At 72.0% G+C, this 56,623-nt stretch carries 57 protein-coding genes (1 of these 57 cut by a window edge); 28 read left to right on the top strand and 29 right to left on the bottom strand.

What is annotated here, in order from left to right; translation table 11 throughout:
- Positions 1-192 precede the first annotated feature (192 nt).
- From nusB to IEY17_RS18400, 3 genes are all read right to left on the bottom strand, one after another.
- The gene (nusB, locus tag IEY17_RS18390) at positions 193-633 is read right to left on the bottom strand and encodes a transcription antitermination factor NusB (RefSeq protein WP_188989423.1); all 441 of its coding nucleotides are present in this window, start codon (positions 631-633) and stop codon (positions 193-195) included.
- Positions 634-684: 51 nt separating this feature from the next.
- On the bottom strand, positions 685-1,251 hold the full coding sequence (efp, locus tag IEY17_RS18395; protein ID WP_188989425.1) for an elongation factor P: 567 nt from the start codon (positions 1,249-1,251) through the stop codon (positions 685-687).
- An 89-nt stretch (positions 1,252-1,340) separates the two neighbouring features.
- A complete protein-coding gene (locus IEY17_RS18400) occupies positions 1,341-2,444 on the bottom strand; it encodes a M24 family metallopeptidase (protein WP_188989428.1) in 1,104 nt (367 codons plus the stop codon).
- Positions 2,445-2,559: 115 nt separating this feature from the next.
- On the opposite strand from IEY17_RS18400, the gene IEY17_RS18405 reads away from it, so the two are divergent.
- A complete protein-coding gene (locus IEY17_RS18405; protein WP_188989430.1) occupies positions 2,560-3,081 on the top strand; it encodes a methylated-DNA--[protein]-cysteine S-methyltransferase in 522 nt (173 codons plus the stop codon).
- A 108-nt stretch (positions 3,082-3,189) separates the two neighbouring features.
- On the opposite strand, the gene IEY17_RS18410 is transcribed toward IEY17_RS18405, so the two are convergent.
- The gene (locus IEY17_RS18410; RefSeq protein WP_188989432.1) at positions 3,190-3,834 is read right to left on the bottom strand and encodes a spermidine synthase; all 645 of its coding nucleotides are present in this window, start codon (positions 3,832-3,834) and stop codon (positions 3,190-3,192) included.
- A 456-nt stretch (positions 3,835-4,290) separates the two neighbouring features.
- On the opposite strand from IEY17_RS18410, the gene IEY17_RS18415 reads away from it, so the two are divergent.
- Entirely contained in the window at positions 4,291-5,466 is a 1,176-nt protein-coding gene (locus IEY17_RS18415; protein WP_229680285.1) for a glycoside hydrolase family 64 protein, read from the top strand.
- A gap of 244 nt (positions 5,467-5,710) precedes the next feature.
- Here IEY17_RS18415 and IEY17_RS18420 read toward each other — a convergent pair whose 3' ends face one another.
- The 6 genes from IEY17_RS18420 to IEY17_RS18445 all read right to left on the bottom strand — a co-directional run bounded on the left by IEY17_RS18420 (position 5,711) and on the right by IEY17_RS18445 (position 11,854).
- Complete coding sequence (locus IEY17_RS18420; RefSeq protein WP_188989436.1) at positions 5,711-6,511, bottom strand: Fpg/Nei family DNA glycosylase; 801 nt, start codon at positions 6,509-6,511, stop codon at positions 5,711-5,713.
- 138 nt (positions 6,512-6,649) lie between these two features.
- Positions 6,650-7,495 (bottom strand): hypothetical protein, encoded by an 846-nt coding sequence (locus tag IEY17_RS18425; RefSeq protein ID WP_188989439.1) that lies wholly within the window; start codon positions 7,493-7,495, stop codon positions 6,650-6,652.
- A gap of 39 nt (positions 7,496-7,534) precedes the next feature.
- On the bottom strand, positions 7,535-8,176 hold the full coding sequence (locus IEY17_RS18430) for a trimeric intracellular cation channel family protein (RefSeq protein WP_229680286.1): 642 nt from the start codon (positions 8,174-8,176) through the stop codon (positions 7,535-7,537).
- 116 nt (positions 8,177-8,292) lie between these two features.
- Positions 8,293-9,297 (bottom strand): substrate-binding domain-containing protein, encoded by a 1,005-nt coding sequence (locus IEY17_RS18435; protein ID WP_188989443.1) that lies wholly within the window; start codon positions 9,295-9,297, stop codon positions 8,293-8,295.
- Positions 9,298-9,327: 30 nt separating this feature from the next.
- Entirely contained in the window at positions 9,328-10,338 is a 1,011-nt protein-coding gene (locus IEY17_RS18440) for an ABC transporter permease (RefSeq protein WP_188989445.1), read from the bottom strand.
- Complete coding sequence (locus tag IEY17_RS18445; protein WP_188989447.1) at positions 10,331-11,854, bottom strand: sugar ABC transporter ATP-binding protein; 1,524 nt, start codon at positions 11,852-11,854, stop codon at positions 10,331-10,333. The genes IEY17_RS18440 and IEY17_RS18445 overlap by 8 nt, the downstream gene beginning before the upstream one ends.
- A 228-nt stretch (positions 11,855-12,082) precedes the next feature.
- On the opposite strand from IEY17_RS18445, the gene IEY17_RS18450 reads away from it, so the two are divergent.
- A complete protein-coding gene (locus IEY17_RS18450) occupies positions 12,083-13,687 on the top strand; it encodes a serine/threonine-protein kinase (protein ID WP_188989449.1) in 1,605 nt (534 codons plus the stop codon).
- A 51-nt stretch (positions 13,688-13,738) separates the two neighbouring features.
- On the opposite strand, the gene IEY17_RS18455 is transcribed toward IEY17_RS18450, so the two are convergent.
- The gene (locus IEY17_RS18455) at positions 13,739-14,794 is read right to left on the bottom strand and encodes a lactonase family protein (RefSeq protein ID WP_188989451.1); all 1,056 of its coding nucleotides are present in this window, start codon (positions 14,792-14,794) and stop codon (positions 13,739-13,741) included.
- Between the two features lie 177 nt (positions 14,795-14,971).
- Here IEY17_RS18455 and rocD point away from each other — a divergent pair, with 177 nt between their 5' ends.
- A complete protein-coding gene (gene rocD / locus IEY17_RS18460; RefSeq protein WP_188989452.1) occupies positions 14,972-16,204 on the top strand; it encodes an ornithine--oxo-acid transaminase in 1,233 nt (410 codons plus the stop codon).
- A gap of 16 nt (positions 16,205-16,220) precedes the next feature.
- Here rocD and zapE read toward each other — a convergent pair whose 3' ends face one another.
- Positions 16,221-17,246 (bottom strand): cell division protein ZapE, encoded by a 1,026-nt coding sequence (zapE, locus tag IEY17_RS18465; RefSeq protein WP_188989454.1) that lies wholly within the window; start codon positions 17,244-17,246, stop codon positions 16,221-16,223.
- Positions 17,247-17,330: 84 nt separating this feature from the next.
- Here zapE and IEY17_RS18470 point away from each other — a divergent pair, with 84 nt between their 5' ends.
- The 9 genes from IEY17_RS18470 to IEY17_RS18510 all read left to right on the top strand — a co-directional run bounded on the left by IEY17_RS18470 (position 17,331) and on the right by IEY17_RS18510 (position 22,330).
- The gene (locus tag IEY17_RS18470) at positions 17,331-18,083 is read left to right on the top strand and encodes a pyrimidine reductase family protein (protein WP_229680287.1); all 753 of its coding nucleotides are present in this window, start codon (positions 17,331-17,333) and stop codon (positions 18,081-18,083) included.
- Between the two features lie 230 nt (positions 18,084-18,313).
- A complete protein-coding gene (locus IEY17_RS18475; RefSeq protein WP_188989457.1) occupies positions 18,314-18,817 on the top strand; it encodes an Asp23/Gls24 family envelope stress response protein in 504 nt (167 codons plus the stop codon).
- A 92-nt stretch (positions 18,818-18,909) separates the two neighbouring features.
- The gene (locus IEY17_RS18480; protein ID WP_188989459.1) at positions 18,910-19,215 is read left to right on the top strand and encodes a hypothetical protein; all 306 of its coding nucleotides are present in this window, start codon (positions 18,910-18,912) and stop codon (positions 19,213-19,215) included.
- Positions 19,212-19,478 carry a hypothetical protein gene (locus IEY17_RS18485; RefSeq protein WP_229680288.1) on the top strand — a complete coding sequence of 89 codons (267 nt, stop codon included), beginning with the start codon at positions 19,212-19,214 and terminating at the stop codon, positions 19,476-19,478. Before IEY17_RS18480 ends, IEY17_RS18485 begins: the two co-directional genes overlap by 4 nt.
- A 43-nt stretch (positions 19,479-19,521) precedes the next feature.
- Positions 19,522-19,701 (top strand): hypothetical protein, encoded by a 180-nt coding sequence (locus IEY17_RS18490; protein WP_188989461.1) that lies wholly within the window; start codon positions 19,522-19,524, stop codon positions 19,699-19,701.
- A complete protein-coding gene (locus IEY17_RS18495; RefSeq protein WP_188989463.1) occupies positions 19,698-20,075 on the top strand; it encodes an Asp23/Gls24 family envelope stress response protein in 378 nt (125 codons plus the stop codon). The genes IEY17_RS18490 and IEY17_RS18495 overlap by 4 nt, the downstream gene beginning before the upstream one ends.
- A 3-nt stretch (positions 20,076-20,078) precedes the next feature.
- Positions 20,079-20,615: a DUF6286 domain-containing protein gene (locus IEY17_RS18500; RefSeq protein ID WP_188989465.1), complete on the top strand. Its 537-nt coding sequence runs from the start codon at positions 20,079-20,081 to the stop codon at positions 20,613-20,615.
- Positions 20,612-21,214, top strand: coding sequence for an alkaline shock response membrane anchor protein AmaP (gene amaP / locus IEY17_RS18505; protein ID WP_188989467.1), 603 nt, complete (start codon positions 20,612-20,614; stop codon positions 21,212-21,214). The genes IEY17_RS18500 and amaP overlap by 4 nt, the downstream gene beginning before the upstream one ends.
- A 12-nt stretch (positions 21,215-21,226) precedes the next feature.
- Positions 21,227-22,330, top strand: coding sequence for an ATP-dependent DNA ligase (locus IEY17_RS18510; RefSeq protein ID WP_188989665.1), 1,104 nt, complete (start codon positions 21,227-21,229; stop codon positions 22,328-22,330).
- 75 nt (positions 22,331-22,405) lie between these two features.
- On the opposite strand, the gene IEY17_RS18515 is transcribed toward IEY17_RS18510, so the two are convergent.
- The gene (locus IEY17_RS18515; RefSeq protein ID WP_373289901.1) at positions 22,406-23,329 is read right to left on the bottom strand and encodes an EamA family transporter; all 924 of its coding nucleotides are present in this window, start codon (positions 23,327-23,329) and stop codon (positions 22,406-22,408) included.
- Positions 23,330-23,481: 152 nt separating this feature from the next.
- On the opposite strand from IEY17_RS18515, the gene IEY17_RS18520 reads away from it, so the two are divergent.
- From IEY17_RS18520 to msrB, 3 genes are all read left to right on the top strand, one after another.
- Positions 23,482-25,038, top strand: coding sequence for an alpha/beta hydrolase (locus IEY17_RS18520; RefSeq protein ID WP_188989469.1), 1,557 nt, complete (start codon positions 23,482-23,484; stop codon positions 25,036-25,038).
- A gap of 432 nt (positions 25,039-25,470) precedes the next feature.
- A complete protein-coding gene (locus IEY17_RS18525) occupies positions 25,471-25,770 on the top strand; it encodes a hypothetical protein (RefSeq protein WP_188989471.1) in 300 nt (99 codons plus the stop codon).
- Between the two features lie 81 nt (positions 25,771-25,851).
- On the top strand, positions 25,852-26,265 hold the full coding sequence (msrB, locus tag IEY17_RS18530) for a peptide-methionine (R)-S-oxide reductase MsrB (protein WP_188989473.1): 414 nt from the start codon (positions 25,852-25,854) through the stop codon (positions 26,263-26,265).
- Between the two features lie 61 nt (positions 26,266-26,326).
- On the opposite strand, the gene hemQ is transcribed toward msrB, so the two are convergent.
- Genes hemQ through hemE form a run of 3 tightly spaced genes read right to left on the bottom strand, consistent with a single transcriptional unit; the run spans position 26,327 to position 29,548 of the window.
- A complete protein-coding gene (hemQ, locus tag IEY17_RS18535; RefSeq protein ID WP_188989475.1) occupies positions 26,327-27,022 on the bottom strand; it encodes a hydrogen peroxide-dependent heme synthase in 696 nt (231 codons plus the stop codon).
- A 4-nt stretch (positions 27,023-27,026) separates the two neighbouring features.
- The gene (hemG, locus tag IEY17_RS18540) at positions 27,027-28,463 is read right to left on the bottom strand and encodes a protoporphyrinogen oxidase (RefSeq protein ID WP_188989477.1); all 1,437 of its coding nucleotides are present in this window, start codon (positions 28,461-28,463) and stop codon (positions 27,027-27,029) included.
- The gene (gene hemE / locus IEY17_RS18545; protein WP_188989479.1) at positions 28,463-29,548 is read right to left on the bottom strand and encodes a uroporphyrinogen decarboxylase; all 1,086 of its coding nucleotides are present in this window, start codon (positions 29,546-29,548) and stop codon (positions 28,463-28,465) included. Before hemE ends, hemG begins: the two co-directional genes overlap by 1 nt.
- A 177-nt stretch (positions 29,549-29,725) precedes the next feature.
- Here hemE and IEY17_RS18550 point away from each other — a divergent pair, with 177 nt between their 5' ends.
- The 5 genes from IEY17_RS18550 to IEY17_RS18570 all read left to right on the top strand — a co-directional run bounded on the left by IEY17_RS18550 (position 29,726) and on the right by IEY17_RS18570 (position 36,296).
- Positions 29,726-30,304, top strand: coding sequence for a DUF3000 domain-containing protein (locus IEY17_RS18550; RefSeq protein WP_188989481.1), 579 nt, complete (start codon positions 29,726-29,728; stop codon positions 30,302-30,304).
- Between the two features lie 381 nt (positions 30,305-30,685).
- Positions 30,686-31,402: a response regulator gene (locus tag IEY17_RS18555; protein WP_093264979.1), complete on the top strand. Its 717-nt coding sequence runs from the start codon at positions 30,686-30,688 to the stop codon at positions 31,400-31,402.
- A 96-nt stretch (positions 31,403-31,498) separates the two neighbouring features.
- Complete coding sequence (locus IEY17_RS18560; RefSeq protein WP_188989483.1) at positions 31,499-32,746, top strand: ribonuclease D; 1,248 nt, start codon at positions 31,499-31,501, stop codon at positions 32,744-32,746.
- 176 nt (positions 32,747-32,922) lie between these two features.
- On the top strand, positions 32,923-34,164 hold the full coding sequence (locus IEY17_RS18565; RefSeq protein WP_188989485.1) for a thiolase family protein: 1,242 nt from the start codon (positions 32,923-32,925) through the stop codon (positions 34,162-34,164).
- The gene (locus IEY17_RS18570) at positions 34,161-36,296 is read left to right on the top strand and encodes a 3-hydroxyacyl-CoA dehydrogenase NAD-binding domain-containing protein (RefSeq protein ID WP_188989487.1); all 2,136 of its coding nucleotides are present in this window, start codon (positions 34,161-34,163) and stop codon (positions 36,294-36,296) included. The genes IEY17_RS18565 and IEY17_RS18570 overlap by 4 nt, the downstream gene beginning before the upstream one ends.
- A 192-nt stretch (positions 36,297-36,488) precedes the next feature.
- Here IEY17_RS18570 and IEY17_RS18575 read toward each other — a convergent pair whose 3' ends face one another.
- The 6 genes from IEY17_RS18575 to IEY17_RS18600 form a co-directional block, all read right to left on the bottom strand.
- Positions 36,489-37,634, bottom strand: a complete 1,146-nt coding sequence (locus IEY17_RS18575) for a sensor histidine kinase (protein ID WP_229680289.1) — start codon at positions 37,632-37,634, stop codon at positions 36,489-36,491.
- Between the two features lie 3 nt (positions 37,635-37,637).
- Positions 37,638-38,324, bottom strand: coding sequence for a response regulator transcription factor (locus IEY17_RS18580; protein ID WP_188989489.1), 687 nt, complete (start codon positions 38,322-38,324; stop codon positions 37,638-37,640).
- 180 nt (positions 38,325-38,504) lie between these two features.
- On the bottom strand, positions 38,505-40,436 hold the full coding sequence (dxs, locus tag IEY17_RS18585; RefSeq protein WP_188989491.1) for a 1-deoxy-D-xylulose-5-phosphate synthase: 1,932 nt from the start codon (positions 40,434-40,436) through the stop codon (positions 38,505-38,507).
- Between the two features lie 373 nt (positions 40,437-40,809).
- Entirely contained in the window at positions 40,810-41,910 is a 1,101-nt protein-coding gene (locus IEY17_RS18590) for a hypothetical protein (protein WP_188989493.1), read from the bottom strand.
- 1 nt (position 41,911) lies between these two features.
- The gene (locus IEY17_RS18595; protein WP_188989495.1) at positions 41,912-43,186 is read right to left on the bottom strand and encodes a class I SAM-dependent RNA methyltransferase; all 1,275 of its coding nucleotides are present in this window, start codon (positions 43,184-43,186) and stop codon (positions 41,912-41,914) included.
- Positions 43,158-45,185 (bottom strand): APC family permease, encoded by a 2,028-nt coding sequence (locus tag IEY17_RS18600; protein WP_188989497.1) that lies wholly within the window; start codon positions 45,183-45,185, stop codon positions 43,158-43,160. The genes IEY17_RS18595 and IEY17_RS18600 overlap by 29 nt, the downstream gene beginning before the upstream one ends.
- Before the next feature lie 247 nt (positions 45,186-45,432).
- Here IEY17_RS18600 and IEY17_RS18605 point away from each other — a divergent pair, with 247 nt between their 5' ends.
- On the top strand, positions 45,433-46,098 hold the full coding sequence (locus tag IEY17_RS18605; RefSeq protein WP_188989499.1) for a potassium channel family protein: 666 nt from the start codon (positions 45,433-45,435) through the stop codon (positions 46,096-46,098).
- Positions 46,098-46,766, top strand: a complete 669-nt coding sequence (locus tag IEY17_RS18610) for a potassium channel family protein (RefSeq protein ID WP_188989501.1) — start codon at positions 46,098-46,100, stop codon at positions 46,764-46,766. The genes IEY17_RS18605 and IEY17_RS18610 overlap by 1 nt, the downstream gene beginning before the upstream one ends.
- A gap of 14 nt (positions 46,767-46,780) precedes the next feature.
- Here the strand turns inward: IEY17_RS18610 and IEY17_RS18615 are convergent, their stop codons facing one another.
- The 4 genes from IEY17_RS18615 to dut all read right to left on the bottom strand — a co-directional run bounded on the left by IEY17_RS18615 (position 46,781) and on the right by dut (position 49,284).
- Complete coding sequence (locus tag IEY17_RS18615) at positions 46,781-47,497, bottom strand: DUF3159 domain-containing protein (protein ID WP_188989503.1); 717 nt, start codon at positions 47,495-47,497, stop codon at positions 46,781-46,783.
- Complete coding sequence (locus tag IEY17_RS18620; protein WP_188989505.1) at positions 47,494-47,871, bottom strand: OB-fold nucleic acid binding domain-containing protein; 378 nt, start codon at positions 47,869-47,871, stop codon at positions 47,494-47,496. Before IEY17_RS18620 ends, IEY17_RS18615 begins: the two co-directional genes overlap by 4 nt.
- A 269-nt stretch (positions 47,872-48,140) precedes the next feature.
- On the bottom strand, positions 48,141-48,791 hold the full coding sequence (locus IEY17_RS18625) for a DUF3710 domain-containing protein (protein WP_188989507.1): 651 nt from the start codon (positions 48,789-48,791) through the stop codon (positions 48,141-48,143).
- A 4-nt stretch (positions 48,792-48,795) separates the two neighbouring features.
- A complete protein-coding gene (gene dut, locus IEY17_RS18630; RefSeq protein WP_188989509.1) occupies positions 48,796-49,284 on the bottom strand; it encodes a dUTP diphosphatase in 489 nt (162 codons plus the stop codon).
- 24 nt (positions 49,285-49,308) lie between these two features.
- Between dut and IEY17_RS18635 the strand changes: the two genes are divergently transcribed.
- On the top strand, positions 49,309-49,815 hold the full coding sequence (locus IEY17_RS18635) for a DUF3093 domain-containing protein (protein ID WP_188989511.1): 507 nt from the start codon (positions 49,309-49,311) through the stop codon (positions 49,813-49,815).
- 91 nt (positions 49,816-49,906) lie between these two features.
- Here the strand turns inward: IEY17_RS18635 and IEY17_RS18640 are convergent, their stop codons facing one another.
- Positions 49,907-50,206, bottom strand: coding sequence for a DUF4193 domain-containing protein (locus tag IEY17_RS18640; RefSeq protein WP_188989512.1), 300 nt, complete (start codon positions 50,204-50,206; stop codon positions 49,907-49,909).
- Between the two features lie 481 nt (positions 50,207-50,687).
- Between IEY17_RS18640 and cei the strand changes: the two genes are divergently transcribed.
- A complete protein-coding gene (gene cei, locus IEY17_RS18645) occupies positions 50,688-51,383 on the top strand; it encodes an envelope integrity protein Cei (protein WP_229680290.1) in 696 nt (231 codons plus the stop codon).
- 42 nt (positions 51,384-51,425) lie between these two features.
- On the opposite strand, the gene IEY17_RS18650 is transcribed toward cei, so the two are convergent.
- Positions 51,426-52,256, bottom strand: a complete 831-nt coding sequence (locus IEY17_RS18650; RefSeq protein ID WP_188989514.1) for an inositol monophosphatase family protein — start codon at positions 52,254-52,256, stop codon at positions 51,426-51,428.
- Between the two features lie 63 nt (positions 52,257-52,319).
- On the opposite strand from IEY17_RS18650, the gene ppgK reads away from it, so the two are divergent.
- From ppgK to IEY17_RS18665, 3 genes are all read left to right on the top strand, one after another.
- Positions 52,320-53,081, top strand: coding sequence for a polyphosphate--glucose phosphotransferase (gene ppgK, locus IEY17_RS18655; protein WP_188989516.1), 762 nt, complete (start codon positions 52,320-52,322; stop codon positions 53,079-53,081).
- Positions 53,082-53,312: 231 nt separating this feature from the next.
- On the top strand, positions 53,313-54,710 hold the full coding sequence (locus IEY17_RS18660; RefSeq protein ID WP_229680292.1) for an RNA polymerase sigma factor: 1,398 nt from the start codon (positions 53,313-53,315) through the stop codon (positions 54,708-54,710).
- Positions 54,711-55,232: 522 nt separating this feature from the next.
- The gene (locus IEY17_RS18665; protein ID WP_188989520.1) at positions 55,233-55,418 is read left to right on the top strand and encodes a DUF7455 domain-containing protein; all 186 of its coding nucleotides are present in this window, start codon (positions 55,233-55,235) and stop codon (positions 55,416-55,418) included.
- Positions 55,419-55,518: 100 nt separating this feature from the next.
- Here IEY17_RS18665 and IEY17_RS18670 read toward each other — a convergent pair whose 3' ends face one another.
- Positions 55,519-56,623: the 3' portion of a DEAD/DEAH box helicase gene (locus IEY17_RS18670; protein WP_188989523.1), read on the bottom strand. Its footprint extends 662 nt past the window's final position; 1,105 of the gene's 1,767 nt are visible here — the last part of the coding sequence; the start codon falls outside the window, past its right edge; its stop codon occupies positions 55,519-55,521.

The following is a 56,623-nucleotide window of genomic DNA, read 5'->3' on the forward strand; positions in this document are numbered from 1 at the left end:
CATCATCAAACAACTCTATCGCCGCCGCACGCTGCTCCGCGGTCAACGAACTACGCCCAGCCAAACCACCGCTCCCCGATGATCGGAACTGAATTCCACAGTCCAACCACCGGGGACCAGTTCAACCACGGTGATCGGTCGGAGGCGCCCTTCACTCGTCACTCTTATGGGCGACAGGAGGCGGGTGACCGCTCACTCCGCGGCCGTCTCCTGGCGCACCGACCTGCGCAGGCGGTTGCTGATGCCCGCGATGCGGCCCAGCACGCCGTTGACGAACCGCGGCGAATCGTCCGTGGACAGCGTCTTCACCAGCTCCACGGCCTGGTCGATGGCCACCGCCGGAGGCACGTCGTCGCTCCACAGCAGCTCGTACAGACCCAGCCGCAGCACCGAGCGGTCCACCGCCGGCATGCGGTTCAGCGTCCAGCCCTCGGCGTGCTGCTCGAGCAGCTCGTCGATGCGCTCCCGGTTCGCGGTGACGCCCTCGACCAGGGCGATCGTGTACTCGGCGACCGGCGGCACGTCGGGCGACCCGACCCGGTCGGCCAGCAACGTCACCGCGTCCATCCCGCGCTGGTCCGCCTCGTAGAGGAGATCCACGGCGCGCTTGCGCGCCTTGCTGCGAGAACCCACCTCACACCCTCTTCCCGGCCGGAACGAGTCCTGGTGCCGACGGGCAGGCGATCATTTGCTGCTGACGCGGCTGAGGTACCGGCCGTCGCGCGGGTCGACCTTCACCTTGTCACCGGTGTTGATGAACAGCGGCACCTGGATCTCGGCACCGGTCTCCAGGGTGGCCGGCTTGGTGCCGCCGGTCGCGCGGTCGCCCTGCACGCCCGGGTCGGTGTGCTTGATCTGCAGCTCCACCGAGGCCGGCAGCTCCACGTACAGCGGGTTGTCCTCGTGCCGGGCCACCACGACGTTGCTGTTCTCCAGCATGTAGTTCGCCGCGTCGCCGACGACGTCCGCCGAGATCCCGACCTGGTCGTAGGTGTCCGGGTCCATGAACACGTACTCGGTGCCGTCGTTGTAGAGGTAGGTCATCTCACGGCGGTCGACGTTCGCGGTCTCCACCTTCACGCCGGCGTTGAAGGTCTTGTCCACCACCTTGCCGGACAGCACGTTCTTCAGCGTGGTCCGCACGAAAGCACCGCCCTTGCCGGGCTTGACGTGCTGAAAGGTCACGACGGTCCACAGCTGACCGTCGAGGTTGAGCACCATTCCGTTCTTCAGGTCGTTCGTGGTGGCCACGGTGCGGGTCTCTCCTGTGGTGATGGCTTCGGGCGTGTTCCGTCGGAACGCGAAGGCTGATTCCGGCGGTGTCGACGCACTGCGGTGCGTCAGACTTCGACGAGCTCCTTCGTCGTCAAGGTGAGGAGCTCCGGTGTGCTGGGACGCACGACCAGTGTGTCCTCGATGCGGACCCCGCCCTGCCCTGCCAGATAAACGCCAGGCTCGACGGTGACCGCCATCCCGGCGCAGATTCTACCGTCCCCCCGCTGCGACAACGTCGGTGCCTCGTGGATCTCCAGACCCACGCCGTGCCCCAGCCCGTGCAGGAAGCGGTCCCCGTACCCGGCGTCCTCGATCACCTGGCGTGCCGCGGTGTCGATTGCCCGCACGTCGGCGTCCACCCGCACCGCACCGCACCCAGCGGTCTGCGCGGCCTGCACCAGCTGGTAGATCTCCCGCTGCCAGTCGGCGGCGCGGCCGAGCACCACGGTGCGGGTCATGTCGGAGTGGTAGCCGTCGACCAGCGCGCCGAAGTCCAGCTTCACCAGGTCGCCCTCGGCCAGCACCGCGTCGGTCGGCCGGTGGTGCGGCACCGCGGAGTTCGGGCCCGCGGCGACGATCGTGTCGAACGACGGCCCGGCGGCGCCGTGGTCGAGCATCCGCGCCTCGAGTTCGCGGGCGACCTCCAGCTCGGTGCGGCCCGGGCGCAGTCCGCCGTGCTCGATGAGGTCGGCCAGCGCCCGGTCGGCGGCGGCGCAGGCCATCCGCAGCGCCTCGATCTCGCTCTCGTCCTTGACCAGCCGCAACTGTTCGACCAGCCCCGGTGCGCGGACCAGTTCGGCCCCATCGGCCTGGGCGGCCAGTGCGTCGAGGCCGTCGACGGTGACGTGCTGGCTCTCAAAGCCCACGCGCCGGTATCCGGCGGTGGCGACGTGGCCGGCCAGCGCCAGGTCGCTGGCCCGGTCCAGGATCCGCTCCAGGTCCGGCACCTGCTTCTCGGCCTGCAGCAGGTAGCGGCCGTCGGTGCAGAACACCGTCCGCTCCTCGGCGCCGGGCTCGTCGGCGGCGTGCACCAGCAGCGCGGCGTTGGACCCGGTGAAGCCGGTCAGGTAGCGGATGTTGAGCAGGTCGGTCACCAACATCGCGTCCAGCTCCCGCTCGCGGAGGCGGTCGCGGAGAGCGTGACGTCGGTGGGCGTGCGCTTCGGACATGCTCCGGAGCCTAACCTCGAAATCCGCGAACGGGCCTGGTCACGCCGACGTCGGCGGGAAACCGCCACGATCTTGCGCGGGCCGGTTCGTCGGTGCTGGGCGCTACCCTGCCGGCATGTCGCTGTCGTGGAGCGCGCTCGCCAGCCCCGTCGGGGAACTGACGGTGGTGGCCACCGGCTCGGGCGTGCGCCGGGTGGCGTTCGCCGGGCCGGAGGAGGTGCTGGGCGAGTTCGCTGCCGCCGAGCTGAGCCGGGACACCGGCCTGGCTGCGGTAGCGGCGCGCCAGCTCGACGAGTACTTCGCGCGGCGGCGCCGGGAGTTCGACGTGCCGATCGAGTGGTCGCCACTGGAGGGGCTGCGGCTGCACGTGCTGCGTACCCTGCACGAGTTGGTGCCGTTCGGGGAGACGGTGAGCTACCGGCGGCTGGCGGAGTTGTCGGGGCGGCCGGAGGCAGCCCGTGCGGTGGGCGCGATCATGGGCAGCAACCCGGTGCCGCTGATCGTGCCGTGCCACCGGGTGCTGGCCAGCGGCGGCGGACTGGGTGGCTTCGGCCCCGGCCTGGAGGCCAAGCGCCGCCTGCTGGTGCTGGAGGGGGTCCTGGAACCGAGCCTGCTGGAGCTCGACCTGCTGGGCTAGCAGGGGCGTCTCGTTCTGCTTCGCTGGTCCCCCGACCCCGTGCGTGCCCGGTGCGGCGGTGGTTCGGCCACGACGCTTCCCAGGCCGAAGGCAGGTTCAGGCAGGTTCTCAGCGGGCCGCCAGGAACAGGTGGTAGGTCGTCTCGTGCCGGCCGAGGGTCACCGGGATCGTGCGTTCGTCGCACCCGCCGAAGACCTCCGCGATGGCAGCGCACAGCTCCGGCGCCTCGGCGGCCGACCAGATCGCCGCGGTGCCGCGCGGGGTGAGCCGGTCGCGGCACAGGGCGAGGAAGTCGCGGCGGTAGAGCGCGGAATTGCTGTCGTAGACCAGGAATCCGGGCCCATTGTCCACATCGAGCAGAACCAGGTCGTAGGTCTGCTCGGCGCGCAGCGCATCGGCCACGTCGGCGATCACCACGGTGACACGGTCGTCGTGGATCGGGGTGGCCGGGACGAGACCGCGCCGATGCCAGTCCACCAGGTCGGGTTCGATCTCGACGACATGCGCCTCGCGGACCCGATCGTCGGCCAGCACCTCCCGGAGGGTGAAGCCCAGGCCGAGGCCGCCGACGAGCACCCGCAGGTCCGGCCCGGGCACGGCCTTCAGGGTCGCGCTGGCCAGCAGGCGTTCGGACTCGGTGTGCGCGGTGTCCATCACGAAGACGCCGTTGACACGCAGCTCCAGCGCGTCGGAGCGGCGCAGCAGCGCGAGTTCGCCACGTTCGGACAGGGCGCGGGCAAGGTGTTCGGACATCCCCACCAACGGTAGTCACGCCCCCACAACACCCAAACGGGTTCCCCACCCACACCCCCCATTCCCAAGTTTGATGCTCCAAACTTGGGACCTCACCGACCACCAGGTTTGTTTACCTGACCCCGGAAACCCCGAGTCCACCAGTTCCCACATTTGCCGGAAATCGGGACGCGCCACCCCAGGAATTCACAATTTTGCCCACATTCGGGAGCCCACCGCGTGAGGGCCGAGGCGGCGCTGGGGCGGATTCCACCCCGTGACCAGGGGGATCGCCAGGGCGGGGACGTTTTTCACACCGCCTGCGGAAATGTGCGGCGGGCGCGGGGTTGTCCGGCGCTGACCGGTCGAGTGGGCCGGTTCGGGGAATTCATGGCGGCGGATCGGCGTATTGGCGACCCCTGGCGCCACTCCAAGAATGTTTGTTGTTGCGCCCAACTTATGCGAATCCGAAGGGATGTGCGTTTCTTGTTCAGCAGAAGATCCTTCCTCGGCGGCCTGTCCGCCGCCGCCCTCTCCGCTCCGCTGCTCGGCTCCGCCCCGACCGCGCTCGCCGGTCGCCGCACCGCGACCGTGCCGCTACCGTTGACCATCGTCAACCGCAGCGGCCAGTTCGACAACAGTTCGATCTGGGTGTACGTGGTCGGGGTCAACCTCGACACCGGCGAGCAGTCCCGCGTCACCCCCGACGGGCAGCTGGTGCCGGTTTCCCTCGACGACGACGGCTCCGACGGCTTCGCCGACTACGCCATCCCGCTGCAGTCCAGCGGGGACACCACGCTGAACCTGCCGAGCATGTCCGGCCGGATCTACTTCGCCCTCGGCGACAAGCTCAAGTTCAAGGTGGTCACCGGCGGCGACGGCAAGCCCGCGCTGCAGTACCCGGCGGGCTGGGTGGACAGCGACCCGAGCCACTCCGTGCTGCACGACACCGTCGAGTTCACGCTCAAGGCCGACGGCATGTACTGCAACACCACGATGGTCGACATGTTCAGCGTGCCGCTGTCGATCCGCCTGCGGGGCGCGCAGGACCAGACCACAGGCACGATCCCCGCGGGCGGCCGGGAGCGGATCCTCTCCGGGGTCGCCGAGCACCCCGACTTCGCCGGGCTGCGGCAACAGGACCTGCGGGTGATCGCCCCCGGCCACGGCCTGGACCTCGGCGCGTTCCCGAACACCTACTACGACTCCTACATCGACCAGGTGTGGTCGAAGTACCAGGGCACCCAGCTGAGGGTGAACACCGGCGACGGCCGGGTGTTCACCGGGCAGGTCTCCGGCGACACCTTCCTCTTCGACGGCGGGGTGCAGCCCATCGGCCGACCGTCCACGCGGGACGTGCTGTTCTGCGACGGCGCGCTGGCCGCGCCCAACGACGGCGTCACCGGGCCGGTCGCGGCGATCCTGGGCGCGGGCTTCAACCGCTCGATCCTGCACAACATCGCCGACCAGCCCGGCACCGACCCGAGCGCGTTCTACCAGCACGAGATCACCAACCACTACGCCAAGGTGATGCACGCCAACACCGAGGACGGCAAGGCGTACGGGTTCGCCTTCGACGACGTGGCCGGTTTCGCCTCCTACATCCAGGACGGCGCGCCGAGCTCGATCACCGTGACGCTGACGCCGTGGTGACCGGCGCCTCCCGGGTGCGCGCCGGATGCACGCCGAGAAGGCCGTCGCCAGCAAGGCAGACTTCGGAAGCGCACCCCGACACGCGCGGGCATGCTGGGCTCCCACTTCAGGCCAGGATCACCCGCCGGCGAAGCATCGGAATTCGGGCGGGGATCAGGTGTGAGTGAGCGCCGCTCCGGTGCGGGCAGCCCGCGGTGCGCGAGTGTCCGCCAGCCCGGCCAGCGCGGCGACGCATGAACGCCCGTCACCCCGGCTGGCAGGTCGGGCACCACAGGGTGCTGCGCCCGCCGACCTTCGCGTGACGCAGCGCCGTCGAACACCGCGGGCACCGCCGGTCGGGCTCGTCGCGGTGCCCGGTCAGCCACGAGGGATCATCCGGCACGTGCCCGGCGCGCACGGCGGCGCGCAGCATCGAGCGCATCTCGCGGTGCAGCCGGAAGACGTCGTCAGCGGCCAGGTCGCGCGTCTCCCGGGTCGGTGGAATCCGGAACCGCCACAGGATCTCGTCGACGCAGATGTTGCCGAGACCGGCCAGAAGGGACTGGTCCATCAGCGCGGGCTTGATCCGGCGGCTGGTGCGGGACAGCCGGTCGGCGAACTCGTCCTCGCCGATCCGCTGCGCGTCCGGGCCGAGCTCGGCCAGCACGTCGTCCACCTCGTCCTCGTCGCGGGCCAGATGGATGCCGGTCAGCTTGCGCATGTCGCGGTAACGCAGCTCCCCCGCGGCGAAGTCGAACACCACCCGGTCGTGCTTGTGCAGCTCGGCGTCGTGCTCGCACCACCGGAGGTTCCCGGTCATGCCGAAGTGCAGCAGCAGCCGCGGGAACCCGGCGGCGCCCTTCGCCGAACCGGCGGTGGGGATCAGCAGCCACTTGCCGTGCCGCTGCGGGTCGGTGAAGTAGCGCCGGCGCAGCGCACGCTCGAACGACTCGGCGGTGGTGCCACGCAGGACCTGCGCGTCGTACACCGCCACTCCGCGCACCTGCCGGTGGGCCGCGTTCCGGGCAACGCGGCGAAAACCTTCGACATCAGGAAGTTCGGGCATGCCCCACGGCTACCCCGCGCGGTGGCGCGTGCCGCTCGCCGGAGGCCGGCCATCATCGGCATGGGCGACATCCGGGTTCCGCCGCACGCTCTGGTGCTCTGCGCCCGGCTCGTGCTCCGGCACCGCCGCGTGCCCGGGTCAGCGTAGGTGCGCGACGGCCGCGGCAGCCGCGGCCGTCAGGTCGCGGCGAGCTGCGGCGTACCCGAGGGAACTGGGGCGGCTGGACAGCAGGGCCACCGCGTAGCGGTGCTCCGGGCCCGCGGTTCCCGCGCTGTGCAGAATGATCCGCCCCTGCTGGCAGCACATCCACGCCGACTTGACCGCGGATCCGGACACCGCCGCAAGACCGAAAACCTGGTCGAACCCGTCCGCGGCCCGCGGTGGCGCGGCTGCCAGACCGCGCACCGCGAAGTCCCGCTCCGATGCGGGCAGCCCGTCGAACAGGTATGCGTCGAGCCGAACCGCATCGCGGGCCGACAGCTGGGTCTCGCCCCACCGCCCCGGATCCTGCGGCGCGCGAGTGTCCTCCAGCCCGGCCAGCGCGGCGACCCGGGCGACCGCGCCCGGACCGTCGAACCGCGACCACAACTCGTTCATCGCCGCGTCGTCGCTGGGTCCGAGGGACCGGCTGATCCAGTCCCGGGTCCGCTGGTCGACGAGCGCACCGTCGCGGCGCAGCACGTCCACCGCGACGATGAGCTTCGACAGCGACGCCGAGTACATGGGCTGCGCGGCCGCCCTGCCGAGCGCCAGTTCCCCGGTGGCCCGGTCGAGCACGGCGACACCGACCACCTCGGCGTCGTGCTGCTCCGTCCAGTCCTCGACCGCGGCGACGGCGGCCGTGGCCGGCCCGGTGACCGGCGGGGTGGTCGGGGACGGCTGCGGCTGGTCATCCCGCACGGTCACGACCTCCGGCCAGCCGCACGCGACCAGCAGCGCCGACAGCGCGGCGCCCACCACGAACGTGCCGGCCCGTGCCCACATCGGACCTCTGTTACCCGTGGCCGGCGTGCGGCAAACCAGTCATTGCGCTGTGGTGCCGCGGGCCAGCGGGGCCCGCCAGCCGTAGTGCAGCGCCAGCAACCGGACGACAACCGCGATCAGCGCGGCCAAGGCGCTGGTGATCGGCGTCAGCAGGTGCAGCACGGCCAGGATCGACACGAGCGCGCTGCCGAGCAGGGCGGGCACCGCGTAGATCTCGCTCCTGGGGTGCAGCAGGGCGGGGATCTCGCCGGAGAGCAGGTCGCGGAGGAGGCCGCCGCCGATCGCGGTCGCCGCGCCGAGGGCGACCGCGGGCAGCGGGTGCATGCCGAAGTTGAGCGCCTTGACGGTGCCCGCGACGCAGAACACGCCGAGCCCCACCGCGTCGAAGAGCAGCACGAACCGCCGGATGCGGGCCAGCCGCGGGTGCCAGAAGAACACCACCGCGGCGGCCACCAGCGGGGTGGTGAAGTAGGCGATGTCGGTGAACGCCACGGGCGGCACCGCTCCGATCACCAGATCCCGGAACACGCCGCCGCCCAGGGCGGTCACCTCGGCGAGCACGGCGATGCCCACGGCGTCGAAGCGCTTGCGCACGGCCAGCAGCGCCCCGGAGAGCGCGAAAGCGAAGATCCCGATGAGGTCGAGGACCTCCTGCACCAGCGGGTTGACGATTGCGGTCACCACCGCATCGTGCTATCAGCCCCACTCCCCTACCGCAGGCACCCCTGATGAAACGCCACGCGAAGGGCTCCCGTGACCAGGCAACTCGGCGAAGCCGTTCACTCTCCCCGGACGGCTCAGGCGGGCGGGTTCTGGCAGCTGGGGTTGAGCAGCTTCTGCACCTCGGGGCTGTCCACGTTGTCCTTCGTGATCAGCATCGAACCCGTGTCCGAGCTCGGCAGCGGCTCCGCCGAGCCGCGGATCTTGCTCACCGCCGCGTTGACCGCCGCATACCCCATCTTGAACGGGTTCTGCGCGATCAGGCCGGTGATCACGCCGTCCCGCAGGGCCTGGATCTCACCCTCCGAGGTGTCCCAGCCGATGATCTTGACCTGGCCGACCTTGCCCGCCTGCCGCACCGCTTCGGCCGCGCCCAGCACGCTCGGCTCGTTGGCCGCGTAGATGCCGTCGAGGTCCGGGTTCGCGGTCAGGATGTCCTGCGTCACCTGCAGCGCCCGGTTGTAGTCGCTGTCGCTGGACTGCTGGGCGACGAGCTGGAGGCCGGGGTGCTTGGCCATGCCGCGCCGGAAGCCCTCCGCGCGGGTCTCGTTCGTGCTGGTACCCGGCTGGAACTCGATGAACGCCACCTTGCCGCGACCGCCGAGCTGCTCGGCGAGCACGTCGGTGGCCTGCTCGGCGGCGGCGACGTTGTTCGTCGCGAACACCGGCACGTCCGGCGGCTGCGGGGTGGTGCCGGAGTCCATGTTGACCACCACGGTGCCCTGGCTCTGCGCGGACTTCGTGATGTCGGCCAGCGCCTTGGCGTCGGTCGCCGCGTACACCAGGCCCCTGAGGTCGCCCTGCGACAGCAGGTCCTGCAACAGGCTCTGCTGGCCGCTGACGTCGCTTTCGGCGTGCACCCCGTCCCAGTGGATCGTCACGTCCTGGTGCTTGGAGCCCGCGCACTCGGCGCCGACGCGCACCTTCTCCCAGAAGTCGAACCCGATCGCCTTGGGCACCACGGCCAGCTTGATGGGCCCGCCCTGCTGGCCGCCGCCACCGGTCTGCTCGCGCACCCCGACGCTGCACCCGGTCGCGGCGACCGAGAGCAGCACGCACGCCGCGGTCAGAACCTTCCTCATCACCGAGCTCCCTTGCTCATCGCGGGTTTGCTACCCGGCGTCGCCGCCGAGCTTGCGCCGCTGGTAGCGGTCCCACCACACGGCCAGCCAGATGATCACGCCGATCAGCACGTTCTGGTAGAAGGTGCCGATGTTGAGCTGCACGGCGCCGTTGCGGATGACCGCGACCAGAAACGCCCCGATCAGCGAGCCCCACACGGTGCCGCGTCCGCCGAACAGGCTCGCGCCGCCGATGACCACCGCGGCGATCACGTCCAGTTCCAGGCCCTCGCCGAAGTTCGGCTGCCCGGAGTTGATCCGCGACGCCGCGATCATGCCGCCCAGCCCGGCCAGCGCACCGGAGACCACATACACCGCGGTGGTGTGACGACGCACCGGGACACCGGACAGCCGCGCGGCCTCCATGTTGGATCCCATCACGTACGCGTAGCGGCCGAGGCGGGTGCGAGTGAGCACGACGTGCCCGGCGACCGCCACGAGCGCGATCAGCAGCACCGGGATCGGGACCGCCCCGATGACGCCCTGGCCGAGCAGCCGGAACGACTCCGGCGCGCCGAACACCGCCACCGCGCCGGTGAAGATCAGTACCAGCCCGCGGCCGACGCTGAGCATGCCGAGCGTGGCGATGAACGGCGGCAACCCGACCACCGACACCAGCAGGCCGTTCACCAGCCCGGCGGCCGCGCCGACCGCGATGCCGCCGATGATGCCGACCAGCGGGTTGACGCCGTACTCGGCCATCAGCAGCACGCCGACCACCCCGGACAGCGCCGCCACCGACCCCACCGACAGATCGATCCCGCCGGTGATGATCACCAGCGTCACGCCGACCGCCATCACCGCGTTCACCGAGGTCTGCGAGCCCAGGTTGAACAGGTTGTCCGCGGTGAGGAACGACGGGGCGACGATCGACAGCACGACGAACACGACGATCAGCGCACCCGCCGCCGCGACCTGCGAGACCGCGCCGGACAGCCGGTCCCCCACGCCGCCCAGCAGACCCCGGTCCACTTCGGACTTGTCCAAGGCCGGCTCAGTCATGGTTGCCCCCGTTTTCGACGTTGCGGGCTCCGGTCGCGAGCGCGACGACGCGTTCCTCGGAGAACTCGGCGCGGGGGACCTCGCCGGCGATCCGCCCGCCCCGCATCACCAGGATGCGGTCGCACATGTTCAGCAGTTCCGGCAGATAGCTGGAGATGAACACGACGGCCTTGCCGCGCGCCGCGAGGGAATCCATCTGCTGGAACATCTCCGACTTGGCCCCGACGTCCATGCCGCGGCCCGGCTCGTCGAAGAACAGCACCTCCGCACCGGTCTCCAGCCACCGCGCCAGGATCACCTTCTGCTGGTTGCCGCCGGAGAGCATCCGCGCCGGACGCCCCACCCACGGCACCCGGATGCGCAGTCCGTCGCGCTGCCGCTCGGCGATCCGGCGCTCGGCGGCCAGGTCGATCAGCCCGGCGCGCATCGGCAGCCTGGCCAGCGTGATGTTCTTGTCCACCCCCAGCTGCAGGGCGAGACCATCCGCCTTGCGGCTCTCGGTGAGGTAGCCGATGCCCGCGGCGATGGCGTCGGCCGGGCCGCGGATGCGCAGCCGCCGACCGTCCAGCGTGATCGTGCCCGCGTCCGGCAGTTCCGCGCCGAACACCGCCCGCGCCAGCTCCGTGCGGCCCGCGCCGACCAGCCCGGCCAGGCCGACGATCTCGCCCGCGCGCACCTCGAACGACACGTCGCGAACCGCGTCGCCGCGGGTCAGCCCCTCCACCCGCAGCCGCACCTCACCCGGTTGGGTGTGGGTGCGGGGGTAGAGGTTCGCCACGTCGCGGCCGACCATCAGCTGCACGAGCTGCGCCTCGTCGAGCTCGCCGACCGGCCGGGTGGCGACGACGGCTCCGTCGCGCATCACCGTCACCCGGTCGCCGATCTCGAAGATCTCGTCCAGCCGGTGCGAGATGTACAGCACGGCGATGCCCTGCGCGGTCAGCTCGCGCACGATGCCGAACAGCTCCTTGGCCTCCCGCTCGGTGAGGCTCGCGGTGGGCTCGTCGAGGATGACCACTTTCGCCCGCACGGCCAGGGCTTTCGCCAGTTCGACGCGCTGCTGTTCCGCAGTGGACAACAGCTCGACCCGCCGCCCCGGGTCGATGTCCAGGCCGACGCGGTTGAGCAGTTCCCGCGCGGCGCGGCGCTCCTCGGCCCGCGAGATCCACCCGCCCCGGCCCGGTTCGTGGCCGATGAACAGGTTCTCGGCCACCGACAGGTCCGGAGCCAGCGCGAACTCCTGGTGCACCATGGACACCCCGAGCCGCCGCGCCGATCCGGGGCCCTGGTAGGTCACCGGCCGACCGTCCAGTTCGATGCGCCCGGTGCTGGGCGGTTCGATCTGCGCGATCAGCTTCATCAGCGTCGACTTGCCCGCGCCGTTCTCACCGGCGAACACGTGCACCTCGCCGGGCGGGATGGCGAGGCTGACGTCCGAGACGGCGACGACACCGGGGAACTGCTTGCCCACGCCGTGCAGCGCCACGGCGGGACGGGTGCGCTCCGTCGACGTCATGGCGTGCCTCCCCTCGATCTACGGCGACCGTTCTCGTCGGGCTGGCAGTGCGCCGGATCATACCCATCCACAGCACCCGCCGAAAGGGTTGGAACGAAGCCAAGTATTCGATTACCGGTGCGTACCCGCGAGGCCCGGATCGGTGAACCGGCACACGTCCGGGCGGCGGATACGTAAGCTCGGTGGGGACGTGACCACACGATCTTCGCGACAGGAGGATGAGGACCCGTGCAGCCGTTGCTGGCCAGCGACCCGACCCGGGTCGGCGACTACCGGCTGCTCGCCCGGCTGGGACGGGGCGCGATGGGCGGGGTGTACCTCGGCCGGTCGCGCGGCGGGCGCGTGGTTGCGGTCAAGGTCATCCGCCCTGATCTGGCCGAGGACCCGGAGTTCCGGGAACGGTTCCGCCGCGAGGCGCTGGCCGCCCGCTCGGTCGGCGGATTCTGGACGGCCGCGGTGGTGGACGCCGACCCGGACGCCGAGCGGCCGTGGCTGGCCACCGAGTACGTGCCGGGCCCGACGCTGCACCAGGCGGTGGTGGACCACGGTCCGCTGCCCGAGCCCGCAGTGCGCAGCCTGGCCGCCGGGCTGGCCGAGGCGCTGACCGCGATCCACCGGGTGAACCTGGTGCACCGCGACCTGAAACCGGCCAACGTGTTGCTCGGCCCCGACGGGCCGCGGGTGATCGACTTCGGGATCTCGCGGGCGATGACCGGCAACGCGCTGACCGCGACCGGCATGTTCCTGGGCACGCCCGGGTTCTTCTCGCCGGAGCAGACCCAGGGCGGCGAGGTGGGCCCGCCCAGCGACGTGTTCTCCCTCGGCGCGGTGCTGGTGTTCGCCGCCACCGGCCACGGCCCGTTCGGGGACGCAAGCACCGCGGCGCTGCTGTACCGGGTGGTGCACACCGAGCCGGACCTGTCGCGGGTCCCCGACGGGCTGCGGCCGCTGCTGGCGGCGTGCCTGGCCAAGAACCCGGCCGCCCGCCCCACGCCGAGCGTCCTGCTCGACCAGCTCGGCGAGGCCAGCCCGCAGGGCAACGCCTGGCTGCCGCCGGCGATCAGCGATGTCATCGCCCAGCACGCCACGCAGATGCAGCAGACGGCGAACGCCCCGCTGCCCGACACGCCGCCGCCACAGCCCGTTGCGGCGCAGCCGAAGCCCGCCACCCGGGTCCACACCCAGAACGCGCCGGCCGCCCCACCCGTCGCGCAGCCCGCGACCCCCGCACCACCGGTCCTGCTGCGCGACCGGATCGTCCCGGCGCAGCCCCGGCAGACCGCGCAGCAGCAGGCCCGGGTGCGCAGGGACAATCCCGGGCCGGTGTTCCGCACGGCCGGACGGATGCGCGCCGTGCTGTCGGCGGTGGTCTGTGGGCTGATCATCTTCGGCGCCAACTGGCTGTTCCGCTCCTACGACGTCAGCGAGGTGTCGCGGGACCACATCGCCCTGTTCCGGCTCGGCATACTGCTGCTGGCGCTCAGCATGGTGTGGTCGATCGGCCTGGCGCTACTGCCCAATCTGCGCCTGAAGATCAACAGCGACGGCCTGCTGATCTCGCGGATGGGCCTGGACCGGGAGATCCCGTGGAGCCAGGTGCAGCGGGTCGGCGTGGTCGGCAGCGGCAAACGGGCGTCGCTGGCGGTGTGGCTGGCCGACGGCTCCGCGCCGAACTCCCGGGTGTGGCACCGCGCCCGCCCCTACCACGGCGGAGCCTGCATCTTCCCGATCGGCGCCACCGGTGGCTGGCTGACCCGCCGCCAGGAGACCCGCCGCGTCCGCACGGCCCTGGCCCAGTACGCCCCGGGCCGCTACGACGCCCGCCTCCTCTGACGCCGCACCGAAACCAGCGATACCCGCGCCGCCACGCGGACGAGCCGCCGGTCAGGGCACCGGGAGGATGCAGACCGGGGTCGGCGTGGGAACCGGCTCGCCGAGGGGGGTCAGCTCGCCCGCCGGGGAGAGCTCGAACGCCTGGACGTTGTGGCTGCGCTGGCCCGCCGCGAACAGCACCCGGCCGTCCGGGGACAGCGCGATGTGGCGGGGTTCGGCGACCACCGCCGAGTGGATGTCGACCAGCCCGAACCCGCCGTCGCCGGAGTCGGCGCGGAACACCGCGATGCTGTCGTGGCCGCGGTTGGAGGCCAGCACGAACCGGCCGTCGGGGGTCACCACCACCTCGGCGGCCAGGTTGGGCTGCCCGTGGTCCGGCGGCAGCGTGGCGAGGGTCCGGCCCGGCTCGAGCGTGCCCGTCGCCGCGTCGTAGCCGAACTCGGCGACCGACGACGCCAGCTCGTTGACCAGGTATGCCCGCCCGCCGTCGGGGTGGAACGCCAGGTGGCGGGGCCCGGAACCGGCCCGCATCCCCACCTCGTGCCGCAGTGCCAGGTGCCCGGTGGCCACGTCGAAGTGGTAGACGTACACCGAGTCGGTGCCCAGGTCGACGGCGAGCACGTGCTCGCCGGACGGGTCGGGCAGGACCTGGTGCGCGTGCGGCCCTTCCTGGCGCAGCGGGTTCGGCCCGCTGCCGCTGTGCTGCACCTCGTGGCAGGGTTCACGGAGCACGCCCCCTTCGGCGACGGGGTGGACCGCGAGGTTGCCGGTGCCGTAGTTGGCGGTCAGCACCCACTGGCCGGACGGGTGCACGCTGAGGTGGCACGGCTCCGAACCCAGCGACGGCTGCGAGTTGATCTCACGCAGCCTGCCGTCCTGGCGCACCTCGAACGCGATGACCCGTCCCTCCCGCACCTCGCTCACCGCGAAGAGCGTGGCCCCGTCGGGCGACAGCGCGAGGAAGGACGGGTCGAACGCCTCGGCGACGCTCTCGGTGCACCGCAGCCCGCCGTCGGCGTCGGCGATCGCCAACCGGATCCCGTCGACCGCCGTCTCGGCGCCCGTGTACGCGCCGAGGTACACGCGGTACTCGCCCTGCTCCGGCATCTGCGCCTGCCTCCCGCCGCCGCGAACTCCTCCCGCGCCCATCATGGCAAGGCGCCGCCGACTTCCCCCGCTCGGACAACGAACAGCGGCAAGATCGTGAAACGACGCAACGAATCGACGATGCAAGCAACGGCTCGCGGCTGAAATCTACGCAGATACCGACATAACCTTATGCCCATGACAGTCGTCCCGTCGCACCTCGAAACGTCCTCGCGGGCCGCCCGCTTCCGGGCGCTCGACGAGCAGTACAGCGCGCACAACTACCACCCGCTGCCGGTCGTGATCGCCGAGGCGTCCGGCGCCTGGATGACCGATGTGGACGGACGACGGTACCTCGACTTCCTCGCCGGGTACTCGGCGCTGAACTTCGGGCACCGCCACCCGGCGCTGGTCGCGGCGGCCACCGAGCAGCTCGGCCGACTGACCCTGACCAGCCGCGCGTTCCACCACGACCAGCTGGGCCCGTTCTGCCGCGAGCTGGCCGAGCTCACCGGCACCGACCGGGTGCTGCCGATGAACTCCGGTGCTGAGGCCGTGGAGTCCGCCATCAAGATCGCCCGGAAGTGGGCCTACCGGGTCAAGGGGGTGCCGGAGAACCAGGCGGAGATCATCGTGGCCGGGTCCAACTTCCACGGCCGCACCACCACCATCATCTCGTTCTCCACCGACCCGGTCGCCCACGACGGCTTCGGCCCGTACACGCCGGGTTTCGTCGTCACCGCATACGGCGATGCCGCCGCGGTCGAGGCCGCGATCACCGAGCGCACCGCGGCCGTGCTGGTGGAGCCGATCCAGGGCGAGGCGGGGGTCATCGTGCCGCCCGCCGACTACCTGCCCTGGCTGCGGCGGCTCTGCGACGACCACGACGTGCTGCTGATCGCCGACGAGATCCAGTCCGGACTGGCCCGCACCGGCGAACTGCTGGCCAGCCAGCACGACGGTGTCCGCGCCGACCTCTACACGCTGGGCAAGGCGCTGGGCGGCGGCATCCTGCCGGTGTCCGCAGTGGTCGGTCGCGACGACGTCATCGGCGTGCTGCGGCCCGGGGAGCATGGGTCGACCTTTGGCGGCAACCCGCTGGCGTGCGCGGTGGGCCGCGCCGTGGTGCGGCTGCTGAGCACCGGCGAGTTCCAGGCGCGCTCGCGCGAACTGGGCGCGCACCTGCACGCGCGGCTCGGCGAACTCGTCGGGCGCGGCGCCGTCGAGGTGCGCGGTCGCGGCCTGTGGGCCGGGGTGGAGCTGGCCGCGGGATCGCTCACCGGCCGGCATGCCTGCGAGGCGCTGGCCGAGCGCGGTGTGCTGTGCAAGGAAACCCAGGACACGACCCTGCGCATCGCCCCACCGCTGGTGATCACCCGCGAGGAACTCGACACCGGCCTGGACGCCGTGGCCGAGGTCATCGCCGGCTGAGCCGCGAGCCCGCGGGTCAGGACCTGGCGAGGTCTCGGGACAGGGCCGTCAGGCGGCTGATCGCCCGCAGGTACTTCTTGCGGTAGCCGCCGTGCAGCATCTCGTCGGTGAACAGCCGCGACAGCGCCTCGCCCGAGACGCGGACCGGGATCGCCCGGTCGTAGAGCCGGTCGGCCAACGCCACCAGGCGCAGCGCCACGTCCTGGTCCGGGGCCGCGTGTACACCGCGGAGGTGGACGGCGGTGACCCCGTCCACCAGGCGGCCGTACCGCGAGGCGTGCAGGCCCGCCAGGTAGCCGCACAGCTCGTCGAAGTCGTCCAGGGTGGCGCCGTCGGTGGCCTCGGCGAGCCGCACCAGCTCGTCGTCGTCCATCGGCGGCGGCGCTTCCGGCAGCCCGCGGTGCCGGTAGTCCGGGCCGTCCACCCGCACCACGCTGAACCGGGCGGACATCGCGTGGATCTCGCGCAGGAAGTCCGCGGCGGCGAAGCGACCCTCGCCGAGCTTGTCCGGCAGCGTGTTGGACGTGGCCGCGATGTGCACGCCCGCGTCGGTCAGCTTCGCGATCAGCTGGGTGACCAGCATGGTGTCGCCCGGGTCGTCGAGCTCGAACTCGTCGATGGCCAGCAGGCGGTGCTCCGACAGCCGCCGGACGGTTTCGGCGAAGCCGAGCGCACCCACCAGGTTGGTGACCTCCACGAACGTGCCGTACGACTTCGGCCCCTCGGTGGCGTGCCACAGCGATGCCAGCAGGTGCGTCTTGCCGACGCCGAAGCCGCCGTCCAGGTACAGGCCCCGCCTGCCGCTGTCGGTCCTGCGGCGGCCGAACATGCCGCGCAGCCACGACCCGCCGCCGGTGCCCGCGTTGATCCGCTCGGCGAACGCCGAGCACTCCCGCACCGCCACCGCCTGGCTGGGCTCGTCGGGGTTCGGGATGTAGGTGTCGAAGCCCACCGAGTCGAACCGGGGCGGCGGGGTCATCGCCTGGACCAGCTCGTCCGGGGTGATCTCGGGACGGCGGTCGACCAGACGGGGCAAACTCATGGGCCGACTCTATAACCGGCAACCCGGTCACCCGGCCGTGCGGGCACGTGCTCCTGCTCACCCGAGTCGTGGTGGGATGGCGGCGTGGTGGACAAGCTCTGGCCGGTGGACGGCGCGCAGCAGGTGGACGACGAGTTGGAGGCGCACTACGCCTACCCGGAGTCGCTGGACCGCCCGTGGGTGCGGGTGAACTTCGTCTCCAGCCTCGACGGGGCGGTGACCGTGGGGGGCAGCTCGCGGGGGCTGTCCGCCCCGGTCGACCAGCGGGTCCTGGGTCTGATCCGCACCCTGTCCGACGTGGTGCTGGTGGGTGTGGGCACCGCGATGGCCGAGGGCTACCGGGGCGTGAAGCGCACCGAGGTCCGCGCCGAGGCGCGGCGGCGGCTCGGCCTGTCGGAGGTGCCGCCGATCGCCCTGGTGACCGCGCGGGCCTCGCTGCCGCCGGACTCGCCCCTGCTCACCGACACCCTGGTGCCGCCGATCGTGCTCACCTGCGAGGCCGCCCCGCGACAGCGGCGGGACGCGCTCGCCGACGCCGGTGCCGACGTGGTCGTCGCCGGGGACGAGCGGGTGGATCTGCGGCGGGCGCTGGCGGCGCTGGACGAGCGGGGACTGCGCCGCATCGGCTGCGAGGGCGGGCCGAGCCTGTTCGGCACCCTCGTCGACGAGGACCTCGTGGACGAGCTCTGCCTGACTCTCTCCCCGCTGCTGGCCAGCGGCGACGCGGGCCGCATCGCGGTCGGCGCGGGTGCGGAGCCGCCCAGGCGGATGACATTGCGGTCGGTGCTGCACGCGGAATCGCTGCTCCTGCTGCGCTACGCGAGAATGCCCGGGTGACGGTGGGGGCCCGGCCCGACGACGCCCTCGTGGCGGCCTCGCGACGAGGGCGTCGTTCGACGGACTGGTCCGGCAGGCCATCGACGTCGAGCCACCGGGTGCCGAATGAGCGCACAATGGTGATGCAGGACACAACAACGCACGATCGCGGCGGGCACACGCATCAAATCCTGGGGACAGACCTCGCTGGACCGTGGCGGTCTCGGCGGAACCGGAAGGAGTTCGAGTTCATGGCCCAGAACAGCGGCGGGACGACGGTGAACGCGCAGTCCGCAGCCGAGGAACGGCGCATCCCGGAGACCCGCCCCGGCGGCGCACCGGCCCGGCTGGCCGATGACACCTCACAGGGTAAGACGACGATCGCGGCCTCGGTGGTGCAGAAGATCGCCGGCATCGCGGCCCGCGAGATTGCCGGTGTGTACGCCATGGGCGGCGGGGTGTCCCGCGCCTTCGGCGCGATCCGCGACCGGATTCCCGGTGGCGGTGGCACCTCCTCCACCGCCGGCGTGCAGGTCGAGGTGGGCGAGAAGCAGGCCGCGGTGGACCTGGACATCGTCGTCGAGTACGGCGCGTCCATCGTGGACCTCGCGCGGGCGGTGCGCCGCAACGTGATCACGGCGGTGGAGCGGATGACCGGGCTGGAGGTCATCGAGGTCAACATCGCGGTCAACGACATCCACCTGCCCACCGACGACGGTGAGGAGAGCGGGCAGGCCACGTCCCGCGTGGAATGAGCGCCTCGCCCGACCCCGCCGACCGCGTGGGGTCCGCGGTTTCGGCTGAAGCCGCGGACCTCCTCTGATCTCCCCGGGAGGACGACGCCGAGATGCCGGAGCACGTTTCCGCCAGCGAACTGGCCGACCGGGTGCGCGCGCACCCCTCGGTGGTGCGGCTGCACGGCGGGCCGTTCGGTGCGATCGCCTCCTACCTACCGGGCCGCAAGGTCGTCGGGGTGCGGTTGCCCGACGAAGGCGAACCGGTGGAGGTCGGGGTCGTGCTGCGACTGGACCGACCGCTGCCCGACGTTGTCGCCGAGCTGCGCGGGCTGGTGGCCGCGGTGGTGGGTCCGGTCCCGGTGGACATCGTCGTCGGCGACGTGGTCACCCCCGACGAGCCACCGGAGGGCGGATGATGGCCGCTGGGGAGCACGACCCGGCCACCAGAGCGGCGATCCGCGCGTTCGTCCGGACGCACCACCCGGACGTCGGCGGTGACCCGGAGGTCTTCGTCGCCGGGCTCGCGGCGTTGCGGGCCGGGCCGTCCACGGGGCGGCGGCCGTGGGACCGCTATGACGCGCCGGTCGTCGTGGTGGTCCGGCCGCGCGGGATCCGCGCGCTGTTGCACCGCTTCCGAACCTGGCGGGCGCGCCGCCACCGCCCGCCCCGAGTCCGGTGACCGCCGGAGCCGCAGTCGTCTGAATTGGCAGGAGGTTTCACCCATGAACGCGACGCAGACCGGTTTGCTGGCCGGACTGATCCTTGGCGCCGCCGCCGCGCTCGGCGGTTTCAGCGGTTTCCTGATCGCCTTGCTGGTCGGCGCGGTCGGCCTGGTGATCGGCCGGATCGTGGACGGCGACCTGGAGATCGGCGACATCCTGGGCCGGGGCAGGGATCGATGACCGCGGTGAGCGAAGCAGTCGAGAACGCCGGTCGGACCGATCCCGCCGAGCGGGGCCGGTTGCAGATCAGCCGCGTGGTGCTGCGCAAGATCGCCGAGCACGCCGCGGACGAGACACCCGGAGCGGTGCGGGCTCGCCGCCGGATGGGGCGCGGCGGACAGGGCGCCAGCGCGCAGTTGTCCGGGCCGGACGACGAGCTGCGGGTCCGGCTCGACGTCGCGCTGCGCTACCCGCAGCCGGTGCGCGATGCCGTGGCGGCGATGCGGCAGCGGGTGGGCGACGAGCTGCGGCGGCTCGCCGACTGCCGGGTCAGCAGCATCGACGTGACCGTGTCCGCCCTGGTTCCCGCGCAAGCACCGCCGCGGGTGGAGTGAGCCATGCGCCTGTTGGTTCGTCTGATCACCGCCCTGCTCGGCCTGGCCGTCGCGGCGCTCGGGGCCCTGCTCGTGGTCGAAACGCTGTGGGCGCTCGCACGTCCGCACAGCCCCGGCCTGCTGGTGCCGTGGCGGGATGTCCACGGTGGGCTCGGCGCGTTGTCCTGGGATGACCCGCCGGTGCGGGTGACCGCGGCGGTGGTGGCGCTGGTGGGGCTGGTGCTGCTGCTGGTGGCGTCCGCGGCCGGCCGCAGGGAGTACCGGCTGCACGACCCCGCGCCGGAGGTCACCGTGACCACCGACCGGCGCTCGCTGGCGCGGCTGGTCGGCCACCAGGTCCGGGAGCAGGATGGTGTGGCGGGCGCGTCAGTGACCGCGGGCGCCAAGCGGGTGCAGGTGCGGGCCACGGCCCAGTTCCGCGAGTCCGGTGACCTGCGGACGCGGCTCACCGACACCGCCGAGCGGGCCGTGGGGGAACTGCCGCTACGCACCCGCCCGAAGGTGCTGGTGTCGGTGGCACCGCCGAAGGAGCGGCGATGACCGAGGTGAAACCGAGTGCCACGCCGACCGGGCGGGCGTTGGGCTTCGAGCGCGTCGTGGTCGTGGTGCTGGGGCTGCTCGCGCTGCTCGCCGGTGCCGCGGCGCTGGTGGTGGGCGCGGGGTGGCTCGGCGCTTTCCGGGCGCAGCGGCCGCTCGCGGACCCACTGCTCGTGGCGTGGGTGCAGGACCACCCGGAGTGGGCCGTCCCGGTCGCGATCGTGCTGGGGCTGGTGCTGTTCGGGTTCGGCCTGTGGGCGGCGGCCCGGGCGCTGCGGCCGGAGCCGCGCCCCGACATGCCGCTGGAACGCGGCGATGACGGCAGCCTGACGGTGGCGTCCGCGGCGCTGACCGACGCGGTGCGCGCCGACGCGGAGCGGGTCACCGGCGTCAGCCGCGCCCGGGTGCGGATGGCGGGCAGCGCGCACCGCCCGTCGCTGCGGCTGACGCTGTCGCTCCAGGAGGGCACGAACGTCCGGCACGTGTGGGACGAGCTCGACAGCAAGGTGCTGGCGCGCGCCCGCGAGACGCTGGGTGTGGAGGTCCTGCCCACGGCGATCCGGCTGCAGCTGGACCGCGCCCCGCGCCAACGCGTGCGCTGACCGAGAGGTGTTCTGGTGCTTCCGCTGCAACCGCCGGTGAAACCGATGCTGGCCAGTCCGGTCGACAGCATCCCCCGCGAGGGCGGGCTGCTGTTCGAACCAAAGTGGGACGGCTTCCGCTGCCTGGTGTTCGCCGATCCGCGGGACGCGCACCCGGTGCGGTTGCAGTCGCGCACCGGGCGGCCGCTGGACCGCTACTTCCCGGAGGTGCAGGCGACCGTCTCCGAGTACCTGGACCGGGCCGCCGTGCTCGACGGGGAGCTCGTGGTGATCCGCAGCGACGATGTGGGCGACCGGTTGGACTGGGACGCCCTCACCGAGCGGATCCACCCCGCGGCGAGCCGGGTCCGGACGCTGGCCGAACGCACCCCGGCGACCTTCATCGCCTTCGACCTGCTCGCGCTGGACGACCGGGACCTCACCGGGGCGCCGCAGACCGAGCGCCGGGAACTGCTGGCCGGGCTGGGGCTGGACCACCGCGGGCTGCGGATCACTCCGGTGACCGACGACCCGGACACCGCGACGCAGTGGTTCCGGCTGTTCGAGGGAGCCGGGCTGGACGGCCTGATCGCCAAGCCCGGCACCGGGACCTACGTGCCGGGCAAGCGGACCATGTTCAAGATCAAGCACTCGCGCACCGCGGACTGCGTGGTGGCGGGGCTGCGCTGGCACGCCAACACCGAGCCCGGCACCGCGGTCGGTTCGCTGCAGCTGGGCCTGTTCGACGAGCACGACGTGCTGCACCACGTCGGTGTCGTCGGTGCGTTCCCGGCGGCGCAGCGCAGGGCGCTGGCCGGCGAGCTCGCGGGGCTGATCACCGAGGGCGCCCACCCGTGGCTGGGACCGGACGCCGCCGACGGGCGGCGGCTCCCCGGCTCGGTCAGCCGCTGGAACACCACCGAGCAGCCGTGGGTGCCGCTGCGCCCGGAGCGCGTCGTCGAGGTCTCCTACGACCACACCGAAGGGGCGCGACCAAGCCGTTTCCGGCACACCACCCAGTTCGTCCGCTGGCGCCCGGACCGCGACGTGACGTCCTGCCGCTACGACCAGCTGGAGGAACCGGCGCGCTACGACCTCGGCGCGGTTCTGCGGGGAGACGCCAGCCGCGCCGACTGACCCGCGTCCCGAGAGACAAACCGCACCCTGCTGACCTTGATGCGCGTCATCCGCCCCAGGCCCGTCGACTGACGGTCAGTCCCGGGGCGGCTCGCCGCTGCTTGCGCCCACCGAGCCGACCGAGGCGACCACGACGCAGGCGATCGCCACCCACTGCCAGGCACCCAGCGCCTCGCCCAGCACCACCAGGCCCGCCAGCGCGGCCACCGCCGGTTCCAGGCTCATCAGGACGCCGAACACCCGCGGCGGCATCCGCCGCAGCGCCTCCAGCTCCAGCGAGTACGGGATGACCGACGACATCAGCGCCACCACGAGCCCGGCGATGAGCACCGCCGGGTGCAGCAGTGCCGTCCCGGCGTCGGCGATGCCGAACGGCGCGGCCACCAACGCGCCGAACGCCATGCCCAGCGCCAGCCCGGAACCGCCGCTGGTGCGGCTGCCGAGCTTGGCGCCCACCAGAATGTAGCCCGCCCACAGGGCTCCCGCCGCCAGCGCGAACGTGACGCCCACCCAGTCCAGTCCGCCTTCAACGCGGGCCAGCAGCACCACTCCGGTGCCGGCCAGCACGGCCCACAGCACGTCCAGTCTGCGACGCGACCCGATCACCGCCACCGCCAGCGGACCGAGGAACTCGATGGTCACCGCCGCGCCCAGCGGGATCCGCTCGAACGCCTGGTAGATGCAGACGTTCATGCCCGCCAGCACGGCACCGTACCCGGCCACCACCGCCAGCGTCCGGCGGTCCATGCGCAGCGACGGCCGCCAGACAACGAGCAGGATCACCGCGGCGAACAGCAGCCGCAGTGCCACCACACCGCCGGCTCCGGCCATGGTGAACAGCTGTTTGGCGAACGCGGCACCGACCTGGAGGCTGACCACGCCCAGCAGCACCAGCACCGGAGGCGGGATCGCGCCGAGGGCGCGCGCGGACAGCGCCGCCGCGCTGAACAGCGGTCGCCGGTTGGACGATGCGCCTGGGCTGATCTGCGCGACGTGCACGATGCTCCTTCGCGTTCCGGTACCTGCGGCTGGCACGTTAGCGCGGCGAAAGACCCGGCGGCACCTGTTTTTGTCAGGGCCCTCACCGGAGTCTCACCCGGATCATGCGATGCTGACCCCGTCCAGCGACCACCGCGCTTCGAGGAGTACCCGTGCCGCGCACCACCCACCGGGTCGGGGCCGTGCTACTGCCGCTGTTGCTGCTGGTGGTCGCCGCATGTTCGGCCGGGCCGTCGCAGCGCCCCGCGGTCGCGTACCACGACGGCGAGCAGCAGATCGCGCCCGCGCCGCTGCCGCCGCGACCCGCCCCGGTGCCGCCGCTGGGCCCGCCCGCCGAGGATTCGCTGAGCTGGGAGGACTGCACCGACCAGACCCGCGCCGAGCTGGGCGGGCTACCGCCCGGGATGACGTTCTCCTGCGCGCGGCTGATCAGCACACTGGACGCCCCGGAAGCCCCCACCCGCGGCACCGCGCGCAACGCCCTGATCCGCACCGGCACCGGCGTGCCGCTGGTGGTGCTCGGCGACATCGGCGGGGAACCAGGCACCACCTTCGCCGCCCGGCTGGCCACCCAGCTGCCGCCCGACCTGCTACGGACCTTCAGCATCATCGGCATGGACCGGCGCGGCACCGGCGAATCCGAGGCCGCCGACTGCGTGCCGCCCGCGCAGCGCGAGGCGATCGTGGGCTTCGACCCGCGCGCCACCGACCGGGCCGCGCTGGACCGGTTGCTGGAGTCGGTGCGCGAAGCCAGCCAGGAGTGCCTGCTCACTCTCGACGAGCGGCTGCAGGCATACGACACCTGGCGGACCGCTTCCGACCTGGAGGAGCTACGCCTGGAGCTGGGCGTGCCCAAGCTGCACGCGATCGGCCGCGGCGAGGCGGCCCGGCTGCTGACGACCTACGCCGAACGCTTCCCCGGCTCGGTGGGCCGGATGGTCCTCGACGGCGCACCGGACCCGACGCGCGACGCCATCGGCCAGTTGGAGTCGCAGGCGCAGAGCGCGGAGCAGACCTTCGACGTGTTCGCCGCGGACTGCGTCAGCCGCGGATGCCCACTCGGCCCCGATCCGCGCCGGGTGGTGGGCGACCTCGTGGAGCGGACGCGCAGTGCGCCGCTGTCGGCGCCGGGCACCACGGTGGGTGCCGGGCGGGTGGTGCAGGCCGTCCTGCTGGGCCTGTCCGACCGCAACGCCTGGCCCAGTCTCGCCGACGCCCTGGCCGCGGCCAACCGCGGTGACGGCGCGGGGCTGGCCGCGATCAGCGCCCCGCTGGTCTCGGCGCAGGGCATCAACCCGCCGTGGCTGGACGGCGACCTGATCACCAGCTGCAACGACACCACGCTGCGCGTTCCGCCGCAGCGCAGCGGCGAGCTGGCGCAGGACTGGGTGAACCGGTTCCCGCTGTTCGGCGGTGCGTTCGCGCAGCGGGTGGTGTGGTGCGGGTCGTGGCCGGTGCCGCAGCAGCCGCTGCCCGCGCCGCGCCGCGCCGACCTGCCGCCAATTCCGGTGATCAGCACCGCGAACGATCCGCTGATGCTGAGCCTGGGCACCGATCACATGGCCGACCAGTTGCCGACCGGCGTGCTGGTGCGCTGGCAGGGAGCCGGGCACGGGGCGCTGGGGCGCTCCCGGTGCGTCACCGACGCGGTCACCCGGTTCCTGGTGGCCGGCACCGTGCCGACCGAGGGTATGGCCTGCCCGGGGTGATCCCGCAACACCCCGGGCAGCCCGCGCCCGCTGCTCAGCCGCAACTGGAGCAGCAGCCGCACGACGGACCGGTGCAGTTGCCGCAACAGCTGCAACCACCCTGGGCCTGCGGAGTGCGTTCGGCTTCGGTGCGGACCATGTGGGCCTCCACTTCGTGATGAACACCAGCAGTTGCGATGGTGCTCCCCGCCGGAGCAACCGGAATACCGCTGCCCGGGCGAACCAGCGTCGTCAGACGAGTTGAACTGGTCACATGTCCGCATTGCAATGCGTAACCAGATGCGAGATGCACACGCACATTGGGCCGATCGGGTGAGATGAGCATCTCCATGGTCGGCGAACCGCCGCGCACTGTCCTGCTGATCACCGGCACCCAGGCGGCCGGAAGTCCACGGCCACGAGGAGGGGTGCGGGAGGCGCTACGGTGGGGCGGTGGAGCGCGGCGAACCCGACGAGGAGACCGGCCGCTTCCGCGACGACCTGGACGGGCTCGACCCGGACGACCCGGAGGTCCAGGAGTTCGCGGCGCACCGGGACCGCATGCGGCGGCCCAACTCGGAGGCCACCGTCGAGGGCATGTTGCGCGGCGTGGACGACTTTGCGCAGAGCGTGAACCGCACCGACGGTCACCGCCGGGTCGTGGCGGTCGGCGTGGTGCTGCTGATCCTGCTGGGCGTGCTGTTCACGGTCTGGAACGCGGTGTCCTTCGTGTTCGCCACCTTCCTCGGCTGAACCTGTCGGTTCCCACCGAGCATGCGCGATCCGACGGCGAGCACCGGTGCGGGTGATCCCGGCACCGATTAGCGTGGAGACATGGATCCGGTCGCACCGAAGGTCACCAAGAGCGAACAGGAATGGCGTGCGCAGCTCACCCCGGAGGAGTACGCCGTGCTGCGGGAGGCCGCCACGGAACCACCGTGGCGGGGCGAGTACGTCGACACCAGGACCGTCGGCGTCTACGAGTGCCGGGGTTGCGGGGCGGAGCTGTTCCGCAGCGAGACGAAGTTCGAGTCGCACTGCGGCTGGCCGTCGTTCTACGACCCGGCCAGCACGGATGCGGTGATCCTGCGGGAGGACCGCTCGCTGGGCATGGTCCGCACCGAGGTGCTGTGCGCGACCTGCCACGGCCACCTGGGGCACGTCTTCGAGGGCGAGGGTTACCCCACGCCCACCGACCAGCGCTACTGCATCAACTCCATCGCGGTCCGGCTCGTCCCGGCCGAGTGAGGCCCGGAACGCGGTCGCGGCGCGACCTTGCCGAGGTCGCGCCGCGGCGTGCGTGGGCCGGTCAGGGCAGGCGGGTGACCAGATCCGCCACGTCGACCCGGTGGCCGGTGAAGAACGGGATCTCCTTGCGGACGTGCAGCCGGGCCTCCGTGCCACGCAGGTGGCGCATCAGGTCCACGATCCGGTGCAGCTCGTCGGCCTCGAAGGCCAGGATCCACTCGTAGTCGCCGAGTGCGAACGACGCGACCGTGTTCGCCCGGACGTCCGGGTAGTCGCGTGCCTCCCTGCCGTGGTCGGCCAGCATCTGGCGACGCTCGTCGTCCGGCAGCAGGTACCACTCGTAGGAGCGGACGAACGGGTAGACGCAGATGTACTTCCTCGGCTCCTCACCGGCCAGGAAAGCCGGGATGTGGCTCTTGTTGAACTCCGCGGGACGGTGCAGCGCCACGTTGCTCCACACCGGCTCGGACGACTGCCCCAGCGTGGTCTCGCGGCGGAACCCGGTGTAGGCGGCCTGCACCTGCTCGATCTGCTCGGCGTGCCACCAGATCATGAAGTCCGCGTCCGCCCGCAGACCCGACACGTCGTACACGCCGCGGACCACAACCCCGGACTCCGCCAGGGAGTCCAGGTACTCCTGGGTCTGCCGCGCGGCCTTGTCCCGGTCCTCGGGCAGCGTGCCCTGCTCGATCCGGAAGACCGACCACATCGTGTAGCGGATGGTGTTGTTCAGCTCGTTGTAGTTCAGCCGCGCCATGGCCTCATCGTCCCACCCCGCGGCCGGCGTCCGGGAGTAGGTCCCGCGTGACGTCGGTCGCGGCGGCCACCCCGGTGGCCACGCACGCCGGAACCCCGACGCCGTGCAGCACCGCGCCCGCGATCGCCAGGCCCGGGACCTCGGCGACCGCCCGCTCCACGTCGGCGACGAGGTCGAGGTGCCCCACGCCGTACTGCGGCAGCCCGCCGCCCCAGCGGACCACCACCGAGTCGACGGGCTCGGCGGTCACCCCGGTCAGCTCGGCCAGGTCGGCCCGGACCCGGCGAAGCACCTCGTCGTCGTCCAGCCGCAGGTCCGCGGATTCCCCGAACCGGCCGACCGAGCCGCGCAGCAGCACCTCTCCCCCGGCGCCGCGCAGGTGCGGCCACTTGGTGCTGGAGAAGGTGAAAGCCTTGGCGGTGAACGGGGTTCCGTCGGCGTGGCGTTCGCCGCGCGCGATCAGCACGCCGGACGCGGCGGGCAGCCGGGTGCCCGGCGGCATGGCGAGGCCGACGACGATCATGGACGCCAGCTCCACCTCGCCGAGCTTCGCGGCGGCGGTGGGCACCACGTCGGCGAGCAGCCGCCGTGCGGCCGGTGCGGGCACCGCCAGAACCACCGCGTCGACCTCCAGGAACTCCGGGGCCGTCATGGGGCCGATCTCCAGCCGCCAGCCCGTACCGGTGCGGGCCAGCGCGCGCACCGGCAGTCCGAGCCGCACCTCGGCCCCCGCGCCGATCAACAGACGGTCGACGAGTTCCCGGTACCCGGTGCGGAACGCGCCGAACACCGGTGGTTTCTTCGCGTCGGCGGGCGCCGGCGGCGGCAGCGCCGAGGCGGCCGCAGCGGTGATCGACTTCGCTCCCGCGTCCAGGGCCGCGGCCAGCGCGGGCATGGTGGCCCGCAGGCCCAGGCGGTTCGCGTCGCCCGCGTAGACACCGCCGAGCAGCGGCTCAACCAACCGGTCCACCACCTCGTCGCCCACCCGGGCACGCAGCAGCTCGCCGACCGAGACGTCGGCCGCTCCGAGCTGCACCGGCGGCAGATCCGGTTCGGCGCGCACCGCCGCCGCCCCGGCCGGGGAGAGCACGTCGCGGACGGACTCGGCCGAGGCGGGCACGCCCATCACGGTGCCGCCGGGCAGCCGCCGTGTCCGCCCGCCCGCGTGCACGGTCGCGGACACCGCGCCGGGGTGCACGATGTCAGCGCGCACGTCGAGTTCGGACGCCAGCTCCAGTACCTCGGGCCGCCGGGCGAGGAATGCCTCTGCCCCGACGTCGTAGCGGCAGCCCGCCAGCTCGACGGTGCGCAACTTCCCGCCGAGCCGGTCGCTCTGCTCCACCAGCACGATCGTGGCCGAGTCCCCGAGCTCGCGCCGCAACCGGTGGGCGGCGGCGAGCCCGGCGATCCCGCCTCCGATGACTGCGACCCGGGGTGCCATCACCGCTGCTTGCTCGCGTCGCGCACCAGCTCGACGACCCGCGTCAGCACCTCGGGTTCGGTGGTGGGCAGCACTCCGTGGCCGAGGTTGAAGATGTGCCCGCCGGCGGCCTTGCCCTCGGCGAGGACGCGACGCACCTCGCGCTCCACCACGTCCCACCCCGCGAACAGCACCGCCGGGTCGAGGTTGCCCTGCACGACCGGCGGACCCCAGTCCGGCTCGGCCGCGCGCAACCGGGCCGCCGCCTCGTCGAGCGGCACCCGCCAGTCGACGCCGACCACGTCGGCACCGGCCGAGCGCATCGCGCCGAGCAGTTCCCCGGTGCCCACCCCGAAGTGGATCTTCGGCACGTCCGCGACCTCGGCGACCCCGGCGAAGATCCGCCGGGTGTGCGGCAGCACGAACTCGCGGTAGTCGCGCAGCGACAGCGCCCCCACCCAGGAGTCGAAGAGCTGGATCGCGTCCACCCCGGCGTCCAGCTGCACCCGCAGGAACGCCAGGGTGGTCTCGGCGAGCCGCTCCAGCAGCGCGTGCCAGGTCGCCGGGTCGGAGTGCATCACCGCCTTGGTGCGCTCGTGGTTGCGGCTCGGACCGCCCTCCACCAGGTACGACGCCAGCGTGAACGGGGCCCCGGCGAAACCGATGAGCGGCGTCTCCCCCAGCTCGCGGACCAGCAGCGACACCGCGTCGCCGACCGGGGCGACCTGCGCCGGGTCCAGCTGCGGCAGCGCGGCCACGTCGGAGGCGGTGCGCACCGGCTCGGACACCACCGGCCCGGTGCCCGCGACGATGTCCAGCCCGATGCCCGCCGCGTACAGCGGCAGCACGATGTCGCTGAACAGAATGGCCGCGTCCACGCCGTGGCGACGCACGGGTTGCAGGGTGATCTCACTGACCAGTTCCGGGGTGAGGCACGCCTGCAGCATCGGCACGCCCTCGCGGACCCGGCGGTACTCGGGGAGCGAACGCCCCGCCTGCCGCATGAACCAGATCGGGGTGTGCCGTGGGGTGCCGCCGCGGGCGGCGACCAGCAGGGGGGCGTCGGCGAGGTCCCGGCGGGCCGAGACCGGTGCGGAGTTCGTCATCGAGGTCGGTGTCCGTACGTCGATCCGTGTCCCGGGACACCGCGGCGGCCGCGGGTCGGACCGGGCTTGCACGGCAATCTTCGCACGGCGCCCGGAGGCGCTCGCGCGGCGTCGGTGTCGTCCCTCGCTCGGCGTGCCTCCGCCACCGCCCGTGCTCCGCCGCATACAGTCGGCGCCGTGACGGAGATGTCGGCGGCGCCCGAAATATTCCGGCAGGCAGTTGCCGCGTTGACGTCGTCCCGCCCGCGGGCGGAGATCGAGCTGAGCGAGGTGGGACCGCCCAAGCGGCTCGCGCCGTGGGCGCACGCGATGGCCGCGGAGGCGAACGGCCCCGCCGGGGAGCTGGCCACCGCCCGACTGGTCCTGCTGTACGACCCGGAGGGCCAGGAGGCGTGGGACGGCGTGCTGCGGCTCGTGGTGTACCTGCGGGCCGAGCTGGACCCGGAGCTGGCGAGCGACCCGCTGCTGCCCGCGGTGGGCTGGTCGTGGCTGACCGACGCGCTGGAGAGTTGCGGGGCGTCGTGGACGGCGCTGGGCGGCACGGTCACGCTGACGTCCTCGGCCCGCTTCGGCGACATCGCGGGCCCGAGCCGCAGCCACGACCTGGAGCTGCGGGGGTCGTGGACGGCCACCGACCCCCGGCTCGGACCGCACGCGGCGGCATTCCACGAGTTGATGGCAAGCGCGGCGGGCCTGCCGCCGGAGGGCGTGTCGGTGCTCGGCGGTCGCCCGAGCGGTACCCGGCACTGCAGCTGACCACTCAGCGGCCGCCGGTGCGCAGGCGCAACACCGCGACGCGCGGGGTGCGACACGCCGAGCAGCGTTTCCGTTTGCGAAGATCATTCACGCCGCCCACGCGGTTGATCGTGCAAACTTTTCACGATCCGCGTCCATACTACGTCGGTTTGCCACGCTGCGGCGTTACTGAGATCGCTCACAGTCACCCGAAAGAGCGATGCGATCATGTTCAGGTAACAACTCGATCGGGATACATACCCGATTGATCGTCCCGCTGACCCGCTTGGGCGGTTACGCTGCCTCCGACGACACCACTTTCGGTCGATCAGTGGCGCGGCTGATTGGTCGAGAGTCCCGGTGCCGGTCGGGGGGCACGACCGACTCCAGGGAGGTAGTGACGTGGCTGCCGTCGGCTTAGGTCAGGCCGCTCGAACCACGCCTGCTGGCGCGTTGCCAGCCAACATGGTCCCGCACCCGCGGGAAGAGCTGTTCACGGTGCTCGTGGTGGACGACCATCCGCTGCTCCGGGAGGCGATCGCCGCCCGGCTGTTGCAGATGGGCGCCGGCACGGTGCACGAGGCCGCATCGATGGCCGAGGCCAGGGCTCGCGCCCTGGCGACCGGTCCGTGCGACCTCGCGATCCTCGATCTCGGGCTCCCGGACGGGACCGGCATCGAACTGGTGACGGAACTCCGGAGCCAGGGCTGGCCGCGGATCGTGGTGCTCGCCTCGTCCGATGACCCCTACGCGGTCCGGGCCGCCTTCCAGGCAGGTGCGCAGGCGTACCTGCTGAAGTCGGCCTCACCGATGGTGGTCACCGACGGGGTGCGCCGGGTGCTCGACGGCGGTGTGTACGCCGACCCGAGCGTGGCGCCGGTGCTCGCCGCCGGCACCCGCGTACCGGGCACGGACAACACGCCCCGGGAGCTGTCCGGGCGCGAGGTGGAGGTGCTCCAGCTGGTGGCCGACGGCCGCTCCAACAAGGAGATCGGCGAGGCCCTGAACCTGTCCGCGCTCACGGTGAAGAGCCACCTGTCGCGGATCGGCCGCAAGCTGGGCACCGGCGACCGGGCGCAGATGGTTGCGCTGGCCATGCGGGCCGGCGTGATCCGCTGACCGGGCGCTGACAGCACTGCACCGGCGCGGTCGGCCCGACGAGCTCGGGTGGAGTGGCCCCACGGCGCGGCCTGAAGCACGTAAGGTCTGTTAGCCGTGGAAGCTGCAACCCCCGAGACCGTCGGGTCCGACCGCCCGGAGCCGGTGTTGTTGACCGAACCCGCGGACGGCGTGCCGCCGGTGGTCGACACCCCGGCTGCGTTGAACGCCGCCGCGACCGCACTGGCGGCGGGCACCGGCCCGGTCGCGGTGGACACCGAGAGAGCGTCGGGTTATCGCTACTCGCAACGCGCCTACCTGGTGCAACTCCGCCGGGAAGGCGCGGGCACCGTGTTGGTGGACCCCATCGCGCTGGGCGGCGACCTGGGGCCGCTGGTCCCTGCCCTCGCCGACGCCGAGTGGGTGCTGCACGCGGCGTCGCAGGACCTGCCGTGCCTGGCGGAGCTCGACCTGCGCCCGGCCCGGCTGTTCGACACCGAGCTGGCCGGTCGGCTCGCCGGTTTCGACCGGGTGTCACTGGGTGCCCTGGTGGAGCGCATGCTCGGTTACCGGTTGGAGAAGGGCCACAGCGCCGCCGACTGGTCCCGCCGACCGCTGCCCAAGGACTGGCTGGTCTACGCCGCGCTGGACGTGGAGCTGCTGATCGCGCTGCGGGACGCGATGCAGGACGAGCTGCGGCGCCAGGGCAAGCTGGACTGGGCCCACGAGGAGTTCGAGGCGGTGCGCACCGCCGAGCCGGCACCCCCGCGCGCTGAGCCGTGGCGCCGCACCTCCGGCATCCACCGGGTCCGCAACCCACGGCAGCTCGCCGCGGTCCGCGCCCTGTGGCAGGCGCGGGACACCTTCGCCCGCGATCGCGACCTGGCTCCCGGGCGGGTCCTGCCGGACTCGTCGATCGTGCAGGCCGCGCAGGCGAATCCCAAGACCGAGGCGGAGCTGGTCGCGCTCCCCGTCTTCGGCGGGCGCCAGCAGCGGCGGCGGGCCTCGATGTGGTTGCAGGCGCTTCGGGCGGCGCGGCGGCTCGCCAACGAGGAGCTGCCCGCCCCGTCCCTGCCCAACGACGGTCCGCCGCCGCCGAACCGGTGGGCCGATCGCGACCCGGAGGCGGCGGCGCGGCTGTCGCAGGCGCGGGCGGCGCTGTCGGACATCGCCGAGCGCAACAACCTGCCGGTGGAGAACCTGCTGCTGCCGGACCTGGTGCGGCGCACCTGCTGGACTCCGCCGGAGGACCGCAGTCCGGCCGGGGTGGCGCAGCTGCTGCGTGACAAGGGCGCCCGCGAGTGGCAGATCGCCCTCACCGCCGACGCGCTCAGCGCCGCCCTGCACGCGACGCCGCAGCCGTGACATCGCCGACCGGGTGAGGGGCGACGGGGCACTTCCGGGTTGTGAGGCACCCGACAGGGGTGGGCGTGTGGTTACCGGCCGGTAATAGGCGCTAGAGTGCGGTTACCGGCCGGTAAGTGATGATGGTCTGCGCGATCCGGCCGGGCACCATCCACCAAGCCAGTGAGGAGCACGCCGTGGCCGCACCTGCGTCGGCACCCGCCGACAGCCGCAGTCGCCCAGCGGTTCGGGACGTGGTCTTCGTCGACGGCGTACGCACGCCGTTCGGCAAGGCCGGTTCCCAGGGCCTGTACGCCCAGACCCGCGCCGACGACCTGGTCGTCAAGGTCATCCGGGAACTGCTGCGCCGGCACCCGGAACTCCCGGCGGAACGCATCGACGAGGTCGCCATCGCCGCCACCACCCAGATCGGCGACCAGGGCATGACCATCGGCCGCAGCGCCGCGCTGCTGGCCGGGCTGCCCAAGTCGGTGCCCGGCTTCGCTATCGACCGGATGTGCGCCGGCGCCATGACCGCGGTGACCACCGTGTCCAGCGGCATCGCCTTCGGTGCCTACGACGTGGCCATCGCCGGCGGCGTCGAGCACATGGGCAACCACCCGATGGGCGAGGGCGTCGACCCCAACCCGCGCTACGTCTCCGACAAGATCGTCGACACCTCAGCGCTGATCATGGGCTCCACCGCGGAGAACCTGCACGACCGGTACCCGACGCTGACCAAGGAGCGGGCCGACGCGTACGCCGCCCTGAGCCAGCAGCGCTACGACGCGGCGCTGCGCGCCGGCAAGATCACCCCCGATCTGGTGCCGGTGGCCACCCGGTCCGAGCAGGGCTGGGGCCTGGCCACCACCGACGAGCCGCCGCGCCCGGGCACCACCGTGGAGGTGCTGGCCGGGCTGAAGACGCCGTTCCGCCCGCACGGCCGGGTCACCCCGGGCAACGCCGCGGGTCTCAACGACGGCGCCACCGGCTGCCTCCTCGCCGACGCCGACACCGCCGCCGAGCTGGGCCTGCCCGTCGGGATGCGGCTGGTCGGCTACGCCTTCGCCGGCGTGGAGCCGGAGGTGATGGGCGTCGGCCCGGTCCCGGCCACCGAGAAGGCGCTCCGGCGTGCTGGGCTGACCATCGACGACATCGGCCTGATCGAGATCAACGAGGCGTTCGCCGTTCAGGTGCTGGCGTTCCTGGAGCACTTCGGCATCGCCGACGACGACCCGCGGGTCAACCCGTGGGGCGGTGCGATCGCCTGCGGTCACCCGCTGGCCTCCTCCGGTGTGCGGCTGATGACCCAGCTGTCCCGGCACTTCGCCGAGCACCCCGAGGTCCGCTACGGCATCACCACCATGTGCATCGGCTTCGGCATGGGCGGCACGGTCATCTGGGAGAACCCGAACTACAACGCAGGAGGCGAGCAGTGACTGACTTCGCGGCGCTGTTCCCGGACGAGGTGGTGACCAAGGCGTTCACCAGGCTCGTCGACGTCCCGGGTCTGTCCGGCAGGCTCGCGCTGATCACGATCGACAACGGTCACGACCACACCCGGCCGTCCACCTTCGGGCCGGGCGGGCTGGCCAGTCTGGACGCCGCGCTGGATGAGGCGTTCGCCGCCGAGCCCGCGGCGATCGCGGTCACCGGCAAGCCGTTCGTGTTCGCCGTCGGCGCGGACCTGTCCGGCATCGGGCGGATCACCGAGCGCGAGCACGCGCAGCTGATCGCCAAGACCGGACACGACGTGTTCCGCCGCCTCACCGAGTCGACGATCCCGACGTTCGCGTTCGTCAACGGCGCGGCGCTCGGCGGTGGCCTGGAGCTGGCGCTGTCCTGCCACTACCGGACCGTCTCGGCGAACGCGGGCATGATCGCGTTCCCGGAGTGCTTCCTCGGCCTGTTCCCCGGTTGGGGCGGCACCCAGCTGCTGCCGAACCTGATCGGCCCGGACGCCGCGGTCACCGTCATCATCGAGAACGCGCTCAGCCAGAACCGCATGCTCAACCCGAAGAAGGCCCACCAGCTGGGCATCGTCGACGAGCTGCTGGACAGCCCCGACTTCCTGGAGGAGTCGATCCGCTGGGCGGTGCGGGTGGTCAACGACGAGCAGGCCGTGACCCGACCGGAGATCGACCGCGGCACGGGCTGGGACGACGCGGTGGCCCGCGCGAAGAGCATCGTCGAGGCCCGCACCCACGGCGCCTCCCCGGCGGTGACCAAGGCCGTGGAGCTGATCGACCTGGCCCGCCGCAACGATCTCGACGCCGGGTACGCCGCGGAAACCGAGGCGCTGGCCGACGCGCTGATGTCCGACGAGCTGCGCGCCGGGCTGTACTCGTTCGACCTCACCCAGAAGCGCGCCAAGCGGCCCGCCGGGGCCCCGGACAGGTCGCTGGCCCGGGACGTCACCAAGGTCGGCGTGGTCGGGGCGGGCCTGATGGCCGGGCAGTTGGCGCTGCTGTTCGTGCGCCGCCTGCAGGTGCCGGTGGTGATCACCGACATCGACCAGGAGCGCATCGACCGGGGTATCGGTTACATCCACGGCGAGATCGACAAGCTCGCGGCCAAGGGCCGGCTGTCGCCGGACGCGGTCAACCGGCTCAAGGGCCTGGTCACCGGCTCGCTGGACAAGAAGGCGTTCGCCGACGCCGACTTCGTCATCGAGGCTGTCTTCGAGGAGATGTCGGTCAAGCAGCAGGTGTTCGCCGAGCTGGAGCAGCACGTCGCACCCGAGGCGATCCTGGCGACCAACACCTCGTCGCTGTCGATCACCGAGATGGCGTCGAAGCTGCGGCACCCGGAGCGGGTCGTCGGCTTCCACTTCTTCAACCCGGTCGCGGTGCTGCCGCTGCTGGAGGTGGTGCGCGGGGAGCAGACCGACGACGCCGCGCTGGCCACCGCGTTCAGGGTCGGCAAGCAGCTGAAGAAGTCCTGCGTGCTGGTCAAGGACGCCCCGGCGTTCGTGGTGAACCGGCTGCTGACCCGGTTCATGGGCGAGGTCATCGCCACCATCGACGAGGGCACCCCGTTCGAGGTGGCCGACACCGCGCTGGAGCCGCTGGGCCTGCCGATGACACCGATGGAGCTGCTGCAGCTGGTCGGCCCGGCGGTCGCCCAGCACGTCAACGAGACGATGCACGCGGCCTACCCGGACCGGTTCCAGCTCAGCGACAACATGCAGCGGTTCGTCGACGCGGGCAAGACCGCGGTGTGGATCACCGACGAGTCCAGCGGAACAGCCTCCACGGAGGGCGGCGGTCGCACGGCGGGCGGGAAGGTGGTGGACCCCGAGGTCGCCGCGCTGTGGCAGCAGGGCGACCAGCCCTCGACGGCCGAGCAGGTGCGCGAACGGGCGCTCACCGCGCTGGCCGAGGAGATCCGGATCATGCTCGACGAGGGCGTGGTGGCCGAGGCGCAGGACATCGACCTGTGCATGATCCTCGGCGCGGGCTGGCCGTTCTGGCTGGGCGGCATCACGCCGTACCTGGACCGGGCGGGCATCTCGGAGAAGGTCAACGGCAAACGCTTCCTGGCCCCGGGCGTGGCTTGCGTCCCCGCCTGATCCGCCGACGCGCACCACGGGGCCGGGGCACCACACCCCGGCCCCACCGCACGTCAGGCCCCTGGCTGCGCGACTGTTTCTCGCCTTGCTTGACTCCGGTCAGGACACTCGACGTCTCCTGGTTCAGTTGACGGACCGACACCTCACCCATGACCGGAGCCTCGAACGACAACGTTCTCCATGTCATCCTGGTCACGGCGCCGCCGGGAGCTGGACCGTGACCGCCAGGCCGCCTTCCGGGAGGGGTTCGGCGTGGACCCGGCCGTGGTGGGCCAGGGTCGCCGCCTTCACGATCGACAGGCCCAGTCCCGCGCCACTGCGCGCCGTGCGCTGCACTCCCGCCCGGCGGAACGGCTCGAACAGGCCCGCCACCTGCTGGAGGTGGATCCGCTGGCCCGAGGAGGCCACCCGCAGCGTCGTCCACTGTGGACCGCCGCCGGTGCGGATCTCCACCCAGCCGCCGTCCACGTTGTGCCGCACGGCGTTCTCCAGCAGGTTGCCCGCCACCCGCTCCAGCAGCGCGGGATCGCCGACCGCGAAAGCCGGTTCCTCGCAGGTCGTGACGCGCAACCCACGTTGCGACGCCTCCGCCTGCACCGCGCGCCACGCGCGCCCGACGACCTCGGTGAGGTCCACCGGCTCCCGCACCGCCAGCTCGACGCCTTCGGTCCGCGCCAGCAGCAACAGCGCCTCCACCAGCCGCTCCGCGCGGGCGGTGGCTTCGCGCACCACGTCGGCCATCCGACGCAGCTCCGCCTCGTCGGCGTCCGGATCGGACAGCGTGACGTCGAGTTCGGTGCGGATCACCGACAGCGGTGTGCGCAGTTCGTGGCTGGCGTTGGCGACGAAGCGCCGCTGCGAGTCGAAGGCCGCCTGCAGCCGGTCCAGCATCGCGTCGAAGGTGTCGGCGAGTTCGGCGACCTCGTCGCGCGGTCCGGTCAACGCGATGCGCTCGTCCAGCGACTCCGCGGACAACCGCCGCGCCGTCTCGGTCACGTCGTGCAGGGGGCGCAACACGCGTCCCGCCACCGTCCACGCCAGCAGGACCGCCGCGGCCACGACGGCGACGAAGGCGAAGCCGCCGACCACCAGCACCTGGTGCCGCGCCGAGGTGCGCAGCGCCTCGCCCAGCAGTTCGGCGGGCACGTCCACGCCGCGCACCCGCACCAGCGTCCCGGGAGGCAGTTGCGGGACCGCGGCCACGACGTTGCCGACCAGCAACCAGCCCAGCCACAGCAGCACCGCGCTGACCGCGGCGACCAGCGCGGTTGCCAGTAGCGTCAGCCGCGCCCGCAGGCCCGGGCCGCGGCGGGTGATCGGGTGGTCAACCGCGGGCACCGCTCAGCCCCGGGTGTGCTCGGTGCGGGCCGCCGACGGAATCCGGTAGCCGGACCCGACCACGGTTTCGATGATGCTCGGCTCCCCCAGCTTCTTGCGCAGCGTCATCATCGTGACCCGCACGGTCGTGGTGAACGGGTCGGCGTTCTCGTCCCACACCCGCTCCAGGAGCTCCTCGGAGCTGACGACCGCGCCACCGGCGGACAGCAGCACCTCCAGGACGCCGAACTCCTTGCGGGTCAGGTCGATCTCGCCGTCGCGCCGCCGCACCGTGCGCCGAGCCGAGTCGAGCTCCAGATCCAGGGCGGTCAGCAGCGGCGGCTGCGCGGGCGTGGCGCGCCGCCCCAGCGCCCGGACGCGCGCGATGAGCTCAACGAAGGCGAACGGCTTCGCCAGGTAGTCGTCGGCGCCCAGGGACAGGCCCGCCACCCGGTCCTCCACCGCGCCGCTGGCGGTGAGCATCAGCACGCGGGTCAGCGTGCCGGAGGACACCAGCTCGCGGCACAGGTCGTCGCCCGACATGCCCGGCAGGTCCCGGTCGAGCACCAGCACGTCGTAGCGGGTGATCGACGCCTTCTCCTGACCGGTCTCCCCGTCGTAGGCGACGTCCACGGCCATGCCTTCCCGGCGCAGCCCGCGGGCGATCGCGTCGGCCAGCGGTTTCTCGTCCTCGACGACCAGGATTCGCACGTGTTCACCCTGCCACAGCGGGCGAACCGCCAGCGGCGCGAGTGCGCGGTGCCCCGACCTCACCGGGCCGGAAGACGAGTGAGGGGAACCTCCGCCCACCTGGTCGAAGCGACAAACCCCCAAGTTTGGGCAAACAAACCTGGGGGTCGGTCCACCCCTCACCCGGAGACGTTCGCTCGGTCAGCCGTTCGCGGCTTCCGGGCGGTCCGGGGAGGACGCCACCCGCAGCGGGGCGACCCGGGCTCCCGGGCGGTCCGCCACCCAGTCCGCGATCCGGGTGGCGATGGTCTCCTCCGTCAGGCCCAGCTCCGCGAGCACCTCCTCGCGGGAGGCATGGTCAAGGAAGCGGTTCGGCACCGCCAGGTCGCGCAGCGGCACGTCCAGTTCCGCGTCCCGCAGGGCGGCCGCCAGGGCCGAGCCGAAGCCGCCGTGCCGACCGCCGTCCTCCAGGGTGACCACCAGGCGGTGCTCCGCGGCCATCTCGACCAGCGTCGACGGCACCGGCACCACCCAGCGCGGGTCCACGACGGTGACCCCGACGCCCTGTGCGGCCAGCCGGTCCGCGGCGGCCACCGCCAGCTTCCCGAACGCGCCCACCGCAGCCAGCAGCACGTCATTGCCGCCCCGGCGCAGCACGTCGACTCCGCCGACCCGCTCAAGGGCCGGGACCTCCTCGATCACCGAGCCCTTGGCGAACCGCAACACGGTCGGCCCGTCGTCGACGGCGACCGCCTCGCGCAGCTCCTCGCGCAGCGTCACGGCGTCGCGCGGCGCGGCGACCCGGATGCCCGGAATCAGCCCCAGGATCGACAGGTCCCACATGCCGTTGTGGCTGGCGCCGTCGTCGCCGGTGATGCCGGAGCGGTCCAGGGTCACGGTGACGGGCTGCTTGTGCAGCGCGACGTCCATCAGCAGCTGGTCGAACGCCCGGTTCAGAAACGTCGAGTACACCGCGAAAACCGGGTGCAGGCCGCCCATGGCCAGACCGGCCGCCGCCGTCATGCCGTGCTGCTCGGCGATGCCCACGTCGATACAGCGGTCCGGGTACGCCTCGGCGAACTTCCGCAACCCGGTCGGGCCCAGCATCGCCGCGGTGATGGCGACCACGTCGGGCCGCTCCGCGCCGATCCGCACCAGCTCGTCGGAGTAGACGTCGGTCCAGCTCGTGGGCGCCGGCTTGGTCGGCAGACCGGTCTCCGGGTCGATCACCTTGACCTGGTGCATCAGCTCGGCCTGGTCGTTCTCCGCCGGGGCGAAGCCGTTGCCCTTGCGGGTCACCGCGTGCACGATCACCGGCCCGCCGAAGGACCGGGCCATCTGCAGCGCGTGCTCCATGGCGCGCAGGTCGTGGCCGTCGACCGGGCCGAGGTACTTCAGCCCCAGGTCGGAGAACATCACCTGCGGGCTGATCGCGTCCTTGATGCCGCTCTTGGCCGCGTGCAGCCCGGTGTAGAGCGAGCGGCCCACCACCGGCAGGTTGCGCAGCGTGCGGCGGCCGCTCTCCAGCGCCTTCTCGTAGCTGGGGTTGAGCCGCAGCGCGGCCAGGTGCTCGGCGAGGCCGCCGATGGTCGGCGCGTAGGACCGGCCGTTGTCGTTGACCACGATCACCACCGGCCGCTCCTGGTCGGCGGCGATGTTGTTCAGGGCCTCCCAGCACATGCCGCCGGTGAGCGCGCCGTCGCCGACGATGGCCACCGCGTGCCGCCGCTTGCCCTGCAGCTGGAAGGAGCGGGCCAGGCCGTCGGCGTAGGACAGGGCTGTGGAGGCGTGGCTGTTCTCGACCAGGTCGTGGTCGCTCTCGCTGCGGGACGGGTAGCCGGACAGGCCGCCGCGCTTGCGCAGCCGGTCGAAGCCCTCCTGCCGACCGGTGATGATCTTGTGCACGTACGCTTGGTGCCCCGTGTCGAACACCACGGCGTCGCGCGGCGAGTCGAACACCCGGTGCACCGCCAGGGTCAGCTCCACCGCACCCAGGTTCGGCCCCAGGTGCCCGCCCGTGCGCGACACCTTCTCGATCAGGAAACGCCTGATCTCCGCGGCCAGTTGTACCAGCTCAGCGTGCTTCAGGCGTTTGATGTCGGCCGGACTGCGGACGGACCCCAGCAGCGTCACCGCTCCACCTCACTTGTTGTGCCGGTCGGTTTCTCTCGCATGCCGAGCGCCTGGTGCCTGCCTGGCGGCCTCCGCGATGCGGGCCGGTCCCAGTCTACGGAGCGCCCCGGGGACGAGCCTTTGTGGTCTTGGACGCGGGCAGTCGTCCATCCACTGCTCCGGAATCCACCTGGTGGACGCCCATTCGCGCGCATCGATTCCGCCGGACGGCGGACGTCGCCGACAGCCCGCAGACGGCCGGAACCCCGAACCGAGTGATCGTCGCAGGAAGATCCACGTCACGCGCGCCGGCATGGGGCGCGGCACCGGGCGACCAGACGCCTCGGTTGTTCGGGCGGCTGCTCGCCTGTGGGAAATTTCCCGTTATTCCCGGTCACGGCCGCTGCGGGTGCCAGGGCCGCCAGTTCGGCAGCGGGGCGTGGTCCAGGCGGACCTCGCCCCAGGCCGGGCTGCCCGGCGGGAGGTGGTGCAGCTCGGCGAAGTCGAGCCGACGCCGCGCCCGGAACCATGCCGAGGCCAGCAACCCGCCCAGCGCCGAGGCGACCACCGCCACGACCCACCGCACCGGCTCGGCGTGCCCGCTCGTGGTGGCCAGCAGCAACGTCCCGGACACGGCCAGCACGCCGCCGACCACGAGCTGCCAATCCGGGAAACCCCGCCGCACGGTCCTTCTCGGTGCGGCCGCCCACTCGCGCAGCTGACGCCATGCGTCGAGATCACGCGGTCCGGTGCGCAACGGCCAGGCCGCGGTCGCGCGACGCCGCACGATCGCGGCGACGAGTTGCGGGTCAGCGACGCACAGCATCCACTGCTGTGCTCCGGCGACCAGCCGCACCGCAGGCCCGGGGCGCAGGGGGACCCCGGTGCCGCCGGGCAGCGGCCACCATCCGGCCTCCTCCCCGCGCAGCTCCCCGGCCTGCGCGAACGCCAGCTCGGCCAGCGGCAGCGCCTGCCGGACGTGCGCCGCTCCCGCCAGCACGACCCGGTCACGACCGATCAGCAACCGCCCGCCGCCCGGCGCGTCGAGCGGCACCGGGATCTCCACGTCGCGTTCGGCGAGGTCCTTTGCGGGCCGCGTGAACCAGCGGTCGGCCAGCAGCGCCAGGATGGGCGATGCGACGAGCGGGACCAGTCCTGCCGGAACTGCCGCCAGCACCGCCACCACCGCCGGCGGCACCGCCGCGAGTAGGGCCCAGCCCACCCAGCGTCGCGGTGTGCGCGCGTCCACCAGCCACAGCAGTGCGGCGATGGCGATCCACGCCGCCGCCCACCAGAGCAGCCGCCCCGGCGCCGCGGGCCAGGCGAACGCCAGCAGTCCGCCGGGCAGCAGCACGATGCCCACCGCCCCCAGCGAGAACGCCGCCGTGCGACGCGCCGGGACGGTGTCCGGTGCGGTGCTGCCCGCGCCGGACACGGCGCCGACCCCGGGCCCGGAAGCCGGCGGGACCTCGGGCTCCTGTTCAGGTCGCGTCATCTCAACCCCGCCGAACCCGATCCACCTCTGGGACCGAACCCCGCGCGGCGGGTTCGAGCAGGGCGATGCACTCGACGTGGTGGGTCATCGGGAACGCATCGAAGGACTCCAGTTCGACCAGCTGGTAGCCGCCGTCGCGGTAGAGGCCCACGTCGCGGGCCAGCGCCGCCGGATCGCAGGCCACATGCACGATGCGCTCCGGACGCCGCTCGGTCACCGCCGCCACCACGTCCCGCCCGGCGCCCTTGCGGGGCGGGTCCAGCACCACGACGTCCGGCGCGGGCAGGTCGGCGGCGGCCAGCACCTCCTCCACGGTTCCCGCCCGGAACGACACCTGCGGTTGGTCGCGCAGGTTCTGCACCGCGTCCTCCACCGCGCGCCTGGACGACTCCACCAGCAGCACCGAACCGGCGGGGCCGACCTGGTCGGCCAGCGCCGCGGCGAACAACCCCACACCGCCGTAGAGGTCCCAGGCGACGCCACCGGCCGGGGCAGCCGCCATGCGCGCCACCACCTCGGTGAAGGTGTCCGGCGCGGCCCGGTGCACCTGCCAGAAGCCCTGCGCCGCCACGTCGAACGAGCGCCCCGCCGCGGTCTCACGAGCCACACCGCTGCCGCGCACCTGCCGCGCGACCGGACGCGAATGCCGGCGCTGCGGCTTGCGGTCCACGGCGGTGACGTGCACCTCGCCGGTGGAGTCGGCGACGACCGCCACCTCCGCTCCCGGCCGCCAGCGGCGACCGGTCACCGCCGCCACCGCGTCCTCGACGGTGATCGGGCAGTCCTCGGCGGCGATCACCCGGTGGCTGCGGTGGGCCCGGAAGCCCGCGGCGCCGCGGCGGTCCACCGCCAGCCGCGCCCGGGTGCGCCAGCGGAGCAGCCCGCCGGGCAGCTCGCGCACCCGCACCGGCCAGTCGATCCCGGCGATGCGCCGCAACTGCTCGGCCACCACCGCGGCCTTCAGCTCCCGCTGCGTCTCGCCGGAGGCGTGCTGCCAGTCGCAGCCGCCGCAGCGGTCGCGGCCGCGTGCCATGTCCGCAAGCGGGCACGGCGGATCGACCCGGCCGGGCGCCGCCGTCCGCACCTCCACCGCGTCCGCCCGGCAGAAACCGCCCCCGGCGTCCTCGGTGACCTCCGCGACCACGACCTCGCCGGGCAAGGCGTGCCGGACGAACACCACCCGCCCCTCGTGGCGGGCCACGCAGTGACCGCCGTGCGCGACCGGCCCGATCTCGAGCTCCAGCCGCCTACCGGTCCAGTCGGTCCTTGCGGTCACCGCTCACCTTCCCGTTCGTACCCAGACCACGCCGGGCCGCACCCGGCATCGAGGTGTAGTGCTGCTGGCGGACCCGGGTGGACGACTCCAGCTGCCACGGAACACTCGTGACCATGACGCCCGGCTGGAACAGCAGCCTGCTCTTGAGCCGCAGTGCGCTCTGGTTGTGCAGCAGCTGCTCCCACCAGTGGCCCACGACGTATTCGGGGATGAACACGGTCACCACGTCGCGCGGGCTGTCCCGCCGGATGCGCTTGACGTACTCCAGCACCGGCCGGGTGATCTCCCGATACGGCGACTCCAGCACCTTCAACGGCACCGGGAGGTTCTCCCGCTCCCACTGCGCCACCAGCTCGCGGGTGTCCCGGTCGTCGACGTTGACCGTCACGCCCTCCAGCACGTCCGGCCGGGTCGCGCGCGCGTAGGCGATGGCGCGCATGGTCGGCAGGTGCAGCTTGGACACCAGGATCAGCGCGTGGTTGCGCGAGGGCAGCACGGCGTCGGCCTCCTGCTTGCGCAGCTCCTCGGCCACCTGGTCGTAGTGCCGGCGGATGGCGGTCATCAGCAGGTAGATCGCGGCCATCACGGCGATGGCGATCCAGGCGCCGTGGGTGAACTTGGTGATCAGCACGATCACCAGCACGCCGGCCGTCATGAACAGGCCGAAGGAGTTGATCGCCTGCGAGCGCCGCATCCGCCGCCGGGCCATCTGGTCGGTCTCGGTGCGCAGCAGCCGGTTCCAGTGCCGGATCATGCCGCTCTGGCTGAGCACGAACGACACGAACACGCCCACGATGTAGAGCTGGATCAGCCGGGTCACCTCGGCCTCGAAGGCGAACACCAGGATGATCGCGCCCGCGGCCAGGAACAGGATGCCGTTGGAGAACGCCAGCCGGTCGCCGCGGGTGTGCAGCTGGCGCGGCAGGAAGCGATCCTGCGCCAGGATCGACCCCAGCACCGGGAAGCCGTTGAAGGCGGTGTTGGCGGCCAGCACCAGGATCAGACCGGTGAAGAACACCAGGTACCACGCGCCGGGCGGGAAGCCCGCGAACACCGCGTTGGCCAGCTGGGCGACCAGCGTCTTCTGCTGGTAGCCGGGCGGCGCGCCGATCAACTGGTGCGCCGGGTCCTCGGCGATGACCGCGCCGGTCAGCCTGGCCAGCAGAAGCAGACCCATGAACATCACGACCGCAAATCCGCCCATCAGCGCGAGCGTGATGGCCGCGTTGCGGGACTTGGGCTTGCGGAAGGCGGGCACGCCGTTGCTGATGGCCTCGACGCCGGTCAGCGCCGCGCTGCCGGAGGAGAAGGCCCGCAGGATGAGAAACACGAAGGCGACCCCGGCCATCTGGGTCTCCTCCGGGATGATCTGGAAGTCGGCGCTCTCGGCGCGCAGTTCGTGGCCGAGCACGAAGGCGCGGAAGTAGCCCCAGCCGATCATGCCGAGCACACCCACGACGAAGGCGTAGGTCGGGATCGCGAACAGCGAACCGGACTCTCGGACACCGCGCAGGTTCATGGCGGTCAGCAGGACGATCGCGCCGACGGCGAACAGCACCTTGTGCTGGGCGACGAACGGGATCACCGAACCGATGTTGGCCGCGGCCGAGGAGATGGACACCGCCACCGTGAGGATGTAGTCCACCAGCAGGGCGCTGGCCACGACCAGGCCCCAGCGGGTGCCGTGGTTGACCGTGGCGACCTCGTAGTCACCGCCACCGGAGGTGTAGGCCCGCACGTTCTGCCGGTAGGAGGCGACCACCGTGATCATCACGAGCGCCACCAGGAGACCGATCCAGGGGCTCACCGCGTAGGCCGACACACCGGCCGCGGACAGCACCAGCAGGATCTCCTCCGGGGCGTAGGCCACGCTCGACATGGCGTCGGAGGAGAAGACCGGCAACGCGATGCGTTTGGGCAGCAGGGTGTGCGAGAGGCGGTCGCTGCGGAACGGTCGTCCGACGATCAACCGTTTCGCCACGGTTGCGAGCTTGGACACGGCACAGAGCGTAGGCGCAACAGACCGGCTTCCGGTGGGCGCGGCTGTCTGAATTGCTCTCACGTCACATCCTGCCCGCCACCCCTGCCTCGGGCCGGCCTCACCCGGTACGGTGCACCAGCCCGCAACGGACGCGCGGGAACCGACCCGCAACGGCCACCGGCCGGGTACGGTCGGCAGAAAACTCGGTGGACGATCTACCGAGGTCGTCGACGTAGACCACCGGCGCAGCGAGGAGACGAAGGTCGTGCACGTGGTGATCATGGGCTGCGGCCGGGTCGGGGCCTCCCTGGCCGCGGCCCTGCAACGGCTCGATCACACCGTGGCCGTGGTGGACAAGGATCCCCAGGCGTTCCACCGCCTGGGCAAGGACTTCCGCGGCCAGCAGGTCACCGGCAACGGCTTCGACCGGGACATCCTGGTCGAGGCGGGCATCGAACAGGCCGCGGCGTTCGCGGCGGTGTCCAACGGGGACAACTCCAACATCGTCTCGGCCCGGGTGGCCCGCGAGACCTTCGGCGTCGAGCACGTCGTAGCGCGCATCTACGACCCGAAGCGCGCGGAGGTGTACCAGCGGCTGGGCATCCCGACGGTGGCAACCGTGCCGTGGACGACGGACCGGTTCCTGCGCATGCTGCTGCCCGAGGGCGTGGCCACCGCCTGGCGGGAACCTTCCGGCACGGTCGCGGTGCTCCAGCTGCCGCTGCACGAGGGCTGGGTCGGCCGCCGCGTCGCCGAGGTCGAGTCGGCCACCGGGGCGCGCGTGGCGTTCATCATGCGGTTCGGTAACGGCGTGCTCCCGGACGCCAAGACCATTATCCAGGCCGACGACACGGTGTATGTGGCAGCGCTGTCGGGCACCGTCACCGACGTCACGGCGGCGGCTCGCCGCACACCCGAGGAGAGCGAGTAATGCGTATCGCGATCGCGGGCGCCGGCGCGGTCGGCCAGTCCATCGCGCGGGAGCTGCTCGAAGGCGACCACGAGGTTCTGCTGATCGAACGCAACGTGCAGAACTACCAGCCGAAACGCATCCCCGCAGCGGAGTGGATGCTGGCCGACGCCTGCGAGCTGGCGTCGCTGGAGGAGGCCGGGCTGGAGTCCCGCGACGTGGTCATCGCCGCCACCGGGGACGACAAGGTCAACCTCGTGGTGTCACTGCTGTCGAAGACCGAGTTCGCGGTGCGCCGCGTGGTGGCCCGGGTCAACGACCCGCGCAACGAGTGGCTGTTCACCGAGGCGTGGGGGGTGGACGTGGCCGTGTCCACGCCGCGGATGCTCGCCGCGATGGTGGAGGAAGCGGTGAACGTCGGCGACCTGGTGCGGCTGATGACGCTGCGTCAGGGCCAGGCGAACCTGGTTGAGGTGACGCTGCCGGAGTCCACGCCGCTGGCCGGTCGCCGGGTCCGCGACCTCCGGTTGCCCCCGGACGCCGCCCTGGTCAGCATCCTGCGCGGCGGCCGGGTCATCGTGCCGCAGGCCGATGACCCGCTGGAGGCCGGCGACGAGATGCTGTTCGTCGCCACCAGCGACGTGGAGGCCCAGATCCAGGCGATCGTGCACGACCGCCCGCCGGAGTAGGTCGTCGGGGCGGCTCAACCCAGCGACGGGTTGGCGTGCACGGCCGCCTTCTCCTGCTCCGCGACCTTCGAGGCGCGGCGGATGGCCCAGACCGTGACGATGAGCGCCAGGCCGGTCAGCGGGTAGCCCATCGCGATCCGGGCGAACGCCAGCCAGCCGGTCTGGTCGGAGGCGTACAGCCACTGCTGCACCACGTACTTCGCCGCGAACACCACCGTCCAGGCCAGCGTGGCCACGTCATAGCCGTGCATCGCGCGGCGCTGCTTGCGCCAGGCGAAGCCGTGGCCGTTCAGCAGCGACCAGGCCACGCCCACCAGCGGCCAGCGCGCCAGCACCGACACCAGGAACACGCCGCCGTAGAGCAGGCTGGTCCAGATGCCGAGCAGGAAGAAGCCCTTGGCGTCGCCGGACCGGTAGGCGATGAACGAGCAGACCGCGACGCCCAGCACGCCGGAGATGGCGGGCTGCAGCGGTTCCCGGCGGACCAGCCGGAAGACCGCGATCGCCACCGCGACCCCGATCGCCGACCAGATCGCGGGCATCAGCCCGGTGAGGGAGTTGACCAGCACGAAGACCACGATCGGCACCGCGGAGTAGGCCAGGCCGCTGACGCCGCCCATCTGCTCGAGGAGGGTCTTCTCCGGGTTGGCCGCCCGTTGCTCGGCGGAGGGCTGCTGGTCGGCGTTGTCCGGGACTGAGGACCCGGCGGCCGATGCGTCACGTTCGCTCATGCGGTGTTCTGCAACTCGTAGTAGGGGTTGTACAGCACCTTGCGTCCGTCCCGGACCGCAATCCGGCCGCGGGCCTTGATGACACGGCCGGGTTCGATGCCGGCGATCTTGCGACGCCCGAGCCAGACCAGCGTCACATCCTCGGTGCCGTCGTAGAGCTCGGCCTCCAGCGTCGGCGCCGACGCCTTGGGGCACAGACCCACGCTGCGCACCCGGCCGAGCACCACTGCTTCCTGCCCGCACTGGCACTCGCTGGCGCGCTGCGCGCCGCCCGCCTGCGACCGCTCCGACAGATCGTCGGCGTCCAGCTCGGCGACATCGCTGGTCAGGCGGCGTACGAGACGACGCCAGTAGCCGCCTTCCGTCTTGCTCATCTAGCGCTCCTGTGCGCCCCTCGGGGCTCGACTCCGCAGCCCGTGCACCCCCAGCGTAACCGCCGTGAACGGCGTAGTCGCGGGACCGGCGGCATTGCGCCGCAGACCCGCCCGATCGGATCACCCCTTGATCGACGAGCCGTTCCGGCCCTGCGTCGCGGGCGGCGGCGGGCGCCGGCCGCCTGGCAGTCGATGGCGTTCCCGGACCCAAGCCGCGGGAGAGGTCACGGCGCGACCTCTCCCGCCGGACAAATCGGCCGCCAGGGGCGTCAGCCCGCCTGGCCGTTGTTGCCGTTGTGCTGCGCCTGCTGCGCCTGTTGGATGTGGCGCAGGATCGCCTCCGGCAGCTGGATCGGCAGCGGGGTGCGGACCGGCAGCGGTTCGGGGCCGCGGACCACGACGGTTTCGGCCAGCACCGCATACAGCAGCTTCGCGCACTCCTTGGCGTACTCCACCGGGCCCGCCGCAACCCCGCGCACCAGCCAGCGCGGCCCGTCCACGCCGACGAACCGCAGTGCCGCCTTCGGCGAGTCGGCCACCAGCTCGGTCCCCCAGTCGCCTTCCTCGGTGTGCACCCGCGCGCCGTCCTTGCGCAGCTGCTCGGCCAGCTCCTCGCTGACCTCGTCCCACAGCCCGGTGCTGCGCGGCGCGGCGAAGGCGCTCACGGTGAGCCGCCCGACCTGCGTGACCAGGTGCACTGCCCGCACCGGCCCGGCCGGGTCGACCTCGACCTGCAACTGCCCGCCCTCGGGCACGGGAAGCCGTACCGACCCCAGATCGAGCCGCTCCACCCCGTCATCGGGGGCCTCGCTCTCGTCGTAGGGCCCGAATTCCGGGAGGTCCTGGTCGTCGACCGCTTCGGTGGTCAGCTCGTCCTCATCGCTGCCCGCTCTGGCCCGCTTGCGGCCCCATCCGAACATCCCCTCAGACCTCCGTCCCGTGACCGGTCTCGGCCGAGACCGCCAGCATCTCGTGCCCGCCGGTGGACCCGTAGCCACCGGTGCCCCGCTGCGACTCCGGCAGCTCGGCGACCTCGTGGAACACCGCGTGCTCGACCTTCTGCACGACGAGCTGGGCGATCCGGTCGCCGCGCCGCAGCGACAGCGGTTGGGTCCGATCATGGTTGATCAGGCAGACCTTGATCTCACCCCGGTACCCCGAATCGACCGTGCCCGGCGCGTTGACCACGCCCAGCCCAGCCCGGGCGGCCAGGCCCGAGCGCGGGTGCACGAAACCCGCGTAGCCCTCCGGCAGCGCCACCGCGATCCCGGTGCCCACCACGGCGCGTTCACCCGGTTGCAGCACCAGGTCGCGGGTGGTCACCAGGTCGGCGCCCGCGTCGCCGGGGCGGGCGTACTCAGGCAGCGGCACATCGGGGTCAAGTCGGGTCAGCAGGACCTTCACGTTCGACACGGGCGGCGAGACTACCCTGAACCCGTGTCGGAAAGCGCAGAAGCGGCGAGCACCGTTGGGGACACCCCCGGTCAGGCGAACTCGGAGGGGCGTCCGGTGTACCGGGAGCGGCTGTACGCGTCCTGGTGGACGTGGCCGTTGCCGACCATCGGCGCCGCGATCATGGCCGCCCAGGTGCACATGGGCTACCCAGGAGTGCGCGCGTGGCTGCCCTACGTGGTGCTGATCCCACTGGCCATCGCGATCCCGCTGTGGCTCGGCCGGCTCAGGGTGGAGGTCACCGGCGGGGAGCTGTGGGTCGGCGACGCGCACGTGCCGCTGCGGTTCATCGACGACGTCGAGGTCATCCGGCCAGCGGAGCAGCGCCGCGCACTCGGCCCGGAGCTGGACCCCGCGGCATTCCTGGTGCACCGGTCGTGGATTCGCACGTCGGTGCGGATCTGGTTGGACGATCCGGACGACCCCACGCCGTACTGGGTGGTCAGCACCCGCCACCCGGACAAGCTCAAGGCCGTGCTGACCGAGCGGTGAGCGGCCGTCCGCCCGGAGAGACAAACTGGGCACACGCCGTCGCGTGTGCCCAGCCACTTCCCGGTCACGTCGTCGTCGCCAGCCGCCCGGATCAGGCGGCGCAGTCGCGGCAGACCAGCTGGCCGTTGTGGTTCTCGGCCAGCCGGCTGCGGTGGTGGACGAGGAAGCAGCTCGAGCAGGTGAACTCGTCAGCCTGCTTCGGGAGCACCTTGACGGTCATCTCCTCGCCGGACAGGTCTGCGCCCGGCAGTTCGAAGTTCTCCGCGATCGCCCCTTCGTCCTCGTCGACGACGCCGGATTGCGCATCGTTGCGTCGCGCCTTCAGCTCCTCCAGCGAGTCTTCCGCCAAGTCGTCGGACTCGCGGCGCGGAGCGTCGTAGTCGGTCGCCATCGTGATTCACCCCTGCGTATGTGGAGACTGCAATGGTGTGCCGCTGGTAAACGTTCCAGGACCCGGATTTGTGCCCGCAGGCGCCGTGATCGTCGTCTCGCCCTGCAACGCGTTCAGTTCCCCCGTGAATGAGCGACTTGCCTCATCCGGCACTCCGTGAGGCGCGGAGAGGGTAGCTCATACCGACTTCGAAGCTGCATCAGGTCACCCGTACGTGTGGTGTTCGCTGCACCGGCGGCGTCCCGCGGGCATGGTTCCGGCACTCCACCGAACGCCTTACCTGGTTGCCCGGTAAAGCACTCCCTGATGCGACGCGCGAGGAAAATCGCTGTTCATCATCGATAAAGGAGCGCGTCGGGATCGCCTGGGACGCGCAGCAGGCGTCCAGCGGCGCACCGCGCTCGATCTACGCCTAGGCTGATCTAGTGAAGACGGGCACACGCGGGTCGAAGAACCCAGAGAGGGGCGGGACGTGTCAGCCGTGAGTGCGAGGTCGGGTCGGCGCGGACCCCGGTACCGGCGGCGCCGCCCCATGCCCGCCCTGGTGGTTCTGGTGGGGCTCGTGCTGCTGTCGGGTCTGCTGTGGACGCGGATCTTCGACAGCGTCGAGGACATCGAGACGGCGACGCGCTGCAACCCGCCCGGCGTCCCGACCGCGCGGCCGGACGCCGACGGCCGGACCGAGCAGGTGTCGCTGGGCGAGATGCTGCCGCGCAACGCGCTGGACTCGACGAACCCGATCCCACCGCAGGACGTCCGGGTGCGGGTGCTCAACGGCAACGGGGAGAGCCGGCAGGCCACGCTCGTCAGCGACGAGCTCGCCAGCCTGGGCTTCGCCAAGGGCGGCGCGGACAACGATCCGGTCTACGTCAACTACGACCTGAACTGCCACGGCCAGATCCGGTTCGGCGGTGCCGGGGCCAGCGCGGCCCGCACGCTGAGCCTCATCGCGCCGTGCGCCCAGCTGGTGCGTGACGATCGCCCGGACGCCGTGGTCGACCTGGCGCTGGGGTCGGACTTCGACGACATCAAGACCACCCAGGAGGCCAAGCAGGTGCTCCAGGAGCTGGCGAACTGGGTGCCCCTGCGCGACCAGCAGGACGGCGCCCACCAGGAGGTCACACCGCCGCGGATCAGTCACGACCTGCTCGCCAAGGCACGCGACGTGCACTGCTGACGGGGCCGGCGGCCGAGGGGGCGCCCCTCGACCGCCGGGGCGTCACACCGATCCGGCGTCAGCGCGCAGCAGCGCCTCGGTCAGCTCCTTGGCGATGCCGGGCGCGGCGCAGACCAGCATCTCGTCCCCCAGCCCGTCGGCCGAGCCCGGCGCGGGCAGCCGCAGCTCGGCCCCGGCCTCGGCGGCGATGAGCGCCCCCGCGGCCCAGTCCCAGCGGTTCAGCCCGACCTCGAAGACGCCGTCCAGCCAGCCCGCGGCGACGGCGCACAGGTCCAGCGACGCCACCCCGGCACGCCGGATGTCGCGCACCTGGCTCATCAGCCTGCTGACGACGGCTGCCTGCGCCGAGCGCCGCTGCACCGAGTACGAGAAGCCGGTGCCGATCAGCGCCAGGTCGAGCCGGCCCGCCGCGGACACCCGCAACCGGCGGCCGTCCAGGTAGGCCCCGTGTCCGGCGGCGGCGCTCCACACTCGGCCCGACGCCGGCTCCACCACGGCCCCGGCCACCGAGCGGCCGTCGACCTGCGCGGCCAGCGACACCGAGTACCACGGAAAGCCGTACAGGTAGTTGACGGTGCCGTCGATGGGGTCGACGACCCAGCGCAACCCGTCCAGGGCTCCCTCGCCGCCCTCCTCCTCGCCCAGTACCGACTCACCGGGGCGCAGCTCGGCCAGCCGCTCGCGCACCAGCCGCTCCACCGCTCGGTCACCTGCCGTGACCACGTCCGTTTCGGTACTCTTCGTGTCCACGGAACCATCCGCGACAGCCTTGTCACGCACGGTGCGGGCCAGTTCGGCGGCTTCGCGCGCGATCCGCACCGCGACCTCGCACAGGGCCCTCGCGTCTACCTCATTTGCCAATCCCACGCACACATCGCAACACAACCCGGTTAAGGTCTGCACACCTTGGTCTGAATCGAATAGGAAGGATCAGCCATGGGCACTGCCCGCGGTTTCGGCGTGGACATCGGCGGGTCGGGCATCAAGGGGTGTCTGGTGGACGTCGAGGCTGGTGTGCTCGCCGAGGAGCGCATGCGGATCCCCACCCCCCAGCCCTCGACGCCGGACGCGGTGGCCGACGCGGTCGCCGAGATCGTCGAGAAGTTCTCCTGGACCGGCCCGGTCGGGATCACCCTGCCCTGCGTGATCAAGGACGGCACGGCCCTCACCGCGGCCAACGTCGACAAGGGCTGGATCGGTACCGATGCCCAGGCCCTGTTCGCCGAGCGGCTGGGTCGCGCCCGCGAGGACGTGGTGGTGCTCAACGACGCCGACGCGGCCGGGATCGCCGAGATGCGCAGCGGCGCGGGCGCCGGGCACCGCGGGCTGGTCGTCGTGCTGACCTTCGGAACCGGCATCGGCAGCGCCATGTTCATCGACGGCAAGCTGGTGCCCAACACCGAGTTCGGCCACATCGAGGTCGACGGCCACGACGCCGAGACGCAGGCGGCGGCGTCGGTGAAGGACAACCTCGAGCTGAGCTACTCGGAGTGGGCGCCCCGGGTCAGCAACTACATCCAGGCGCTGGAGCGGTTCCTCTGGCCGGACCTGATCATCGCCGGCGGCGGGGTCAGCAAGAAGGGCCACAAGTGGATTCCGCTGCTGGACACGCGCACCCCGGTGGTGGCCGCGGCGCTGCGCAACGACGCCGGCATCGTCGGGGCCGCGACCGCCGCCACGACCAGGCAGAACGCCTGACACGGCAACCGCACAGCACATCGCGGGACGCGCGGACTCCGCCTTGCGGCGGAACCGCACTCCCGCGTCGCGGTTACAATGGAACACGGCCCACCTGGTTGGAAGTCCCCGCCGGGGAAGCGCACCGTACGCGTCCCCGCCGGAGACGCAGGGTGGGTTGTCCCCGACCTTTGGCGGCCGAGGTTTCGCGCCCTCCGGCCAGCCCTGATCGACCGTCGCGAAAGGGCGTACGTGGCAGCCGCAGAAACCGCAACCCGACGCTCCAGCTCCGCTGCAACCGCACGCGGTGCCCAGTCCCAGTCGGGCCAGAACAAGGCCACCCCAGCTTCGGAGGCGGCTGCTTCGTCTGACGTCGAGCAGACGAAGCCCACCGCCGCGCGCAAGAGCACCTCGAAGAGCTCCACGGGTGCGAAGTCGACGGCCCGGAAGACCACCGCGAAGTCCGGTGGGTCCAAGAAGGGCGCCAAAGCCACGGCGAAGAGGTCGACGAAGTCGGCTCCCGCCAAGGGCAGCGGCGAGGGCATGGAGATCGACGAACCGATCGAGGCCGACCTGACGTCACCGGACGTGGGCGACCTCGCCGACGTGGATGTGGACATCCCGGATGACCCGGTTCCGGACGACGACGCCAAGGAGTCCGGCGAGTTCGTCTGGGACGAGGAGGAGTCCGAGGCGCTCCGGCAGGCCCGCAAGGACGCCGAGCTGACCGCCTCGGCCGACTCCGTGCGCGCCTACCTGAAGCAGATCGGCAAGGTCGCACTGCTCAACGCCGAGGAGGAGGTGGAGCTCGCCAAGCGCATCGAGGCCGGGCTCTACGGCGCGGAGCGGCTGCGGCAGATCGAGGAGTCCGGCGAGGAGGTCCCCACGCAGTTGCGGCGCGACCTGCGCTGGATCGTGCGGGACGGCGAACGCGCCAAGAACCACCTGCTGGAGGCCAACCTCCGTCTGGTGGTCAGCCTCGCCAAGCGCTACACCGGCCGCGGCATGGCGTTCCTGGACCTCATCCAGGAGGGCAACCTCGGCCTGATCCGCGCGGTGGAGAAGTTCGACTACACCAAGGGCTACAAGTTCTCCACCTACGCCACCTGGTGGATCCGCCAGGCCATCACCCGCGCCATGGCCGACCAGGCCCGCACCATCCGCATCCCGGTGCACATGGTCGAGGTGATCAACAAGCTCGGCCGCATCCAGCGTGAGCTGCTGCAGGACCTCGGTCGCGAGCCCACGCCGGAGGAGCTCGCCAAGGAAATGGACATCACCCCGGAGAAGGTGCTGGAGATCCAGCAGTACGCCCGGGAACCCATCTCCCTGGACCAGACCATCGGCGACGAGGGCGACAGCCAGCTCGGCGACTTCATCGAGGACTCCGAGGCGGTCGTCGCGGTGGACGCGGTGTCGTTCACGCTGCTGCAGGACCAGCTCCAGTCGGTGTTGGCGACGCTGTCCGAGCGCGAGGCGGGCGTGGTCCGGCTGCGGTTCGGGCTCACCGACGGCCAGCCGCGCACGCTGGACGAGATCGGCCAGGTCTACGGCGTGACCCGGGAGCGGATCCGCCAGATCGAGTCCAAGACGATGTCGAAGCTGCGCCACCCGTCGCGGTCCCAGGTGCTGCGCGACTACCTGGACTGACTGAAACGCAAGGCGATGCCGTCGGCCCGCGCCCTCGGGTCGGCGGCATTGCCGTGCGCGGGCTGCGGGTCGTTCCGCTCGATTCCGCTGCGCGCTGGACTGCGCACGCGTGGTGACGTCGACATCGGCGTGGGATGCCGGAAAACCCGTCCGTCTGGTGGGAATTCTTGTTCGCCCGCAGCGGAAATGGCGCTGCCGCACGGACTCGCGTTTTGTGATCTGAACCACCGCATTTCCGGCACCTGATCGTCCGCGGGATCACCCGAGCAGCCGAGCGAGGACCTGTTTTCCCTTGTCACAACGGGTTTCGCCGTGTTGATCACGCTCCGCGCACATTGCTGCTGCAACCGGGTACTTCATGGTGACGACCGTCGCGACCCGGCGCGGGAACACTGACTATGCCCCGAGCGTCTGCAAGAGTGGAGCCAACGAGCACCGACCCAGCAGCCAGCGGGCCACCGGTGGTCGTAGCCGGATCGAGGGCGTCGGAGAATTCCGGCGCCGGGACGGAGGGAGATCACGATGCCGGGAACGCTCACCCGCCCCGAGCTGACCGCCGCCGACCGCTGCGACCGCTGCGGGGCCGCTGCCAAGCTTCGCGCCGTACTGCCGTCCGGTGGCGAGCTACTGTTCTGCGGGCACCACGCCCGGGCCTACGAGGCCGGACTGCGCGAGGTGCACGCCGACCTGCAGCAGGACGAGGAGTAAGCGCCCGCCAGACACACCGGGCCCCGCAGAACTCGCTTCTGCGGGGCCCCTTTCTTTGTCCGGCGAAGCCCGTGCACGGCGCTCAGCGGCGCCGACGCGGTCACCAGGAGCGGATGGTGGCGATGCGCTCCTCCAGCTGTTCGACCGTGGCCATCGCCGTCGGCGGTCCGCCGCAGACACGCTGCAGCTCGTTGTAGATCTTGCCGTGCGGCTTGCGGGTCCGGTGGTGGTGCAGGGAGACCAGGGTGTTCAGCTCCTTGCGGAGCTTCTGCAGCCGCTCCTGCACGGTCTGCGGCCGGGCCCGCTGCTGGGCCTGCTCGGCGGCCTTGGCGGCCTTCGCTTCGGCCTCCCGCTTGGCGACGTCCACCAGCTGCTGCTCCTGCCGCTGCCGCAGCAGGGCCCGCACCTGGTCGGGCTCCAGCAGCCCCGGCAGCCCCAGGTACTCCTGCTCCTCCTCGGTGGTGCTGAAGGCGGCCGTGCCGAACGACGAGCCGTCGTAGATGACCTGGTCCAGCTCGGCTTCCGCGCCGAGGGAGGTGAACGCCTTCTCCTCCTCACCGGGCTCGTCGCGCCTGCGGTTGGCCTCGGCCAGCAGTTCGTCGTCCCAGCCGTCCTTCTCCCGGTGCGGCTTGCCCAGCACGTGGTCGCGCTGCGCCTCCAGCTGGCTGGCCAGCTCCAGCAGCACGGGCACGCTGGGCAGGAAGATGCTGGCCGTCTCGCCCGGCCGCCGGGACCGCACGAACCGGCCCACCGCCTGCGCGAAGAACAGCGGTGTCGAGGCGCTGGTGGCGTAAACGCCGACCGCCAGCCGCGGCACGTCCACGCCCTCGCTGACCATCCGGACCGCGACCATCCAGCGGTCGTCGGACTCGGCGAACTCGGCGATCCGGCCGGACGCCTGCGGATCGTCGGAGAGCACCACGGTCGGCTCGGTGCCGGTGATGCTCTGCAGGGTCTTGGCGTACGCCTTGGCGGTCACGTGGTCGGTGGCGATGACCAGCCCGCCGGCGTCCGGCATCCCACCGCTGCGCAGCTGCGTCAGCCGCGTGTCGGCGGCCTGCAGCACGGCCGGGATCCAGTCCCCCGACGGGTCGAGGGCGGTGCGCCAGGCCCGGGCCGTCTGCTCGGCGGTCAGCGGCTCGCCGAGGCGGGCGCTGTACTCGTCCCCGGCGCTGGTGCGCCAGCGGGCCTCGCCCGAGTAGGCG

Source organism: Saccharopolyspora thermophila (assembly GCF_014646075.1).
Taxonomy (GTDB): Bacteria; Actinomycetota; Actinomycetes; order Mycobacteriales; family Pseudonocardiaceae; genus Saccharopolyspora; species Saccharopolyspora thermophila.

Excerpts from the sequence above, each read along its gene's own strand:
- ppgK (WP_188989516.1), top strand. The coding sequence starts at position 52,320 with ATGGGCACTGCCCGCGGTTTCGGCGTGGACATCGGCGGGTCGGGCATC.
- IEY17_RS18625 (WP_188989507.1), bottom strand. The coding sequence starts at position 48,791 with ATGTTCGGATGGGGCCGCAAGCGGGCCAGAGCGGGCAGCGATGAGGAC.
- IEY17_RS18410 (WP_188989432.1), bottom strand. The coding sequence starts at position 3,834 with ATGTCCGAACACCTTGCCCGCGCCCTGTCCGAACGTGGCGAACTCGCG.
- IEY17_RS18440 (WP_188989445.1), bottom strand. The coding sequence starts at position 10,338 with ATGACTGAGCCGGCCTTGGACAAGTCCGAAGTGGACCGGGGTCTGCTG.
- zapE (WP_188989454.1), bottom strand. The coding sequence starts at position 17,246 with ATGAGTTTGCCCCGTCTGGTCGACCGCCGTCCCGAGATCACCCCGGAC.
- msrB (WP_188989473.1), top strand. The coding sequence starts at position 25,852 with ATGGATCCGGTCGCACCGAAGGTCACCAAGAGCGAACAGGAATGGCGT.
- IEY17_RS18485 (WP_229680288.1), top strand. The coding sequence starts at position 19,212 with ATGATGGCCGCTGGGGAGCACGACCCGGCCACCAGAGCGGCGATCCGC.
- IEY17_RS18480 (WP_188989459.1), top strand. The coding sequence starts at position 18,910 with ATGCCGGAGCACGTTTCCGCCAGCGAACTGGCCGACCGGGTGCGCGCG.
- IEY17_RS18445 (WP_188989447.1), bottom strand. The coding sequence starts at position 11,854 with ATGACGTCGACGGAGCGCACCCGTCCCGCCGTGGCGCTGCACGGCGTG.
- IEY17_RS18665 (WP_188989520.1), top strand. The coding sequence starts at position 55,233 with ATGCCGGGAACGCTCACCCGCCCCGAGCTGACCGCCGCCGACCGCTGC.
- IEY17_RS18590 (WP_188989493.1), bottom strand. The coding sequence starts at position 41,910 with ATGACGCGACCTGAACAGGAGCCCGAGGTCCCGCCGGCTTCCGGGCCC.
- IEY17_RS18610 (WP_188989501.1), top strand. The coding sequence starts at position 46,098 with ATGCGTATCGCGATCGCGGGCGCCGGCGCGGTCGGCCAGTCCATCGCG.
- IEY17_RS18420 (WP_188989436.1), bottom strand. The coding sequence starts at position 6,511 with ATGCCCGAACTTCCTGATGTCGAAGGTTTTCGCCGCGTTGCCCGGAAC.
- IEY17_RS18490 (WP_188989461.1), top strand. The coding sequence starts at position 19,522 with ATGAACGCGACGCAGACCGGTTTGCTGGCCGGACTGATCCTTGGCGCC.
- IEY17_RS18500 (WP_188989465.1), top strand. The coding sequence starts at position 20,079 with ATGCGCCTGTTGGTTCGTCTGATCACCGCCCTGCTCGGCCTGGCCGTC.
- IEY17_RS18475 (WP_188989457.1), top strand. The coding sequence starts at position 18,314 with ATGGCCCAGAACAGCGGCGGGACGACGGTGAACGCGCAGTCCGCAGCC.
- amaP (WP_188989467.1), top strand. The coding sequence starts at position 20,612 with ATGACCGAGGTGAAACCGAGTGCCACGCCGACCGGGCGGGCGTTGGGC.
- IEY17_RS18405 (WP_188989430.1), top strand. The coding sequence starts at position 2,560 with ATGTCGCTGTCGTGGAGCGCGCTCGCCAGCCCCGTCGGGGAACTGACG.
- IEY17_RS18425 (WP_188989439.1), bottom strand. The coding sequence starts at position 7,495 with ATGTGGGCACGGGCCGGCACGTTCGTGGTGGGCGCCGCGCTGTCGGCG.
- IEY17_RS18435 (WP_188989443.1), bottom strand. The coding sequence starts at position 9,297 with ATGAGGAAGGTTCTGACCGCGGCGTGCGTGCTGCTCTCGGTCGCCGCG.
- rocD (WP_188989452.1), top strand. The coding sequence starts at position 14,972 with ATGACAGTCGTCCCGTCGCACCTCGAAACGTCCTCGCGGGCCGCCCGC.
- IEY17_RS18455 (WP_188989451.1), bottom strand. The coding sequence starts at position 14,794 with ATGCCGGAGCAGGGCGAGTACCGCGTGTACCTCGGCGCGTACACGGGC.
- IEY17_RS18495 (WP_188989463.1), top strand. The coding sequence starts at position 19,698 with ATGACCGCGGTGAGCGAAGCAGTCGAGAACGCCGGTCGGACCGATCCC.
- hemQ (WP_188989475.1), bottom strand. The coding sequence starts at position 27,022 with ATGGCGCGGCTGAACTACAACGAGCTGAACAACACCATCCGCTACACG.
- IEY17_RS18620 (WP_188989505.1), bottom strand. The coding sequence starts at position 47,871 with ATGAGCAAGACGGAAGGCGGCTACTGGCGTCGTCTCGTACGCCGCCTG.
- IEY17_RS18615 (WP_188989503.1), bottom strand. The coding sequence starts at position 47,497 with ATGAGCGAACGTGACGCATCGGCCGCCGGGTCCTCAGTCCCGGACAAC.
- hemG (WP_188989477.1), bottom strand. The coding sequence starts at position 28,463 with ATGGCACCCCGGGTCGCAGTCATCGGAGGCGGGATCGCCGGGCTCGCC.
- IEY17_RS18640 (WP_188989512.1), bottom strand. The coding sequence starts at position 50,206 with ATGGCGACCGACTACGACGCTCCGCGCCGCGAGTCCGACGACTTGGCG.
- hemE (WP_188989479.1), bottom strand. The coding sequence starts at position 29,548 with ATGACGAACTCCGCACCGGTCTCGGCCCGCCGGGACCTCGCCGACGCC.
- IEY17_RS18400 (WP_188989428.1), bottom strand. The coding sequence starts at position 2,444 with ATGTCCGAAGCGCACGCCCACCGACGTCACGCTCTCCGCGACCGCCTC.